58 protein-coding genes (2 of these 58 cut by a window edge) are annotated in these 57,671 nt (G+C 48.3%); 32 read left to right on the forward strand and 26 right to left on the reverse strand.

Translation table 11 applies throughout. The features are described from left to right. From Q369_RS0112045 to Q369_RS0112125, 17 genes are all read right to left on the reverse strand, one after another. Positions 1–531 carry the 5' portion of a HEAT repeat domain-containing protein gene (locus Q369_RS0112045; protein ID WP_031528062.1) on the reverse strand. The gene continues 2,313 nt to the left of window position 1, outside the view, so 531 of the gene's 2,844 nt are visible here — the first part of the coding sequence; its start codon is at positions 529–531; its stop codon lies beyond the left edge, outside the window. A 1-nt stretch (position 532) separates the two neighbouring features. Continuing rightward, positions 533–1,084: a GNAT family N-acetyltransferase gene (locus tag Q369_RS0112050; RefSeq protein ID WP_031528063.1), complete on the reverse strand. Its 552-nt coding sequence runs from the start codon at positions 1,082–1,084 to the stop codon at positions 533–535. A gap of 40 nt (positions 1,085–1,124) precedes the next feature. Further along, positions 1,125–3,749, reverse strand: coding sequence for a TonB-dependent receptor plug domain-containing protein (locus tag Q369_RS0112055; RefSeq protein ID WP_031528064.1), 2,625 nt, complete (start codon positions 3,747–3,749; stop codon positions 1,125–1,127). A gap of 7 nt (positions 3,750–3,756) precedes the next feature. Beyond that, entirely contained in the window at positions 3,757–6,924 is a 3,168-nt protein-coding gene (locus Q369_RS0112060) for a WD40 repeat domain-containing protein (protein WP_031528065.1), read from the reverse strand. Between the two features lie 2 nt (positions 6,925–6,926). After that, entirely contained in the window at positions 6,927–7,355 is a 429-nt protein-coding gene (locus Q369_RS0112065) for an ATP-binding protein (protein ID WP_031528066.1), read from the reverse strand. Between the two features lie 11 nt (positions 7,356–7,366). Beyond that, entirely contained in the window at positions 7,367–7,687 is a 321-nt protein-coding gene (locus Q369_RS0112070; RefSeq protein ID WP_031528067.1) for an STAS domain-containing protein, read from the reverse strand. 250 nt (positions 7,688–7,937) lie between these two features. Next, a complete protein-coding gene (glgX, locus tag Q369_RS0112075) occupies positions 7,938–10,058 on the reverse strand; it encodes a glycogen debranching protein GlgX (RefSeq protein WP_031528068.1) in 2,121 nt (706 codons plus the stop codon). A 3-nt stretch (positions 10,059–10,061) separates the two neighbouring features. Next, positions 10,062–10,400, reverse strand: a complete 339-nt coding sequence (locus Q369_RS0112080; RefSeq protein WP_031528069.1) for an STAS domain-containing protein — start codon at positions 10,398–10,400, stop codon at positions 10,062–10,064. Positions 10,401–10,533: 133 nt separating this feature from the next. Further along, positions 10,534–12,357 (reverse strand): AGE family epimerase/isomerase, encoded by a 1,824-nt coding sequence (locus Q369_RS0112085; RefSeq protein ID WP_205624312.1) that lies wholly within the window; start codon positions 12,355–12,357, stop codon positions 10,534–10,536. A gap of 161 nt (positions 12,358–12,518) precedes the next feature. Further along, positions 12,519–12,944: a VOC family protein gene (locus Q369_RS0112090; protein WP_031528071.1), complete on the reverse strand. Its 426-nt coding sequence runs from the start codon at positions 12,942–12,944 to the stop codon at positions 12,519–12,521. A 7-nt stretch (positions 12,945–12,951) separates the two neighbouring features. Further along, entirely contained in the window at positions 12,952–13,521 is a 570-nt protein-coding gene (locus Q369_RS0112095) for a DJ-1/PfpI family protein (RefSeq protein ID WP_031528072.1), read from the reverse strand. A gap of 62 nt (positions 13,522–13,583) precedes the next feature. After that, on the reverse strand, positions 13,584–13,916 hold the full coding sequence (locus Q369_RS0112100; protein WP_031528073.1) for a nuclear transport factor 2-like protein: 333 nt from the start codon (positions 13,914–13,916) through the stop codon (positions 13,584–13,586). A gap of 46 nt (positions 13,917–13,962) precedes the next feature. Further along, the gene (locus Q369_RS0112105) at positions 13,963–14,355 is read right to left on the reverse strand and encodes a nuclear transport factor 2 family protein (RefSeq protein ID WP_031528074.1); all 393 of its coding nucleotides are present in this window, start codon (positions 14,353–14,355) and stop codon (positions 13,963–13,965) included. Between the two features lie 33 nt (positions 14,356–14,388). Next, positions 14,389–14,814, reverse strand: a complete 426-nt coding sequence (locus Q369_RS0112110; RefSeq protein WP_031528075.1) for a hypothetical protein — start codon at positions 14,812–14,814, stop codon at positions 14,389–14,391. Positions 14,815–14,850: 36 nt separating this feature from the next. Beyond that, positions 14,851–16,407 carry a GMC family oxidoreductase gene (locus Q369_RS0112115; protein ID WP_031528076.1) on the reverse strand — a complete coding sequence of 519 codons (1,557 nt, stop codon included), beginning with the start codon at positions 16,405–16,407 and terminating at the stop codon, positions 14,851–14,853. Positions 16,408–16,434: 27 nt separating this feature from the next. Next, a complete protein-coding gene (locus tag Q369_RS0112120; RefSeq protein WP_031528077.1) occupies positions 16,435–18,141 on the reverse strand; it encodes a thiamine pyrophosphate-binding protein in 1,707 nt (568 codons plus the stop codon). Beyond that, a complete protein-coding gene (locus tag Q369_RS0112125; RefSeq protein ID WP_031528078.1) occupies positions 18,131–18,958 on the reverse strand; it encodes a type 1 glutamine amidotransferase domain-containing protein in 828 nt (275 codons plus the stop codon). The genes Q369_RS0112120 and Q369_RS0112125 overlap by 11 nt, the downstream gene beginning before the upstream one ends. 537 nt (positions 18,959–19,495) lie before the next feature. On the opposite strand from Q369_RS0112125, the gene Q369_RS0112130 reads away from it, so the two are divergent. From Q369_RS0112130 to Q369_RS0112145, 4 genes are all read left to right on the forward strand, one after another. Next, entirely contained in the window at positions 19,496–20,455 is a 960-nt protein-coding gene (locus tag Q369_RS0112130; protein ID WP_031528079.1) for a GAF domain-containing protein, read from the forward strand. Beyond that, positions 20,452–21,498, forward strand: coding sequence for a sensor histidine kinase (locus Q369_RS28335; protein ID WP_051664037.1), 1,047 nt, complete (start codon positions 20,452–20,454; stop codon positions 21,496–21,498). The genes Q369_RS0112130 and Q369_RS28335 overlap by 4 nt, the downstream gene beginning before the upstream one ends. Next, complete coding sequence (locus Q369_RS0112140; RefSeq protein WP_031528081.1) at positions 21,495–22,262, forward strand: LytR/AlgR family response regulator transcription factor; 768 nt, start codon at positions 21,495–21,497, stop codon at positions 22,260–22,262. Before Q369_RS28335 ends, Q369_RS0112140 begins: the two co-directional genes overlap by 4 nt. Before the next feature lie 138 nt (positions 22,263–22,400). Further along, positions 22,401–23,390: a bestrophin family protein gene (locus tag Q369_RS0112145; RefSeq protein WP_031528082.1), complete on the forward strand. Its 990-nt coding sequence runs from the start codon at positions 22,401–22,403 to the stop codon at positions 23,388–23,390. A gap of 76 nt (positions 23,391–23,466) precedes the next feature. Here Q369_RS0112145 and Q369_RS0112150 read toward each other — a convergent pair whose 3' ends face one another. The 3 genes from Q369_RS0112150 to rluF all read right to left on the reverse strand — a co-directional run bounded on the left by Q369_RS0112150 (position 23,467) and on the right by rluF (position 25,993). Next, positions 23,467–24,234: a hypothetical protein gene (locus Q369_RS0112150; protein WP_031528083.1), complete on the reverse strand. Its 768-nt coding sequence runs from the start codon at positions 24,232–24,234 to the stop codon at positions 23,467–23,469. Positions 24,235–24,450: 216 nt separating this feature from the next. Continuing rightward, positions 24,451–25,152 carry a hypothetical protein gene (locus Q369_RS0112155; protein ID WP_031528084.1) on the reverse strand — a complete coding sequence of 234 codons (702 nt, stop codon included), beginning with the start codon at positions 25,150–25,152 and terminating at the stop codon, positions 24,451–24,453. A gap of 94 nt (positions 25,153–25,246) precedes the next feature. Then, complete coding sequence (gene rluF, locus Q369_RS0112160) at positions 25,247–25,993, reverse strand: 23S rRNA pseudouridine(2604) synthase RluF (RefSeq protein ID WP_031528085.1); 747 nt, start codon at positions 25,991–25,993, stop codon at positions 25,247–25,249. Between the two features lie 161 nt (positions 25,994–26,154). On the opposite strand from rluF, the gene Q369_RS0112165 reads away from it, so the two are divergent. Together Q369_RS0112165 and Q369_RS0112170 are read left to right on the forward strand one after the other, a co-directional pair. Beyond that, positions 26,155–27,453 carry an acetylxylan esterase gene (locus tag Q369_RS0112165; protein WP_031528086.1) on the forward strand — a complete coding sequence of 433 codons (1,299 nt, stop codon included), beginning with the start codon at positions 26,155–26,157 and terminating at the stop codon, positions 27,451–27,453. A 171-nt stretch (positions 27,454–27,624) separates the two neighbouring features. Next, entirely contained in the window at positions 27,625–28,929 is a 1,305-nt protein-coding gene (locus tag Q369_RS0112170; protein WP_031528087.1) for a Gfo/Idh/MocA family protein, read from the forward strand. A gap of 186 nt (positions 28,930–29,115) precedes the next feature. Here Q369_RS0112170 and Q369_RS0112175 read toward each other — a convergent pair whose 3' ends face one another. After that, positions 29,116–29,472, reverse strand: coding sequence for a hypothetical protein (locus Q369_RS0112175; protein ID WP_031528088.1), 357 nt, complete (start codon positions 29,470–29,472; stop codon positions 29,116–29,118). A gap of 178 nt (positions 29,473–29,650) precedes the next feature. Further along, the gene (locus Q369_RS0112180; protein WP_031528089.1) at positions 29,651–29,977 is read right to left on the reverse strand and encodes a tetratricopeptide repeat protein; all 327 of its coding nucleotides are present in this window, start codon (positions 29,975–29,977) and stop codon (positions 29,651–29,653) included. A 92-nt stretch (positions 29,978–30,069) separates the two neighbouring features. Here Q369_RS0112180 and Q369_RS0112185 point away from each other — a divergent pair, with 92 nt between their 5' ends. From Q369_RS0112185 to Q369_RS0112245, 13 genes are all read left to right on the forward strand, one after another. Then, positions 30,070–30,807, forward strand: a complete 738-nt coding sequence (locus Q369_RS0112185; RefSeq protein ID WP_031528090.1) for an electron transfer flavoprotein subunit beta/FixA family protein — start codon at positions 30,070–30,072, stop codon at positions 30,805–30,807. A gap of 30 nt (positions 30,808–30,837) precedes the next feature. Further along, the gene (locus tag Q369_RS0112190; RefSeq protein WP_031528091.1) at positions 30,838–31,812 is read left to right on the forward strand and encodes an electron transfer flavoprotein subunit alpha/FixB family protein; all 975 of its coding nucleotides are present in this window, start codon (positions 30,838–30,840) and stop codon (positions 31,810–31,812) included. A 227-nt stretch (positions 31,813–32,039) separates the two neighbouring features. After that, entirely contained in the window at positions 32,040–32,633 is a 594-nt protein-coding gene (locus Q369_RS0112195) for a bifunctional nuclease family protein (RefSeq protein WP_031528092.1), read from the forward strand. A 134-nt stretch (positions 32,634–32,767) separates the two neighbouring features. Then, positions 32,768–33,646: a cell division protein FtsX gene (locus Q369_RS0112200; protein WP_031528093.1), complete on the forward strand. Its 879-nt coding sequence runs from the start codon at positions 32,768–32,770 to the stop codon at positions 33,644–33,646. Between the two features lie 27 nt (positions 33,647–33,673). Further along, a complete protein-coding gene (locus tag Q369_RS0112205; protein WP_031528094.1) occupies positions 33,674–33,889 on the forward strand; it encodes a DUF3098 domain-containing protein in 216 nt (71 codons plus the stop codon). Next, positions 33,886–34,665: an undecaprenyl-diphosphate phosphatase gene (locus tag Q369_RS0112210; protein ID WP_031528095.1), complete on the forward strand. Its 780-nt coding sequence runs from the start codon at positions 33,886–33,888 to the stop codon at positions 34,663–34,665. Before Q369_RS0112205 ends, Q369_RS0112210 begins: the two co-directional genes overlap by 4 nt. 33 nt (positions 34,666–34,698) lie before the next feature. After that, a complete protein-coding gene (truB, locus tag Q369_RS0112215) occupies positions 34,699–35,400 on the forward strand; it encodes a tRNA pseudouridine(55) synthase TruB (protein ID WP_035333354.1) in 702 nt (233 codons plus the stop codon). Continuing rightward, a complete protein-coding gene (locus Q369_RS0112220; RefSeq protein WP_031528097.1) occupies positions 35,397–36,323 on the forward strand; it encodes a bifunctional riboflavin kinase/FAD synthetase in 927 nt (308 codons plus the stop codon). The genes truB and Q369_RS0112220 overlap by 4 nt, the downstream gene beginning before the upstream one ends. A gap of 86 nt (positions 36,324–36,409) precedes the next feature. Then, the gene (locus Q369_RS0112225; protein WP_031528098.1) at positions 36,410–37,792 is read left to right on the forward strand and encodes a mercuric reductase; all 1,383 of its coding nucleotides are present in this window, start codon (positions 36,410–36,412) and stop codon (positions 37,790–37,792) included. Between the two features lie 72 nt (positions 37,793–37,864). Beyond that, positions 37,865–38,818 (forward strand): ABC transporter ATP-binding protein, encoded by a 954-nt coding sequence (locus Q369_RS0112230; protein WP_035333355.1) that lies wholly within the window; start codon positions 37,865–37,867, stop codon positions 38,816–38,818. Beyond that, positions 38,818–40,395: an ABC transporter permease/substrate-binding protein gene (locus Q369_RS0112235; RefSeq protein ID WP_031528100.1), complete on the forward strand. Its 1,578-nt coding sequence runs from the start codon at positions 38,818–38,820 to the stop codon at positions 40,393–40,395. The genes Q369_RS0112230 and Q369_RS0112235 overlap by 1 nt, the downstream gene beginning before the upstream one ends. Beyond that, on the forward strand, positions 40,376–41,533 hold the full coding sequence (gene egtB, locus Q369_RS0112240; RefSeq protein ID WP_031528101.1) for an ergothioneine biosynthesis protein EgtB: 1,158 nt from the start codon (positions 40,376–40,378) through the stop codon (positions 41,531–41,533). Before Q369_RS0112235 ends, egtB begins: the two co-directional genes overlap by 20 nt. Positions 41,534–41,549: 16 nt before the next feature. Then, a complete protein-coding gene (locus Q369_RS0112245; RefSeq protein ID WP_031528102.1) occupies positions 41,550–42,494 on the forward strand; it encodes an L-histidine N(alpha)-methyltransferase in 945 nt (314 codons plus the stop codon). Between the two features lie 57 nt (positions 42,495–42,551). Here the strand turns inward: Q369_RS0112245 and Q369_RS0112250 are convergent, their stop codons facing one another. Beyond that, complete coding sequence (locus Q369_RS0112250) at positions 42,552–42,839, reverse strand: hypothetical protein (protein WP_031528103.1); 288 nt, start codon at positions 42,837–42,839, stop codon at positions 42,552–42,554. Between the two features lie 233 nt (positions 42,840–43,072). On the opposite strand from Q369_RS0112250, the gene Q369_RS0112255 reads away from it, so the two are divergent. Both Q369_RS0112255 and Q369_RS0112260 read left to right on the forward strand, forming a co-directional pair. Next, positions 43,073–43,591 (forward strand): DinB family protein, encoded by a 519-nt coding sequence (locus Q369_RS0112255; protein WP_031528104.1) that lies wholly within the window; start codon positions 43,073–43,075, stop codon positions 43,589–43,591. 171 nt (positions 43,592–43,762) lie between these two features. After that, positions 43,763–44,392, forward strand: a complete 630-nt coding sequence (locus tag Q369_RS0112260; RefSeq protein ID WP_031528105.1) for a hypothetical protein — start codon at positions 43,763–43,765, stop codon at positions 44,390–44,392. 3 nt (positions 44,393–44,395) lie between these two features. Here Q369_RS0112260 and Q369_RS0112265 read toward each other — a convergent pair whose 3' ends face one another. Next, positions 44,396–45,769: a TlpA family protein disulfide reductase gene (locus Q369_RS0112265; RefSeq protein ID WP_031528106.1), complete on the reverse strand. Its 1,374-nt coding sequence runs from the start codon at positions 45,767–45,769 to the stop codon at positions 44,396–44,398. A 187-nt stretch (positions 45,770–45,956) separates the two neighbouring features. Here Q369_RS0112265 and Q369_RS0112270 point away from each other — a divergent pair, with 187 nt between their 5' ends. From Q369_RS0112270 to Q369_RS0112295, 6 genes are all read left to right on the forward strand, one after another. Further along, positions 45,957–47,291: an MFS transporter gene (locus tag Q369_RS0112270; RefSeq protein WP_205624313.1), complete on the forward strand. Its 1,335-nt coding sequence runs from the start codon at positions 45,957–45,959 to the stop codon at positions 47,289–47,291. A 73-nt stretch (positions 47,292–47,364) separates the two neighbouring features. Continuing rightward, positions 47,365–47,682 carry a VOC family protein gene (locus tag Q369_RS27670; RefSeq protein ID WP_229206817.1) on the forward strand — a complete coding sequence of 106 codons (318 nt, stop codon included), beginning with the start codon at positions 47,365–47,367 and terminating at the stop codon, positions 47,680–47,682. 100 nt (positions 47,683–47,782) lie between these two features. Then, complete coding sequence (locus tag Q369_RS0112280) at positions 47,783–48,205, forward strand: secondary thiamine-phosphate synthase enzyme YjbQ (RefSeq protein WP_031528108.1); 423 nt, start codon at positions 47,783–47,785, stop codon at positions 48,203–48,205. A 168-nt stretch (positions 48,206–48,373) separates the two neighbouring features. Beyond that, complete coding sequence (locus Q369_RS29005) at positions 48,374–48,535, forward strand: hypothetical protein (RefSeq protein WP_157488162.1); 162 nt, start codon at positions 48,374–48,376, stop codon at positions 48,533–48,535. Between the two features lie 55 nt (positions 48,536–48,590). Beyond that, complete coding sequence (locus Q369_RS0112290; protein ID WP_031528109.1) at positions 48,591–48,869, forward strand: hypothetical protein; 279 nt, start codon at positions 48,591–48,593, stop codon at positions 48,867–48,869. 73 nt (positions 48,870–48,942) lie between these two features. Then, positions 48,943–49,338, forward strand: coding sequence for a DoxX family protein (locus Q369_RS0112295; RefSeq protein WP_035333357.1), 396 nt, complete (start codon positions 48,943–48,945; stop codon positions 49,336–49,338). Between the two features lie 32 nt (positions 49,339–49,370). On the opposite strand, the gene Q369_RS0112300 is transcribed toward Q369_RS0112295, so the two are convergent. Continuing rightward, the gene (locus Q369_RS0112300) at positions 49,371–50,354 is read right to left on the reverse strand and encodes a GlxA family transcriptional regulator (RefSeq protein WP_031528111.1); all 984 of its coding nucleotides are present in this window, start codon (positions 50,352–50,354) and stop codon (positions 49,371–49,373) included. 119 nt (positions 50,355–50,473) lie between these two features. Between Q369_RS0112300 and Q369_RS29475 the strand changes: the two genes are divergently transcribed. Both Q369_RS29475 and Q369_RS0112315 read left to right on the forward strand, forming a co-directional pair. Beyond that, positions 50,474–51,457 (forward strand): DinB family protein, encoded by a 984-nt coding sequence (locus Q369_RS29475; protein WP_229206818.1) that lies wholly within the window; start codon positions 50,474–50,476, stop codon positions 51,455–51,457. Between the two features lie 50 nt (positions 51,458–51,507). After that, positions 51,508–51,990 (forward strand): TlpA family protein disulfide reductase, encoded by a 483-nt coding sequence (locus Q369_RS0112315; RefSeq protein ID WP_031528113.1) that lies wholly within the window; start codon positions 51,508–51,510, stop codon positions 51,988–51,990. 8 nt (positions 51,991–51,998) lie between these two features. On the opposite strand, the gene Q369_RS0112320 is transcribed toward Q369_RS0112315, so the two are convergent. Further along, on the reverse strand, positions 51,999–53,375 hold the full coding sequence (locus Q369_RS0112320) for a mandelate racemase/muconate lactonizing enzyme family protein (RefSeq protein WP_031528114.1): 1,377 nt from the start codon (positions 53,373–53,375) through the stop codon (positions 51,999–52,001). A gap of 124 nt (positions 53,376–53,499) precedes the next feature. On the opposite strand from Q369_RS0112320, the gene Q369_RS0112325 reads away from it, so the two are divergent. The 3 genes from Q369_RS0112325 to Q369_RS0112335 all read left to right on the forward strand — a co-directional run. After that, positions 53,500–54,354, forward strand: a complete 855-nt coding sequence (locus Q369_RS0112325; protein ID WP_035333397.1) for a polysaccharide deacetylase family protein — start codon at positions 53,500–53,502, stop codon at positions 54,352–54,354. A 113-nt stretch (positions 54,355–54,467) separates the two neighbouring features. Then, positions 54,468–57,026: a TonB-dependent receptor gene (locus Q369_RS0112330; protein WP_031528116.1), complete on the forward strand. Its 2,559-nt coding sequence runs from the start codon at positions 54,468–54,470 to the stop codon at positions 57,024–57,026. 49 nt (positions 57,027–57,075) lie between these two features. Next, positions 57,076–57,671, forward strand: the 5' portion of a protein-coding gene (locus Q369_RS0112335; protein ID WP_031528117.1) for an outer membrane lipoprotein-sorting protein. 121 nt of this gene lie beyond the right edge of the window; only the first 596 of its 717 coding nucleotides appear in the window; it begins with the start codon at positions 57,076–57,078; the stop codon falls past the right edge of the window.

Here is a 57,671-nt window from a genome sequence, read left to right on the forward strand (position 1 = left end):
CGAGTCGGTAGGGATGATCCTGACCAGACCTGGCACAGCGAGGTACATGATTACCGAGGAAAAAACATCCCCCGTGTTGATCAGCGACGAAAGCCGCTTGGATTGCTGTAAATTGAACAGCTTCACCACAACCGCCCAAAAGGTCACCCCATTTACCAAAACAAAAACGCGGTTCCAGATAAAGAGGACGAAGAATACCCACCTGCTTCCGGTCACGTGGTAAGTGACCAGGAAAACGACAATTGAACTGATCAGGAAAAACAGCATTCTTTCGGCAAGCTTGTCAAACGCCATCAGCTTTTGCAGGCGCGTGACACCTAGTCCGAGCAGATAAGTAAAAACGCCGCCAACAATGTACACCTGCGGCAGCATCAGCCTATCGAAACTGATCAGGAACGAGGACGCTACCACCGTGTAAAACAATGCGGTAGCGCCTCCCATGAAGAAAGAGTACGCCATCAGCAAGGTTACAAGGTTCCCCTCGCCTTTTCTGACGTTGAGCATCAGCGATATGTCCGCCAGTCTTTTCAAATTAGTGAACCAGTTCTTTAATCATGAAATAAATTTGCCGCTCCGGCATTTGAAAAAGCGGCTTGATCTTTCCGAGGTATATAAATCCAAGCTCTTCCAGCGGTTTAATGCGTGACTCGACTGGCTGCGCAATGATCGCGCGTGCGCCCTGCGCCCTGGCAAATTCTATCCGCGTTTCATCCAGAATGGAAGAAAACCCATTGCCCCGGTACCCGGGCGCTACTACCAGCCGGTTCAGCGACGCAAAAGGTCCCTGCGCATACTCGCCGAGCAGCGCCTCGTCAAATAGATTGGCATGAGGTACTGTACTGTAATCTTTGTGAAAACTCAGCCGTGCAGCGGCTACGATGGTCTTTTCATGCGTGATAATCCAATGATGTGCAAGCAGGTCTTCATCGTCCAGCCAGGCTTTATGGGAGAAAAAATCCTGACTGATCCCTTTTTCATTCTTCCAGGCAAGCACGCGCAAGGCGCCCATTTCATCCAGCCGCTCAGGGTAATCCAGCTTCGTGAGCAGGAATTCCGAGTTTTTGATTTCAAACCTTGTATTCATTAAAAGAGGAGGGTTTACTATTGCATTCATTTGTTGAGTATTATTTTCGGTTCGTATCGATCAGCAGCCCGATGGAAAAAGTCCTGCGCTCCTGGGGATACCGCGACGCAGATGTGATCCCTTCCGCCGCGCGTATTCCTGGCACAAAGTATTCTGTGTTCAACACATTGGATACCTGGACCTGCAAGCTGAGATGGTTTAAGATATTCTGGTAAGTCACGGCCGAATTCAGCAGGTATATTGCCGGAAAGCGCGTGATCGGGTTGCTGCTGCCCGAGGTACCCACACCCGATTTCCTGACGCTGATGTAATTGTTGGTAATGCTGATACTCAGATTTTTAACAGGCTCGAACACCGCACCCAGGTTAGCCGACCACGGCGCTACGTCGCTGACAGGTATCTTCTGGCCTTCTACCTTACTGAGATCTCGGGGATTACTATACGTGAAATTGCCCCAGATATTCAGGCTTTTGATATCGTACCTCGCCTCCGACTGTACGCCGATAATGCGCTGCTTTCCCAAAGCCTGGAACTGGGTAGTATTGCCTCCGCCGGGAGCCGGGGCTGTGGCCAGGCCTACTGCGTTGCTGTAATTAGCAAGGTAGGCGGCCACATTTGCCGAGAGTGCTTTGCTAAACCGCACTGCCACGCTGCCTTCCACATTCTTCACACGCTCGGGCTGCAAAGTGGGGTTATTAAGCAGGCGCTCGCGGGTAGTCGCGTATTTTTGCAGGTAAGATGCGTCTTTAAATGCTTCTGCATAAATGCCCTTGAACACGAACATGCCCCTGGTGTAAATCAGGCTCAAACGCGGATTGAACACAAACCCGTAACCACCATTCGAGCGGATCTGGTTGTAATCAACGCGGGTGGCGAGTACCATTTTCAGGTGGTCGGACCAGTTGTAAGTACCCTGGCTGAATATGCCCATGTCAAAAACCCGGAAGTTATCTCCACCTGCCAGCGTGGAGTCCGGCCGGCCAAATTCGTCTGCGCCCTCGATAGATGAAGTAATGTAGTTGGCCTGGATAATGCTGTTACGGATCTCAATTCCGCTGTTGATATCCATTCTCGGAATCGGTGTCCAGAGTACGCGAAACTCATTCCGGAGCTGGTTGGAAACCCGGTACCAGTAGGGCGTCGCGTAAGTAGGTTTCCTTTCATTCAAAAGATCGATGATCCCGTAGCTTCCATTATAGTAGCCCCGGTAAGTAGGCAGGTTGGTCGCGCCGTTCAGTTCATGCAGGCGGTAAGAAGTCAGGTTCAGGATCTGAACTTTGTCCGACAGGTACTTATTATATGTTAATGAAAATGCCTTGTTGTTGGCTACCCACCGCGACAGGTCTTTGGTAACAATGCGAGAGCGGTTGGTATACCACGGAGTTGCGCCTTCGTCCGTTTTCCAGGTCATGAGCGAGAGCATAAAGTCTTTAAACTCGATCTTCGCCCGCAGGTAGAAATTGCGCGAATCATCATTGAATTCAACCGGATTCCCATTCACATTAGCCTGAAAAAGATACTGGTTATCGAGCGCGGCAGCTTTTGCCTTGCCAGCGGGCGTCAGGCTCAATGCATTCACAGCGCCAGCTGCATCGGTTCCAACCTGGTATAAGTCGCTGTTCGGGAAAAGCGTTGCTAGTTTATTATTGTTATAGTAAGTCTGGGCCGCAGCACCTGATAGGTTTTGCTGACCGGGGTAACTATCAGCTGTTCTGGGCGAATAGTCCCATTCACGATACTTGCTGTAATCGAGCTCGTTAGATGAAAAATAGCGGGAAGTTACCGATACTGCTACATCCTTAGTCCGCATTGTAATCACGCCATCGACAAGCTTCGTATTTAAAGATCCGTACCGCACCTGTCCTGTCGCTGAAACGTCCACTTTCTTGCCTTCCGGCATTTCCTTGTCCAGAAAACGTTTGGTGATCAGGTTGATCACGCCCATGAATGCATTGGCACCGTACATCGTCGAAGCCGGCCCGTAAATGACTTCCACCCGCTCAATGTCCGACAATGCATACTGGCGTGAAATGGGGATATTATCCGAGTTCAAATCATTTTCTTCCACGCCGTCAACCAGCAAAATAGTGCGATCGTTGGAAGTAGAGCGGTACCCCCGCTGGTAGAAGGTGACGTACGATGGTCCATTGCCGCGGATTACGTCAAAACCCGGAATGTCGCTCAGCATTTGGGTCAGGTCCTTGTAACCTCTTTTGATAATATCAGCCTGCGTCAGGACAGTTACAGTAGCAGGTACCTGCAACAGGTTTTCAGCTTTTTTAGAAACCGAAGTAATCTGAATAATGCGGTCCATTAAGTCTTTCTGCTGTGCAACCAAGTCCTTAAATTGCGGCAAAGCAGAAAACTCAGGTTCGTAATTCTGATTGGCGATCAGCAGGTTACGGACAGCTTGTGCCGCCTGCGGAAGCGAATCGAGCGCGAGGTAAGTCAATGCAATGATCTTGTAGCCCTGCACCTGCGCATTAGGTGAAAATTTCGTTTTCAGACAAGGGTTCAGGATTTGAAATACCTCGTCGAAATTTCCGGTCCTGTACTTCCTGTCTGCCTCGGGAACAATCACCGACGCGTCGCAATCTCCCTGCGCGAATGCACTTTTGGTAAGTGCCAGAATTCCGGTAAAAAAGAGTAGTAAAAATTTCTTCATCGCGTGCCTATCTGATATTTCGGGAAAGCTTTTCGTAAGGAATATCCTTGCCGATATATTGGTCCCATTCTTCTTCTGTCAAATCCCTTTTCACTTTTTTGGAAACTTCGGCAAACAGGTCGGCGGAATTGATATCCCACACGCGTACTGTTTTATCGGCTCCTGTTGCGAGTAACTTGTTTCCGTCGCCGGTAAACCGGATATCCATGACCCAGTAGTCGAAATCGCTGAGCACCACAGGCTGTTGTTTCGACAAATCCTCTTTTGTACTCCAGACACGGATCTTCCAATCATAGCAGGCTGTCGCAATGCGGCTTCCGTCAGGTGTAAATGCAATCTTGGTAATACCGGAAGTGTGCGTACCCTGCGTTCCTGTGATAGAGTTCGGTACAGGCTCGTCCCCCTGCATTCTCACAGAATAGAGCATTCCGCTACTTGTTCCAAAGTACAGTCGCCTTCCGTCGGGTGCCAATGCAATGGAAATCAGCCTGCCTCGTATGTTGCCGGTATTGTATTCGGTTGCTTTCGCATCGGGCTTGTCAACGTCCAGGCGCATGATCTTACCGTTGCCCGTTCCGAAAAACAGGTACGGACTGTCTGGCAATGCAGCCACGCAGGAAATCTCCGCTCCCAAGCTGATATTTTTGATCACATCCAGCTTCTTGTCACTAATGTCCCAAATTCTTACCTGTCCCGAAGAGCTGCTTGAAATCAGGCGCGGCTTATTATTTGAATCCCTGTTGATCAATGAAAGAATGATCCCATCGTGCGCGACGAGCGTTCTGGTAGGCGTGCTGCCGGGCGCGAAATTATCCCAGCGAACAAGCTGTCCATTGGATGAGCCTGTAAATGCCGACTTCCCATCAGGAGAGAGATAAAGTGAGCGAATACTCTTGAAAGTCTGGCGCGGGTTGCGGAATGTGACGGGCCGGGTAGCAGGTACGAGGTAGTTCCAGAGGTTGACAACCCCATCGTCCCCCGCAGTCGCAAAAATCGGGTTACCGGGCCTCGACTCGGCTACTACCCGCACGATATCATTGTGTCCAAGAAGCGTAGCCTTCGCTCCGGCAGCTTTGGACAATGCATTGAAGATATCCGGATTCTCACGTTCTCCCCCATTTTTGAGGTTAAAATCATAAGCTTTCAAAGCGAGCAATGCAGCGAGATCGTCTCCCGCAGGCATTTGAAATGACTGAATTGCGATAAAGCGCGCTACCGCTTTCGAGCGTTGTTTCAATGCATCGTTCCGCGAAGATTCGGCTTCTCTTTGTGCGCTTTGTGCAAGTATCTTCTGGCGCTCGGATTCCTTTTGGGCGCTTACTGCATACTCTTTTTGTACTTCTGTTTCCTTTTGTGACTGAACAGCCGCGCGCCGGGCATTATCGGCCTGCATTCTCTGTTCCTCAGCAACTTGCCGCGCTGCTTTGGCCGCAATGCTTTCCTTTACTGCCTTTTCCTGCTCTCTTACCGCAATGGCTTTTTGTTCCTCTGTCAATGCTTTTTGAAGTTCAGCAAATGTGCCTTGCTGCTCTGCTATTTTCTTCTGAGAAATGGCTTCCCGCGTCTGGTCCTCTGCACGTTTCCTTTCTTCCAGTGCCAGGCTTTCTTTCTCCAATGCCGTTTTCTCGCTTTGCTGCGCCTGCGTCCTGAGCACCAATGCGACGATCAGGAACAGCAGCGATACCAGCGAGCTGATCCCCAGTACCGAGGCGAATACACGTGCTTTGCGCAATTCCCTTTTCTGACGGTCTTCTTTGAGCCTTACTTCCAGCTCGTATTGCTTTTTGCTGTAATCCAAAAAGTTAATGGCGCGCTCGAAAAACGGATCATACCGCTGTGCCCATTCCAATGTGGGCTCGCTTTCTTTGAGCCACTTCAATCCCATTGCCAGCTCAGGGTTTACCCATAAACCGGTACGCCCTTCCTGGTAGAGAAGGGCAGAGTAACTCAGTTGTTTGTACAATTTAGCCGATTCAAGTTCCTCCTCGATCCACTTCCGGCACCTGTCCCAGAAAGTCAGGATCTTTTCTACGGAAACGTCAATGATTGAATCGTGATCAATTTTAACGCCCGGCTTTGGCGTTAGAAACGAAACGCCGTTTTTCCTGAAAACCATGATCACGTCGATCAACAGGTAATCGGGCATTCCGGTGATCTGAATAATTTCTTTCAATGCAGTCGGGTGCAGCGACGAAGTGTCACTCGGGCCGAGTACGATGAGGGATTTGAAAAGCTTGGCTGCCGCAGTCCGTCTTTTTTCATCCAGCTGCTGGGTGAATATCTCTTCCGCATGCATGGTAATCGACTGCTGCATCGTCCCGATCGCCTCGTAGTCGGAGCGGGAAACGGGTACTGCATTGGTTTTGGTACTGCGCCAGCGTTCCCAGGTACGCATCAATGCATGTTGCAGAATGGGCAGGTAATCAGGATTTTCGGCAAGTTCCCGCAGCAGAGTCGCCACAAGTTCCGGTTCAATGGTTGCGCCAAAAGCTTTTACCGGCCCCTCTATCACCTGCTGCAGCTCCCCCGGGTTCATTTTCGGCAACAGGTAATAACCTCGGTTGATTACTTCTGTCAAGCCATTGAACTCCGTGCAGTGATCGAGGTAATCCGACCGCATCGTGATCACGGCATGAATGGGCAATTGCCGCTGGTTTATCAAAGCCAGCAGCAATTGGACAAATGCCGTAGTACTGCTTTTCCCGGCATCGCCTTCGGAAAGCTCGTACCTGAAAAGCTCTTCAAACTGGTCTATAACCAGCAGGATCCTGCGATCGTGAATGATCGAAAGCAGGTCCAGCGCTGATTGCGGATTTTTTGAAAACTCCTTTTCCAGCTGTGCGGGATCACGCTCGTCCCATTCGGGATCTTCGTTCCGCATCGCGGTCTTTAATGCATTGGCAAAGCTCCTGACCGGATTACCGCCCGGCCTGAAAATCACCGTTTTCCAGCGCGCGCCGCCTGCCTCACCTTCAAGCGAGGGAATCAGGCCGGCCTTGATAAGCGAAGACTTTCCGCTTCCGGATGAACCAATTAATGCAAGAAAACGCCCATCCAGCAGTTTACCTGTCAGCTCACGGATATGCGAATCCCTTCCGAAGAACAGCGCGTGATCTTCATAATCGTAACTTCTTAAACCGGGAAATGGATTCGTGAGCGTAGACTTATCAACCATATTTACTCGGTTGAACCTATTTTCATAACAAACTTATTTCGGTTTTTTCCATTCACATATTCATAGGAGAAATCATCTACCCCATTGATCGTGAGGAAAATACCCAGACCACCGATTTCGCGTTCTTCCAAAGATTTGGTAAGATCGTCGGAATCGGGCAGCTCTTTGGCCAGCGGATCGAAAGGCGCGGCAATATCTTCGAGGATCACGATCAGCTCACTTTCGGTAATCTCGCTCAACACATCGAAATCAGCTTCCAATCCTGCATGCTGATATCCGTACAGGATGATATTGGTTGCGATTTCGTCGATAGCCAGTTTGAGCGCGTAAGTCGGCTTTTTGGCCAGGCCCGCCTTTCCCGCAAGTTCACCTACGTATCCCCGCAATGAATCCAGTGAATCCACATTGCCAGGAAAACTTTTCGACTCCATTTTTTCAGATGTTAAACTGGATATTGATCAACAATTGTCACACTGTGCTGCAGACCTGTTTTTGTCAGGGTATCTACGATTAGCTCCTGTGGTTTAACGATGTAAATAGCCAGCTTCGGACCTATTTTTTGTTTTGAATAAATCAACACGCGTAAGCCAGCCGAAGACATAAAGTCCAGCTCTTCCATATCCAGCACGAGCGAATCAATGGGCTGGTTCGCGATTTTTTCAATTTCAGTTTGAAACACACGCGCCGAAAGCGAGTCCAGCTCCCCATGCAAAGTCAACCGCGCAACCTGATCTTCAATTACCGATTCTATTTGAAATGCCATTTTCTTGATGTTTTAAGATTTTGTTTAACTATTTAAATGTCGTGTAATGTCTTTGACTTTGTCACATTGGGCGGACATCTTTTTTGTCACCTGAGCGCAGTCGAAGGGCACTTCCGGACGGCTTTGTCGCTCCTCCCTTCGACTGCGCTCAGGGTGACAAGGAGGCAACGCTGGTGTTGTGGCGTTGTCGCTCTCCCCTTCGACTGCGCTCAGGGTGACAAGGCGACTGCGCTCAGGGTGACAAGGTGTATCACTTCCCAATCAAAATAACCGTAGCACGACCTCCTACCAGGAATCTTCCCTGGTCTTCCAGCTTTGGCTCTTTTCCTATTTCGTAAATGTCCTGGCCTGAGGGCATGTCGGTATTTACGGACAGGTACCAGCTGCGGCCGTTTGGCAGCTGTGGGAGTTCGTAATACAATGCGTCCCAATACGAGTTGAGGGCAACGTAAATGGTGTCGTCTACGATGGTACCGCCTTTGGCGTGCGCACCGTCGAGCATGAATGCAAGGCAGCGGCTTGATGCAGAAAAGTCTGCATGCCAGGCTTGGGTACCGTGGAAACTGATATCAGGATAGCCGCTTCCTACATAATCGCGGTGCTGGAAATGCGTGCGGCTGCGTAGTACAGGGTGCGCCCTGCGGAAGTGCATGATGTGTTTTGAAAAATTAAACAAATCCGCGTTCTTTTCCAACAAGCCCCAGTCTACCCAGTTCAGCTCGTTGTCGTGGCAGTACGTATTGTTGTTCCCATTTTTGGTTACGCCCATTTCGTCTCCCGATAAAATCATCGGTACGCCCTGGCTCACCATCAGGATCGACAATGCATTCTTAATCTGCTTGTGTCGGAGCTGCTTGATGTTTGGATCGTCAGTTTCTCCCTCCACACCGCAGTTCCACGAATGGTTATCATTGCCGCCGTCGTTGTTATTTTCTCCATTCGCCTCGTTGTGCTTTTCGTTGTAAGCGAAAAGATCGTAAAGCGTGAAGCCGTCGTGGCACGCGATGAAGTTGATACTGGCGGTCGGGCCGCGGTAGTAGTACAAATCCGGCCAGCCCTGAATGCTCTGAGCGATATCGCCGATCATGCCTTCATCCCCTTTCAGGAACTTGCGCACACCGTCGCGGTATTTACCATTCCACTCGGCCCAGCGCCCGTATGCGGGGAATGAACCTACCTGGTACAATCCGCCTGCATCCCAGGCTTCGGCCACGAGCTTGCATTTCGCGAGGATCGGATCGTAAGCGAGTGATTCTAGCAATGGCGGGTTGCTCAGCGGCGCGCCGTTCTGGTCGCGGCCGAGAATGGCGGCGAGGTCAAAACGGAACCCGTCAATGTGGTAGTCAGCAGCCCAGTATCGCAGACAGTCGAGTACCATGTTACGTACCACGGGATTGTTACAGTTCAATGTATTTCCAGTTCCGGAAAAGTTGAAGTAATAACCCTCCGGCGTGAGCATGTAGTAAGTCTTGTTGTCAATTCCGCGGAACGAAATCGTGTGTCCCCGGTGATCGCCTTCGGCTGTGTGGTTGAACACCACGTCGAGCATTACCTCGATACCGTTTTTGTGCAGCTCTTTTACAAGCGTTTTCAGCTCGTCAACCTGCATTCCAAACTTCCCGGTAGCAGCATAACCCGCTTTGGGAGAAAAGAAGTTAACGGTACTGTAACCCCAGAAATTGACGATCAAACCTCCGGTAGCGGGGTTCTCGCGGCTGTTTTCCCATTCATCAAATTCATAGATCGGCATCAGTTCCACACAGTTGATCCCCAGCTCTTTGAGATAAGCTATCTTACTGCGGATCGCTGCGAATGTTCCCGGATTCTTGACATTCGAAGAAGGGTGCTGGGTAAACCCGCGCACGTGCATTTCATAGATAACCAGATCTTCAATGGGCGTTTCGAGCGGGTGGTCGTTTTCCCAGTCGAAATCCTCAAAAACAAGTCTGGAACGGTAAGGATAGATGTTATCCCAGTTTGGTGTAGCCAGCCAGGTATCCCGCCCGGCGATTGCTTTCGCGTAGGGGTCGCTGAGGATGATGTTCTTGTCAAAACGGTGCCCTTCTTCCGGTTTAAATGGTCCGTCCATTCTGTAACCGTATTCCAGACGCTCGTAATCCAGATCAAAAACGATCATAGAGTACACATTACCTGTACGGAATTCTTCCGGGAAACGGATCTCTGCAAAAGGCTGTGCTTCGCCTCGTTCAAACAAAACCAAAGTACAGTCGATCGCTTCACTCGAATAGATGCTGAAATTGATCCCGTTGGGCACTATCGTGGCTCCAAATGGAAGCACGTGGCCTCTCCTGAATTTAATGCCCTGCTGCTCGTGGGTCGGATAGTAGTCGATCCTGATATCTGTCGCCATGGCTTAGTCTTGTTTAAGGATGACAAGCGCTTCGTCCAGCTTCTCCACGATCGTGAAAAAGTTGATAAACCCGGTAGTCGACATTACATCCTGGATATCTTCCGAAACACCAACCAGTATCACATTCCCATTCTGGGCGCGGATATTTCTGTACACCATCAGCAGCACACGCAGCCCGGCGCTGGACATGAATTCGACTTCCGTAAGGTCGATCGCGATCTTCTTGCTTGAATCAGTCGCAGTCCGCGCATTTCTCTCAAATTCAGGCGCCGTTTTGCTGTCAATATCTCCCGTTACCTGTAGTACCGTAATATCGTCCTGTTCGGTAGTAGTTACTTTCATAGTTTGCAGAGGTTAGTTTTGGCAGTCGGCTGTCGCTGTTAGCTATTGGCTGTCGGCAATCAGCAATCAGCTCTTTAATCATTTCTAAAAAAAGCCGATAGCCGACAGCCGATAGCCGACGGCCAAAAGCTGTTTACTTACTAGGACTGATCAATACTTTCACGCGCAGGCGCTCCTCTGTTTCAGGAAGCTTCACTGTCAATCCCTTCGCATCGAAATTGTCGTAAGGCTGATCGTTGATAAACACCTCGCTGATATGGATGCTGCCGTCAGGAAGGATATCCGGTGAAACGCGGAGCACATTGTCAGGCCAGCCGTTTGGATAAGGCTTGAAGTAGAAGTATGTAGGCTGTTTTGTGATCAACAAGTTAATGTAAACCGCTGACAGATAGCACAACTCCGTACTGTGGTAAGCGCTCATCGAGTGGCTTCCCTTGAAACGCTCTGTACCCAGCAGGTAAGGCATACCATTGGAAAGCACGTTGAAGTAAACACCGCCATCGTCGTTATCAAGGAAGAATGCATTGTAGAATGCAGCTGCTTCACGGGCTTGTTTCTCATATTCTTCATCACCCAAAATCCCGTACATGATCAGGTAAGCAAGAATAGCCTGCTCCTGCTGCCACCATGCCTTGCGGTCGTGCCACACAAACTGGTGCTTTCCGCCGGTCTTTTTCACCCTTTCCACCACATCATACCAGCCACCACGCTGCTGATCAGAACCAGCTTCGGGCATCAGAGCAGCGATTTTTTTCGCAAACTCTACATATTCCTCTTTTGGTGTCAGTGACTGCTGACGCATCAGGTTCCATGCGATTTTCAGGTTGTGGCCTACTACCGCACGGTTTTGCTGCCATCCCCAGGTCTGGTCTTTACTCCAGTCTTCGAAGAATTTCTCCTGAACGAACGGGCTGTTTTCGTAATCCGGGAAATACTTCGTAATAGTATCAAAAGTATATTCCAGGAAGTCTGCATGCTTTTTCTCGCCTGTTGCCAGGTACAGGTTGATCAGGTAGGCAGGCGCGTGGTCCCCTACCGAGTTCCAGTTTTTGCGGGCCCGGTTGTGCGCAAGTGATTCTTCGTGCGCATCAAGCGTAATCGGGTGCAAATGAGAGAAATAACCTTCTCCATTGTGGTCTTTGAAGTATTTTTCAAAAAGATCAATGGTCTTGTCGATATCGTCGCGAATGCGTTGGTCGCCTGTGATACGGTAAGTCTGTGTCGGGCCGGCCAATGCGTAGATCTGCTCGTACATTGGAAGTGCATCCAGATCGTCACCGAATTCGGAAGTCAGCAGCTTCGTTTCTTTCTGACCTTCCACTTTGAGGCCGTGGTACCAGTAAACCAGGTCATCATCCTGATCGAAGAAACGCATGTGGTCTCGCAGGTATTCAGTGCCCAGCTCGGCACCTTCCAGGAATTCGTCTTTTCCTGTCAAAAGATAAGCTGATGCAAATCCGTACACCATTCTTGAAATGGTATCTGTCTCCTGCAGGTAATCCCCTTTTTTAGAACCTCCCAAATGCAGCATGGTGCGGTAGTTCTTGTAGTTGATCTCCTCTTTTGGATAATCAAACTGCCATTTCAGATAGCTGGAAGCGATCGAGCTGATCTGGGTAATCCACCAGTTTTGCTCTTCGTGGCGATAAACCTTAGGCTCTTTACCGGGGAAAATCAGTTGTTGTGCTTCAAATGCAGCTTCATTTTCGCCAGCGTTTGGATAAAATGTTCCGTAAGCGAATACGTACTGTCCGTTTGTGGAAAGGAATGCAGTGATATCGCCCGGATCCTGCCAGCCCTCTGTCAGGTTCTGAACGCTGCGCGCATAAGTGGAGGGGATCAGATTCAACTTGAATGGTCTTTTGTCGGACGTTTCCAACGTAAACCACCGTTCCTCTGCATTATATCCGGTGACATAACCTGCAATGGTATCTGAAAAAGTGAAATCTATATTCATGCTCAAATAGTTAAGGTGTTCTTGAAATAACTTTTGTGAATGCGGGGTCGCTCGTCCCTTCGACTGCGCTCAGGGTGACAAAGCTTGTGTACGCTTTTGTCTTGTTAGGTAGCCTTGCCTTTGTCATGCTGAGCGCACCGGGCCGCCGGGCGGTCGAAGCATCATGCAGTAGCTATGTCCTGGTCGCGATAGCCCTGGGTGATCTCGATGATGTTTCCTTCCGGATCTTTCAGCCAGACTGTTTTCCAGCCTTCTATTACCTCGTCAAAATGGAGTGGGCCGAGTGTGATCACTGCGTCGTCGCCCATTAATCTTAGCTTCTCGTCGATATCTTCAACCGAGAATGCAATGTGGCGCAAGCCCGGATAATGCGGACCATCCGCTTCTGCCATGGCCATTGGTCGTTCTTCCTCAGGCGGGAAAACTTCCAGGTAAATGTTGTGGTCGTTTTTCAGGAAAACGAGCTCAGCATCATCTCCCAGACTGATCGTTCTGGCACGTTTGAAACCAAAGTGTTTCGCGTAAAATGATTCGAATTTCGCCAGATTTTTGACGGTTAATGCCAAATGGAAAAAGGAGGTGTCCATACTGATATCAGTTTACGGAAAGGGTTTCAATGATCTTTTTGGCAAATAAATGGGCATGCCCGCCCGACCGTCCTGTGATCAGGTCTCCATCCACCACTACATCTTCATTCGTGTAAATGGCGCCGTAAGCCCTGGCGTCGCCGATCAGGTTGTTGTGACAAACCAGCTTTCTGCCTCTCACGAGCTCCGTTGCGGGAGCTACGAGCCAGAGACCATGGCATATAATGCCTTTGAGGATACCCGGTTCAGCAAATACGCGTTTGAGAAATTCAGTAGCAGGCGGGATCTTCTCAACATCCTCCGTGTAACGCAGTCTGTCGGAAACCATTCCTGAGGGAACAATAATGGCATCATAAGTCCTGAGCTCTTCATCGCTCATGTTCTCGAAAGTCTCCCAGCAGTCCATTGGCGCCCGGTATTCGTGACCGAGGAATGTCAGCTTGTCCTGGCCCCAGAGCCTTGAAAGGAAATGCACTTCTGCACCTTCCTCGGGGAACCTGAACTTGTAATAGAAGATTTCGTTCTCAAAGAAGTCGGCTTCGAACAAAATACCGATCTTTTTTCCGGCAAGTTTCATAGAGAAACACGTTTAGGGGGATTACGTAAAATTTAGCTGTGGCAAAAACTAGGCTGGTCAGGCTATTTGAGACCTGAATAATGCCTGATGATCTTCCCGTCTTTCAAAATCATGATATCGTAGATCCGGGTAGGACCATTAACTGTTTCAATCGTCGCTTCGAACATGATGCTGTCGTCGGTCGACGCGAATTTTTCGGTTGAGATAAAACCGCGGTACACATGTTCAAGGTATCCTGAAAAGAGGTTCCTGATCGCTTCCGCTCCTTTTAGAATAATGGGTTCCGGTCCGCTGAGCACCACCATTTCTGCATCTGCTGCGTAGTGCTTGTCAACCAGTACTTCTGCATTACGATCTGCGAGTAATGCTACCTGTTCGTCATAAAACGCTTTCATAGTTTTAGGATATAGTTGAGAATAATGTTCTGAATCAATCGGTTTTTCAGGCCAGCGTCCCGTCGGGATGCTGTACCATTCCTGCGAAGTGGATCGCTATCTTGCCATTTTCAAGGACCCAGCTGTCGGCAAAGCGCATTTCGCTTTTTTCGCCACCTACCGTCATGGTGATCTGCTCGGTGATCATCAGCGTTTCAGGGTTCTCTGTTTCAGCCCAGAAAACAATTTCAGTTTCCAGCCCGTCAATACCCAGAATGCCCTGCATGTGCTCATTCACCTGATCGCGGCCTTTGTAAATCACTGGCGATTTGGAGAAGCTGCTGATCAGCGTCGCATCATCTGTATATTGATCTAAAAGCGCATCGATATTCTTATCCAGAATATGCTGGATGTGCTCTCTGTACATTTTACCCAGTTTGGTATCAGGTACGTTTTTCATGATATGAAATGGATAAGGGGATAAATGATCGGTTTAAAGGGTAGCTGAACCTTCGTGGTATTCCAGTCCGTCTACGATGTATTTGCTGATGATGACTTTGCCTGCATCATTCAATTTCACTTCCCAGGTCTGGAAAGCGTCGCATTTAATGCGCTTGCTGAAAGGCTCAGGCGCATTCCACACGCTTGCTTCCCATTGCACTACGACTTTCACGGTAGCCTTGTCGCCCGAAATCTCCGATTCCACACTTTTTATAGTATGTACTTCATCGAAGAAAATGCGGATGACGCGCTGGAACCAGCCTTCGAAACCGGCATATCCGTACACTGTCGTCTCGGGAAAAACCATTTCCAATTCTGCGTCTGCCAGCAGGGGCAATACTTCTACCATCGGAACATGGACGTCCAGTTTCTTGTACCAGTCGATTGCTAGTTCTTTAATCGCTTCTTGTGTCAACATCGTATTTGAATTAAGGTTGTTGGTCTACTTGACTAGTTAATTTTGCACTCCATTGTGATCCGCAGTCCGGTGTTTTCCCGCCAGTATCATATCAGCCGCTTTTTCACCGATCATAAAGCAAGCTGCGACCGTATTTCCGCTGGTCACCGTGGGCATTACCGATGCATCTGCTACGCGGAGGTTCTGAATACCGCGTACCCGCAGCTGCGGATCCACGACTGCCATCTCATCATTTCCGATTTTGCAGGTACCAGCCGGATGCCATAATGTGGAGCATTGACTGCGGATATAAGCTTCGGGATCAGCCTCGCCCGGCGCCATTTCGCCTCCGTTAAGGGGCGCGAACTTGGAGGTACCGGCTATTTTTCTGACGATTTCAATGGCTTTTTGAAGTACCTGCACATCTGCCGGCTCACTCAGGTAATTGGGATTGATAATTGCCGCGTCGCGGATATTCGCTGAGCGTAAAGTCACTTCTCCCCTGCTCTCAGCTTGTACGAGAATTGGCAGGAAAATACAGATCGGCCCGCCGAAATCTGGTAACAGAGGTGCGAGTGGCTGCGGGAGGCTTGGCGTGAAATTGATCTGTAAATCTACCTGTCCGCCCTCCTCTTTCGTGCACAGGAAAAGTGCATTGCCTGTCAGCAGCGTTGTATTCGGCATCGGGATCTTTGACCGGAAAACCATCGGCAGCTGCAAATGGTCCTGCAAGTTTTTCCCTACGCCTGGCAAATCGGCTATCACCGGAATTTGGAGTGCTTCCAGCTCAGCGGCAGGTCCGATGCCCGAAAGCAGCAGCAGCTTGGGCGATGCCAGTGCACCGCTGCTGATAATGACTTCTTTCTCTGCGAGTGCATTCCAGGTTAGCTCTCCGGCTTCAAATTCAACCCCAAATGCTTTTTTATTTTCGATCAGGATCTTGCAGACTAATGCATTGGTGAGAATGGTCAGGTTGGGTCTTGATCTGATCGGATCGATGAAAGCAGATACGCCATTGTCCCGGTGATTGTTCTTGTCGATATGGAACTGCAAAAGACCTGCGCCGTTTTCCTGGCGTTCACCATTATAGTCCCAGTAAGGTCCGTCATAACCCTGCTCCGTTGCGCCTTCGAGGAAATGGGAAGAGCGCATTACTTCATCAGGACAGTCACGGATACTCAGCTCGCCGCCGGTTGCGTGGTATTCAGATGCGCCGTTTTCAAAATTTTCTGATCTTTTAAAATATGGCAAAACATCCTTGAAAGACCAGCCTTCTGCGCCGAGTTGCTCCCAGAGATCGAAGTTGGCCGGATTACCGCGCACATACATCATCGCATTAATGGACGTACTGCCGCCCAGCACCTTACCCTGATTAATGGTGATACTGCGACCACCTAGGCCGGGCTGCGGCGTTGTTTCCAATTTCCAATCCAATTCAGATCCCCAGAGACTTACAAAGCCGGCCGGTTCTTTAATTGCGGGATTTTGATCGCTGCCGCCCGCCTCTATCAACAAAACCCTGTTGGCCGCATCGGCACTCAGCCTGTTGGCCAAAACACTTCCGGACGCGCCGGCTCCCACAATGATGTAATCGTAAACTTGATTATTCAACATTTTACAAGTGGAGGTTTAGGTAATCGCTTATTGTGAACAGTTCACTTTCACCCAGTCGGACTTATGGTCACCTTCCAGGACGAGGTCAATGAGGAATGGCTTATCGTCTGCCAGCATGCGTTCGATTGCCGGTAAAATTTCTTCTTCTTTCTCTACACGCACTGCCTCTACACCCATGGATTGAGCAAGCAGGTCAAAACGGATCGCGGGATATGAAAGGTCAAATGGAAGCGGGAAAGGGTGTTTGTCAATCTCGCGCTCTTTCCAGTATTGGTCAATATTAAGTTGTAAAAGCTTGTAGGAACCATTGTTGCAGACTATAAATTTGGCACCCGCATTATGACGTACAGCCGACCATAATGTCTGGATCGTGTACATACTACCACCGTCGCCTGAGAAGCCGATCACTGTTTTTTCAGGATTCGCAAGCTTTACCCCGATCGCGCCGGGAAATCCTACGCCTAATGAGCCGCCACGCGTCGTAAAATACTGTCCGGCTGCTTTTTGAGGAATGTATCTGCTTACAGCGGGAGAGCTGGTCAGCGCTTCGTCGAAAATGACTGTTTCATTAAGGTTCAGCTTCTCTGCAAGAACCTTGGAGAACTGCGCCATTCGGAGCGGAGATCCTGAATATTGCTGATCTGCCTCTTTCTCGCGGGCAATTTTCTCGTTTTTAGCAGTACCGATATCCTCTATACGCTGGATCACCTCAGCCATTTGATCCGAAGAGATCATTGCTTCAAGTACCTCGGCCAGTTCGGCCAGTGAAAGCTTGGGATCACTTACCACGCCGAGATCGACGCGGTGGTTCTTGGCAATCTCGTACGCATTCAGATCAAAATGGATCACCTTTGCTTCGGGCGCATAAATGTCGCCGAGATCGGGGAACACTTCCGGCACCATGTAAGTACCTACAATGAGGTTCACATCGCCTTTTGTCGTAATCGGGTGACTGTAAGAGCCGAACATGTGACCGGTGGTACCCTGGTAAAGCGGGTGCGTATTGTCCATGACCACGTCGCCAAACTCTACACCGTATACTTCCGCCCCGAGCAGTTCTGCCACCTTGGTAAGTTCCGGTATCGCATCAGAGTAAGCCACGCCGTCACCAACGAAGATCATCGGTTTTTCGGCGCTCAGCAATATTTCAGCCGCTTCACGGATCAGGTCCGAATGTGGTAGAACGCGTGTAGAAGGAATGCAGCTCGGGAACACGGGCTCATCGTTGAGCTCATCGAGCACGTCCATCGGCAAACACACATAAACAGGTCCCATGGGTGCAGTAGTAGCAATCTTGATCGCTCTGCGCAATGTTCTCAGCAGTGATTTGGACGAAGTTGCCATAGTAGCATACTTGGTCACAGGCGCCATCATTGCCACCAGATCGTTGGCCATTTGCGCATCCATGTTCATGTATTGCACACCGGCATCTGATCCAATCACTACCAGCGGCGCGTGGCCTCTTTTTGCCTGGTAAATCGCTCCTACCGCATTTCCGATCCCGGGTGAGCTATGCAGCTGCACCAGGGTTGGTTTCTGTGTAGCCCTTGCGTATCCGTCGCCCATCATTACTGCGATGGTCTCCTGCAGGGTAAGTATATACTTCATGTCCGGATATTCGGCCAGCGCATCGAGGAAGCCCTGTTCCACCGTGCCCGGATTCCCGAACATGAAGTCCATGCCGTCGGCAAGGAACTGTTCAATAATCTTCTGATTTCCGGTTTTACCAGCCATAACGGGTGAGCCCTTTATCCAATACGTTTACAAACTGTTCTCCGAACTCAAACGAGCACTGCAGCGAGCGCGCGGTGATGAATGGGTAATCGACGATCACAGAAGTTTCTTTGCCGAAGTTGCCGTGGTACTGTCCATTCGGTCCGACCGCGTCTGACAGAATGTATTCAAGGACATACGGCGGCGGCCCCATGTTCAGGTCTGTGTGCAGGAAGCCGGTACCGTCGTGGTAATCGTACTCAATGCAGTGGCCGGTCACATGTTTGCCGTTGATGATTGATTTTCTTTCGTTAAAATCCCTTGCGAAAACAAGGGGCGCCACGCCGTAGCAAATTCCTGCCACCGGCATTTTTTTGTTGTAAAAAGCAAGGATCAGGTCGTGAACGCGCTGGTTGTTGACCATATCAATGATCGGCCCGCTGCCGCCTACGAGCAGCAATGCAGCATACTCCTCGGTGATATTCTCCTGCGCCGTTTTCAGGTCTGCGTAATACTTTTCAAATGCTCTGAGAAAGTCAGGCGTTGAGAAATACGGTCGCTGCGGGATCACTTCCGACAGGTTAAGCCGGTTTTCAAGCCTGTTGCTTGCTTCGAATGCTTTTACTTTTTCAGCTGCGAGCGGTGTTGTTACACAAACACCTAGGGGAGGGTCTACATAAGTAGTGTCATAACTTGGCGGCAGCGCTTCTGCCTTTTTACCATTTGGAGTGATGAATTCAACAGTGTAACCTGCTTCTTCCAGCTTCTCGAGAGGTCCAACCAGCTCAATTCCCCAGTATCCGTATTCGGAGAGGACAGCGAGTATTTTTTTTGACATAAAAAATGAAAGTTTTTAAGGGTAGTTGTTAGTAAACAAAAAGGGAACGTTGAGTAAAATAGTAGCGGCGTGTGTGCTTTGGATGTCCAAATATGTCGACACGATTAGCGATCGGGCGACAAATAATAATCGAAACTGAAAAATCCCACGGTGAACCTGTTGATTCCAGACCTCAAACCGCCCGGTATTTGCTGAACCGTTTAAATCGATATATGAACCTTCTGAAAAGCCGGGGAAGCCGAACAATAAAGCATTGAAGAAGAAAATGGCGATTTTGACAAACTGACTTTCTGCCCCTTTTTTGTGTGGTTATCCGTGAAAACAATAGTAATATTTCTACCTTTATCTGTATACTTGCAAAATGCTAGTTTCCTGCGTACTGCGAGGTAAACTGGCAGCCAGCACACTTTGAACACACGCTCCGGGAAAAATCAGATCTTCATCACACGAACCCGGTAATTCTCAGACCGATACGCTCGTAAGAAGATTTCAGCGCGATTGCCAATACAATCTTTAAGAATACACCTTGCTCTATTTATGAAACCTTTGAACCTCCTGATCGTTGCAATCCAACGCGAGTGGCTAAACCTCCTGGAAGATTCCCTGAGCTATGCCGGTTACCAGTTTCAGATCAAAAAGGTAGATTCCAAACAATCGGCGATCAAAGCATTCTACGAAGCAAAATACGACCTGCTAATATCCAACTGCGTACTGCCCGACGGCAAAATCACCGATCTGGCCGATCTGCTGGGCAGCCAGCTTCCTTGCCTGGTAATGTCCGAAACGCATTGTCCGGTTACCGCTCAGCTTACACTCGCTGTCACGGACACGAACTATTACATGAACTGTTATGACAAGGTTGGCTGGATTCCCGCATTGGAAAATACATTGGCCAAATGGCGCAGCAATGCAGAACAGAAAATCAGCCAGCATTTGCAGAGCAACGATGATCTTTACAGAAAGGTACTCGCCCGCTGTGCTGAGCTGCTAGACAGTCCGGAACTGACGGCTTCCGAAGCTGCGACCAGCACATTTGAACTCGTAACAGAAGTAATGAGCCTCGGCAGAATGTACCTTTGCGTGGCACAAAAAGCCGAGGACGGCGGCGTACAGATCGTCAAAAAAGCAGAAGCAGCCGGCTCCGGTGTTTCTCTCAAACATTCACTATCTCAAAACCCGCTCGAGATACCTTATTTTTCAAGGTGGAGATCCCAGTTTGAGGCTGGAAGATCCGTTACCGAGCTCGTCTCTGAACTTCCGCTAAGTGAGAGCAAATGGCTGAGCCGCCACGATATCCAGTCGCTGCTTGCGGTGCCGCTGACAATGGAAGGCAAATGGATCGCGTACATTGCGGTGGAAGATACATTTGACCTCAGGATCTGGTCAGAAGCTGAAATCAGCCTGATCGTTCGACTCGCCGCATTGATCCAAGACAATTTATTCACATCCAGAAAAGCAACTTTGTCGGAAGCAGCAATACTTAGCAACGTGGCATGACCCCCGACATGAATTACCGGAACGGGATGTCTCTCGGCTGGCGTCTTTGTTTCATTCTAAGTCTTTTTGCCACAATTCCCCGGCTGATATTTGTCTGGCCGGCACTATTCAATCCGGCAAGGATTGGGAGCGGTCTTCTCGACATTTGCATTCAGTTCATTATCAGCTTCGAGTTCGCCTGGATCTTCATTTACATCTGTCTCCATTACACCTATCAGAAACCGAGCTGGTTTAACCGGCAGAGTAAATGGGTACAGGCCGCGCTGCTGGTCCTGCTTTTCTTTGCGATCAACGAGATACTTTTTCAGCTGAAACTCGCGCTGGACGAAGACAATACTGATATGGTGATTTTCAGGGTTGTCTATTATTTATACCACGTTTTGCTGTTACTCGCAATCCTCGGCTACCGCAACTTCCTGCTGACTACCCAGGCAAACCACGAGATCGGCCTCGAAAATGAACAGCTCAAAAGAGAGCAGCTGAAAGCGCAACTGGAAGCATTGCGTAACCAGCTGAATCCGCACTTTCTGTTCAATGCATTAAACATCCTGAACATTTCCATTGCCACGAATCCTGACCTGGCGCAGCGCATTGTACTCGACTTGTCGGATATTCTCCGATACAATTTAAAGGTGCAAAACCAGGGATTGGTGCTGCTTACCGATGAGCTCGCAGCCGCCCGTGCATACCTGGACCTTCACAAAGCGCGGTTTGGCGAGAAATTGGCTTTTGATTTCATTGACACCGACACAGGCAAAGAATGGTACGTGGTGCCTTTATCCCTGCAGATCCTGATTGAGAATGCGATCAAGCACAATGTGATCACCAGTACGCAGGTCCTGTTTATCGAAATCCGGCTGAATGAGCAGGAAAAGCAGGTGATCGTGATGAATACAGTTAATAAAAAAGCCAATTCGGGAGGTACGGGCATCGGGTTGCAGAATCTTGACAAGCGCTACAAGATACAGACCGGCCAAAAACCTTCCCTGATTGAAGACGAACAACAGTTTACAGTAAAAATTCCTCTGATTGAAGCTCCATGACAAGAATCCTGATCATTGAAGACGAAGAACCCGCAGGGCAGTACCTGACACAGCTTATCCAGAAAATCGACCCGAAAACAGTGATCCTCGATATATTGGAAAGTGTCGAAACCGCTGTAAACTGGCTGAGCAACAACCTGGTACCCGACCTGATCTTCCTGGACGTGCAGCTGGGTGACGGTACCTGTTTTCAGGTTTTTGAACAAATTTCAATCGGCTGTCCGGTGATCTTCACCACGGCTCACGACGAATATGCGCTACGTGCATTCAAGCTCAACAGCATTGATTACCTGCTTAAACCGATCAGGCAGGAAGCTTTGAAATTCAGTCTGGACAAATATTACCAGCTGAATGAGGAAAATGCGATCAATAAGGTGAAGTACCTGGAAGAATTGATGCACACCCAGATACTTAACCGGCGGAGTCCGCGCAAGAGCTTTCTTGTCCCCTACCGCGATAAGCTCATCCCATTGCGCGATGTGGATTTTGCGTGGCTTACGATCCGTAACAGCGTGGTAGTCGCTACCCTGCACGATGACCGCAATTTTGTCATCGACAAATCGCTGGAAGAGCTTGAAAACCAGCTCGACCCGACTAACTTTTTCCGCGCCAACCGCCAGTTTATCATTTCACGGCAATGCATTCAGGAAATTGAACTGTATTTCAATGGCAGGCTCCTGCTGCGCACAATTCCGGTTTCGCCTAACCAGATCTTGATCAGCAAGGAGAGAGTTCCGGTATTTAAAAAATGGTTTGAAGATTGACTTAGGTTGAGAAGAACCCGTTTTCCGCTTTTGATTTGGCAGTTTGATTTGCATTATTTTCTGCTTCGCCCAGAAAGCGGACCTTATTTAGTATAAAAAGGCGAAGATTTGCATTCCTACATTTTCCTCTAAACTATCATGTATACCGCCCGCGAGATCAAGCTGGGAATTATCCTTTCCTTTGCCTGGAAAACCCTGGTTTTCTTTTTCCTTTATGCCTCTGTACTTTGTACTATAAGTTACCTGTCGGGCCACGTACTCGGCATCTCGTTCGTTCCCATTGGTCTGATCGGTACCGCTGTCGCTTTTTACGTGGGTTTTAAAAACAATTCATCCTACGAGCGACTTTGGGAAGCGCGTCGCATCTGGGGCGCGATCGTGAATGCGAGCCGTACGTTTGGCACATTATCCTGTACTTACATTCAATCAGAAGGCACTGGCGCAGGCTCGGTGAAAGCACAACTGATCCACCGGCACATTGCCTACATTAATGCAGTGCGAATCCAGCTGCGGTCCAAGAGTGTATGGAATGATCCGGGGTCTGTGGCAAATGCGGTGGTGGAACAACAGCACATCCCGTCGGACCAGTCTATGCCTGATATGCTCGGCCGTTTTTTACCCGCAAATGAAGCTGCATTCTATATGTCACGTAAAAACCCCGCGACACATATCATGAAGGCGCAGGCGAAGCAGCTCGACGAGGAGTTCAGGGCCGGGCGGATCAATGAGCTGTTTTATTTTCACCTGATGAATGTAGTCCAGGAATTCTATAATCAGCAAGGTGCAGCCGAGCGGATCAAGAATTTCCCTTTTCCCCGTCAGTACGCCTATTTCAGCAAGGTTTTCGTGTGGCTTTTTATACTTGTCCTCCCATTCGGACTGATCAATGAATTTGCCAAGCTCGGTGAAGGTCTGATTTTCCTTGCGATCCCAAGCTACGTTCTTATCGCGTGGGTATTTAATACAATGGAAATCGTGGGAGATACCAGCGAAAATCCATTCGAAAACGCGATCAACGACATACCAATGACGGCTATATGCCGTACGATTGAAATAGATTTGCGTGAAATGCTGAATGAGACGTCAATTCCCGCTCCTATTACGGCAGTGAATAATATTTTGATGTAGGACGCTGCTTATAAACTGCAAATGCCATTTCGTTTCCTGAAATGGCATTTTTGCTCGATTTAGTTAGGTTCTCTTTCTATTTTTTCACGTGAGCGGTGAACTTCCCGTAATCAACAGTTTGGTCCGCGTACATTACATATGATCTGATGTACAATTCGTTTATTGAAGCCTCCGGGATTGCGAGCTGGAATCCGAGTAGCATTTCGTTTTTCGGGGCTAATATTTTTGCATCAGTACGGTTTTTATGATCGGCAACAGTCGGAGCCGGGTTTATGGTCTGACCCGCGGAAACGTTGTATGAGTAAACTAATCCATATTCCAGGATTTCCTTACTTTCAACTTCCTTAACCACATATCCGCTGTTATAAGGCTTGTTCAAACCGGGGGTTCCAAACACTTCCACTACTGCTCTTCCACCAAGATCGGGGCTAAACTTCATCACGTCTCCGTAAACAACCTTTCCATTGCTTAACATTGCGTAAGCGCGATAAAATATCGCAAAAAAGCCTTCAGGTGCAGGAGCCGCCGAATTGCTTAAATTCCCGAGTGCCGGACTCCCCGTGAAATCCTGCTTCTCATAATCTATTGTAGGTGTCTTGGTATATGACAAACTCAGGTCGTAGAAGGCGGTAGAATATACTACACCATAAGACCCGATCTGCGCGTTCCCCAAGTTCTGAAATGCGATCTTGAAATTTAGCTTTCCAGCCGAAATATCCATGGGTAATGTCGAGATGACCGGCAATACTTCTGGCGTTTCTGGTACTACGTGGTCTTCACATGAGAAGCTAAAAAGGAACAGCATTGTGAATAATGCTGCAAACTGAAGAGAGATTTTTTTCATAACTGCGCCATTTTGGTTGATTTTGGCACAAGTATAAAATTCAAGCAGCTTTTTGAACTACGTGGCTACCTGTCCACTATTTAACGGTTTCGTTTCAATTATTATCCGGTGATGATCATCGCATACCGTGTAAGTACCAGCTAGAAATAGCTACAATTGGGACTCCCGAAAATACTGTTACGTTCTACTTGCCCACATTTTAAAACTGACAAACAGTTAAAGCTCACTGCAAAATTCAAGCAGCTTTTCCACCTCTGCCTTGACTTCAAAATTCACGTCGTTTTCACGCAGGTACTTGTTAATCTCTCCCTTTTTTAATGGGAAAACTTTCAGGATGTTATTCCGGTTGGCGACATAGAATGTATTGTTTCGATCAATGAAGAAGAAAATCTCGCGCTTTGCGAGTAACACGCGGTCATTAACATCCAAAAACTGGTACTCACCACGTGAATTCACAAAGGTAGTGTAGCTGGAAATCGCGGAAGTGGACGAATACTGCCCATATGAAGCTCTTTTCTCATGTCCGATTTTGCCAAGAAATTCCTTTCTGCCCAGTTTTGCATTGCCGAAATCACGTTCAACACGCACGTGTCCGTGCCCTTTTTGATAGTAATAAACGTCATCTGCGATCAGAACGCGCTTGATATACGCGCCATCTGCAAAAAGCATCGTATCCTGTTCCGGACTGATGAACACGACCTCGCCGTGCACCCTGTTGTAATTCAGCTTTGCCTTTGAGATTTTACCGTTCCTGAAAAGAACCTGCCCGTCCTGGAATTCAGGGTACTGGAACCGGCCTTCGTATGGAACCACTTTATTCGCATCTCTCCCCGACCTTACGTAGTAAAGATCTTTGCCCGACTGTGCATTTGCAGAAAAGGCCAGCAAGAAAAACAGCAAAACCGAAGGAAGTTTCATAGAAGCACGTTGACCAGTTATATCAATATTTCCTTTTAAATTTAGATATAACCGCAATATTCTCAAACAAACGGGAGTTGCCAGTGAATATTTCTTATTCTTCCCAATGATCGAACACGGAACCTTCCTCTGTTTTGACTGAACTTTCAACTGCCGCATTAATTTCAGCCATTTCCTGCTCAGTCAGATCGCGCCACTTACCTACGGGCAGACCGTCGAGCGTGACATTCATGATACGAACTCTTTTCAATTTAGTCACTTGGTATCCCAGGAATTCGCACATTCTGCGGATTTGCCGGTTCAGTCCCTGAGTCAGTATTATCCTGAACACAAAGCTGCCTTCCTTTTCTACAAAACACTTCCGTGTGACCGTCCCGAGTACCGGGACTCCTGCGCCCATTCTTTCGATAAATCCGTCCGTAATCGGCTTGTTGACTGTCACTACATACTCTTTTTCGTGGTTATTCCCGGCGCGCAGGATCTTATTGACAATATCTCCGTCGCTGGTCAGGAAAATCAGCCCCTCCGAAGGCTTATCGAGTCTGCCGATCGGGAAAATGCGTTCCTTATGCCGGATGTAATCAATGATGTTACCTTTTACATTTCTCTCCGTAGTACATGTAATTCCGACCGGCTTGTTAAATGCAATGTACACGCCCGCTTTTTTCAGGTTCAGCGGTTTTCCATTCACACGTACATCGTCAGCTGCCGAAGCTTTATCGCCCAGCACAGCTACTCTGCCATTTAAAGTAACCTTACCCTGCTCGATGAGCTTGTCGGCTTCGCGGCGTGAGCAATAACCAGTTTCGCTGATAAACTTATTTATTCTCGTGAATTCCAATTTGTTACAGATTTGGGTCAAAAAACAACATTAGTTGACTAGACAAATTTGGGTTGATTTTGAAAAATTATCATGGTTTAAACAAAGAATTCGTGCATTTGCCACTTTACCCTTCATTGCTAAATCTATTTACCACTACGAAAGATCAAAATTATTGCTCTATGAAAAATCGTCTCCTGCTCTGCCAGGTCTTCCTCTGGCTAACTGCCCTGACACTTCACGCACAACCCGCGCGCCGGCCGGTGGAAGTAATTGTGAGTACCGATCATGAAGACTGGACTTACAAGACTGGTGAAAAAGTGCAGTTTACAGTACAGGTATTGAGAAACGGGAATCCGGTCAAAAACGCGCAGCTACGATATGAAATTGGGTTGGAAAAGATGGATCCAACTATTAAGGAAAGCAAAACCGCTGCCGATGGAAAACTCACAATTGACGGTGGTACATTGAAAACTCCTGGTTTTTTGAGGTGTATTGTTTGGGCAAATGTCGACGGGGGTGAATTCCGCGGCCTGGCTACTGCTGCATTTGACCCTTTGAAAATCCAGCCGACTGTATCCAATCCGGAAGACTTTGATACGTTTTGGACCAATGCAAAAAAGGAACTGGCTGCTGTGCCAATGGATGCGAAAATGACGTTGCTGCCCGAGCGATGCACGGAAAAAACAAATGTATACCACCTGAACCTGCAAAATCACAGACCCGGCTTGCGGGTTTATGGGATTTTAAGTATCCCCAAAAAAGAAGGGAAATATCCTGCATTGCTGCGCGTACCCGGCGCGGGCGTTCGCGCGTATTATGGTGATGTAGCTACCGCGGACAAAGATATTATCACACTCGAAATCGGTATTCATGGTATCCCAGTTACCATGGATCCCTCGGTTTACATTGATCTTGGACAAGGCGTTTTAAATGGATATCCTGCTTACAATCTGGATGATAGAGACAAATTCATTTATAAAAAAGTATATCTCGGCTGTGTGCGTGCGAACGATTTCCTTGTTAGTTTGCCGCAGTTTGATGGTACCAACCTCGCAGTGACCGGCGGCAGCCAGGGCGGCGCATTGTCCATCGTGACAGCTGCGCTGGACCCGCGCGTAAAATGGCTTGGTGCGTTCTACCCTGCATTGAGCGACGTGACGGGCTACCTGCACGGTCGCGCAGGCGGCTGGCCCCATTACTTCGATAAAAACGGAGTTGCAACGAATAAAACAAACGAGAAGCTGGCCACAGTGGGCTACTATGATGTGGTCAACTTTGCGAGACGAGTGAAAGCACCCGGGTTCTATATGTGGGGCTTCAATGACGAAACCTGCCCTCCTACTTCCATGTATGCTGCATACAATGTTACCACCGCACCAAAAGAACTGAAACTCTACCAGGACACTGGCCACTGGACCTACCAGGACGAGAGAGATCTTATGAATAATTGGCTGGTGGAGAAGTTGAAGGGGAAGTGATGAATGTTGAATGAATGAGTGAATGAGCGAATGAGTGAGTTAGTGAATGAGTGGGCGTCGTTGCGCTGAGTGACTGAATGAGTGAATGATTTTGGCGTGCATGCCGAACAATAATTGACAATAATGACCATAAATGACTAAAACAATCCCAACAACCCTGAACTAACAACCATGGATCGCAGAAGTTTTATTGAAAAATCGGCTCTTGCTGGGGCGGCGTTTTCTTCGCTGCCATTACTCACTGCGCTGAGGCGGGCTGCTCCTTACAGGACTGCGCTGGTAGGTGCGGGCTGGTGGGGTACCAATATCCTGCGCTGCGCTATGCAGGCTGGTGAGTCGAAACTGGTGGCACTATGTGATGTGGACCAGAATCAGCTGAAAACGTGTGCAGAGGTTTTCTCCAAACTCACACCCGATAAACCCAGGTTATACAAGGATTACCGTGAAATGCTTGCAAAGGAAAAGCCCGAAATCGTGATCGTTGCAACCCCGGATCACTGGCACGCGCTCTGCTGCATTGCCGCTATTGAATCCGGTGCGCACGTGTACGTGGAGAAACCGATTTCACATACCATTAAAGAAGGGCGCGCTATGGTAAACGCCACGCGTAAACACGGGAAAATCGTGCAGGTGGGTACACATAGACGCGTTTCTCCGCACAACGTGTCCGGAATGCAGTTTTTGAAATCCGGAAAAGCCGGTAAGATCGGCATGGCGCGCGCATTCGTTCATTACGGCGGCGGCCCGGGACAGAAAACACCGGATCAGGAGCCGCCGCAGGGTTTGGACTGGGACTTTTACTGCGGCCCTGCGCCCTTGGTACCTTATAACAAAACGATTACACCGAGAGGGTTCCGAAATTACCTCAATTTCGCGAATGGTACATTGGGTGACTGGGGTATTCACTGGCTTGACCAGGTTTTGTGGTGGTCGGAACAGAAGTACCCTAAGAAAATCTACTCGACAGGAGGCCGGGCGATCCGGCAGGACAGTACCGACGCGCCTGATCACCAGGTTGCAGTTTACGATTTCGACGGCTTCACGCTGGAATGGGAACACCGCAATTTCGCTGCAAACAATGCAGAGAAAACGCATCCGCAGCAGGCAGTTGGCGTTTATTTCTACGGGACGGAAGGAACGTTTCACATGGGCTGGCTCGACGGCTGGACATTTTACCCAACCGACCCGAAAAAGCCGATCATTCACGAAGACGCGAAACTGAACAAGCCAGACGACCAGAATATACAGGAACTCTGGGCCGATTTTCTCAATTCGATCAAAACAAACAAGCCGCCAGTCTGTGAAATTGAGATTGGCCAGCGCTCTACAAACGTGGCCTTACTTGGAATGCTTTCCTACAAACTCGGAAGAAGCATTGTTTGGGATGGAGAGAAGGAAACAATCGAAGGGGATCCGGAGGCTAACAAGCTCCTGAGCCGGGAATACCGCGGGGAATGGAAGTATCCGAAGGTATAGGGATTTTGTTATTTGGTCACTTGTGCTTATTTGGCGTGATAGTCGTCATTGGTTGTCATTGGTTGTAAACATTCTACTAAAACAATCAATGACCATCAGTGACTTATCTGAAAGCCAAACCAGAATGCATCACAAAAAAACAGGTGACGCTCGTAAGAGAAGCGCCACCTGTTTGCTTTTACATTGTCAGTCAATTTTCACCACTTCTGCGGGAATGTTGTACTGGTCGATGATCTCACGTGTGAAGCGTACGTGCCCGCGCGGAGCCATCAGATAAAGCTTGGCACCCTTCATTCCTGCCAATTCGCTTAGCAGTTTCCATTTCGAAATATTGCCTCTCATCTGATCGCTCTTGATGGAGACTTCCAGGTAGTGTCTGTTGAACATGTTCACTCCGGTAACGTCAGGAGTAAACTTAGCATTGTCGGCTGCCCTTTCGTAAGATTTCGGGGTTTCGTAGCCTTCTATATTAGCCTGAATGTCCTTAAATCCGTGAGCTTGTGCCCACTTTACCACTTGTGGTATAAACAGTTCTTTTTCCATAATGCTGTGCATAAGTAATGTCTCTCCCGGTGACCTACAAGGAAAGCTATTTTAAAAAATCGGGCTAAATAATGATGAGGAAGAATTATAAATGCCGGAGAGTCGCTGGCATAATATAGAACTATACACGAATATAGCGCATTTTAGGGCATTTATCCAAATTTCTCTACAAAATAACTCAGTCGTCGAGCTCGTCGAGGAAATTATTGTAAGCACCCTGCAACTCACGTAATGCTTTCGCATTGTTCTGACCACGGGCCAGTTCCACACCTTTTTGATAAATTTCCTCAGCTTTTTTAACGCGCCCGATCTCAGCAAAAAATGCGCCAGCGTGATAGTAGGTCGGCAGATAGCCCGGATGTTCGTCCAGAAGTTTGTCGAAAAATAGCGCCGCGTTCACCGCATCGGACTTTGCGTACTCGATTGCAAGTGCGTAAATGTTGAATGGATCGGTAGGATCTTCCTCGTAAAATGCCAGTAAGTTGTTCAGTAAAGTGCCGCTCATTGCAAAGTATTATGCTTGCATACTATTTCTATTTCTTTTAATTTGCCCGTCAAAGGTTTTGTCACAAACATAATACAGGTAACCAAATACTCATGAAAATTCTCGTTTGTATTACCAATGTACCCGATACAACATCCAGAATAACCTTCACGGATAACAATACCCGGCTCAACAAAGCGGGGGTACAATATATAATCGGGCCTTACGATGATTACGCACTTGCGCGGGGTGTTGAATTGAAGGAAAAAACAGGCGGCTCGCTTACAGTATTGCACGTAGGTGAGGCGGATGCAGATCCGCAGATCCGCAAAGCACTGGCAATAGGCGCTGACGATGCGATCCGGGTGAATGCGGAACCGCTCGACTCCTATTTTACTGCCGTGCAAATCGCAGCTATCGCGAAGGAAGAAAACTATGATCTAATCCTGATGGGCCGAGAATCCATTGATTACAACAGCGGTGTGGTACACGGATTAGTAGGCGAAATGCTTGGTATCAACTCCTATTCGCCCGTAATGAAGCTGGATCTCGAAGGCAGTACAGCCGCGATCACGCGTGAAATCGATGGTGGAAAAGAGATATTGAAAGCGAATCTGCCGTTGGTACTGGGATGCCAGGAGCCGATAGCAGAATGGAAGATCCCGAATATGCGTGGGATTATGACTGCGAGAACAAAGCCGCTGAAAGTGGTAGAACCGGTGACAACTGACGAAATGAGCGCACCTGTCGAATTCTCCCTTCCTGCCCCGAAAGGAGCCTGCAAAATGATACCCGCAGACCAGGCCGAGACGCTGATCCGCCTTTTGCAAACAGAAGCAAAACTGCTTTAAGCTTCATCAAAAATCTAATTCGTTGAAATCATGTCCGTATTAATATTTATAGAACTGGATAACGGTTCAATCAAAAAAACTTCCCTGGAAACAGTCGCTTACGGAGCGAAAGTAGCGGCTCAGACAAACGGAAAAGCTGTTGTACTGGCTATTGGCAATGCGAGTTCCGCTGAGCTCGAAAAAGCCGGCCATTATGGTGCTGAAAAAGTGCTGCATGCAGCTGGCGAAAGGCTTACCCACGAAAACAGCCTGGCGTATGCAGATGTACTGGTGCAAGCAGCCGGGCAGGAACAAAGTAAGATCATCGTTTTGCCGAAGTCTGGACTTGGTGACGCTATCGCTGCCAGGGCCGCCGCCAGGCTCAGAGCAGGTGTGGTTTCCGGTGTAACCGCATTGCCTGAAACACAAGGTACATTTAAAGTTACCCGCAGTATTTTCACTGGAAAAGCATTTTCCACAACAGAAATTAAGTCTGAGATCAAGATCCTGGTGGTGAGAAAGAATGCGATCGAGATCGACGAAGCCGGTCTGAATACTGCCGGTGCGACTATCGAGCCATTTTCACCGCAGCTTCGCGATGCCGATTTCCAGGCGACCATTGTTGACGTGGAAAAAGCAAGCGGAGAATTGTCTCTGACTGAGGCTGAAATCATCGTTTCGGGCGGCAGGGGAATGAAAGGTCCCGAACACTGGCAGGCGCTGCTTGACTTGGCGAGTGCGCTCGGCGCTGCCACAGGCTGCTCCAAGCCTGTATCAGATCTGGACTGGCGCCCGCACCACGAACATATCGGACAGACCGGGATTAAAGTTGCGCCAAACCTTTATATTGCCTGCGGGATTTCAGGAGCGATCCAGCATTTGGCCGGTGTAAACGGATCCAAATGCATTGTGGTGATTAACAAAGATCCGGAGGCACCCTTTTTCAAGTCGGCGGACTACGGAATAGTAGGCGACGTATTCGAAATCCTGCCCCGGCTAACAGCTGCTGCGAAGGCGATCAGGTGAAATTTGGGGTATTTTCAGCCTCAAATGATTATTTGACAAAACAGAAATAAAAAATAGCTTCTAAATCAGACCCTTAACGGGGTATATTTGGGAGCATGCGGTTTTAAGGCCGCCGATAACCCGTGCACGATTTTTTTATGCAGCACGGGTTATTTATTTTTGCATCAAAATTCCGCCCAGGCACAATTCACCACAGCTGTTAACCACATTTGCGCATTTAGTTTAACGTGAAAAAAATCAAGTTAGAAATACTGGGACTTTCACCGAGCCAGTCACAGGCCGGATCTTTCGCTCTTGTTCTCGGGGAGGAATTAGGTAACCGTCGCCTGCCCATTATCATCGGCGTTTTTGAAGCCCAGGCTATTGCCGTGCAGATAGAAAATATAGTTCCGAACCGCCCGATGACGCACGACCTCTTCAAGTCGTTTGCCGATGGAATGAATTATACATTGAAAGAAATCGTCATTTCGGATCTCAAGGAGGGTATTTTCTATGCTAAGATCGTTTGCACCGATAATCTGAGAGAAGTTGAAATTGATGCAAGACCGTCCGACGCAATCGCGATCGGCTTGCGCTTTGATATTCCCATTTATACCTACGAAGCCATTTTGTCAGAGGCAGGTATCGTTTCCAGTTCATTGTCAGACGAAGAGGACGAGGATGAAGATGCAGTAAGAGAAACAGTGAAGCCTTCGGGCTCCAAAGACGTGATCAGGGACCTGTCCCTGGACGAACTGCAGCGCATGCTTGACGACGCACTTTCGAAAGAAGATTATGAAAAAGCTGCGAAAATCCGCGATGAAATGGGAAGAAGGAACTGATCTGTTACCTGCTCATTTAAGTTAAAAATAGTTAAGGAAAGCCGCTAATCCGGCTTTTTTGAATTATAAATCTCTATTTTTGCCACTGTCACTTTGTGGTAGCCGCATTCACAAAAGCGAAATTCAGAGCCGCTATGCCTAAAAAGAAAAAGATTGGAAGTTACCCGAATGCAATGATTGTGATGAGCCTCACGGCCGCCTTATTTCTCATTGGTTTCTGCGGGCTTCTGGTGATCCAATCTAAAAAACTGGTTTCGATCATTCGCCAAAATATTGAAGTACGCATTTTCCTGGACAAACAGCTGACAAAAGCCGCTGAGGATTCCATTCTGAATGTCGTGAAAGTCAAACCTTTTGTGCTTAACTCAACAGAGACCAAGGCGATCACTTTTGTATCCAAAGAAGAAGCAGCTAAGGAATTTATTGAAGGTACCAAAGAAGATTTCGCTACTTTCCTCGGCGAGAATCCATTGCGGAACAGCTACCGCGTGAAGATCCACGAAGATTATTTCGAAGAAGCCAAGCTCGCGCAGATTAAGAAAAACCTGGAACAGATCAAGGGAGTTTATGAGGTGGTGTACCAGGAGGATCTGGCCGATAACATCAATAGGAACGTTACCAAAATATACATTGTTCTCGCCAGCTTCGCATTAATCATGCTGATCATCATCGTACTGCTGGTCAACAACACGATTAAGCTCGCCATTTATTCCCAGCGTTTTCTGATCCGGAGTATGCAGCTTGTCGGTGCGACAAACGGTTTTATCCAGCGGCCCTATGTACTGCGCGGGGCTATTCAGGGCCTGGTCGGCGGCGTTCTTGCGGGTGTTCTCCTGATCGTTTTGCAGCAAGTCGCAGTGCGGAATGTAGAGGGACTCGCGCTGTTGCAGGAGTATGACAAAATTGCGATACTCGTCGGAACAGTACTCGCGCTGGGCATTCTGATCGGTATTGCAAGTACTTACCAGTCACTGGCGCGCTACCTGCGCATGACGCTCGATGATTTATACTGACATAATAAGCTTCAACAATTACAAGATATGAACAGTAAGAAAAATGAACTTCCGTTCGCAGCTTCCAATTACACTACCATGCTGATTGGTATCGCGGCAATCCTCGCCGGATTCCTGATCATGAGCTTCGATTCCGAAGAATTTGGTTTCGGTTTTCTCGGACTGACCCTCGGCCCCATTGTAACTTTCATTGGTTTCGTCATCGAGTTCTGGGCTATCTTACGTAAACCGGCAAATTCATGAGTATTTGGCAGGCCATTATCCTGGCAATCGTTGAGGGAATTACAGAATTCTTGCCGGTCTCTTCTACCGGGCACATGATCATCGCTTCCTCTTTCATGGGGATCAGCCACCTGGAATTCACCAAGATGTTCACAGTGAACATCCAGTTCGGAGCGATTCTATCGGTACTTGTTTTATACTGGAAACGTTTTTTTCAGACAACCGACTTCTATTTCAAGCTTTTCGTAGCATTCCTTCCAGCTGCGGTTATCGGCTTTCTATTGAATGATTTCATAGATGCATTGCTGGAAAACGTGGTTGTAGTAGCGGTATCCCTGCTGGTCGGCGGCATTATCCTGATTTTCATTGACAGGATTTCAAACGACACGAACCGCCAGAAGGAAATTACCTTCCCAACCGCATTGAAAATCGGTTTTTTTCAATGTATAGCCATGATCCCCGGCGTTTCCCGCTCGGCTTCTACCATTATAGGAGGTATGTTGCAGGGATTGTCCAGAAAGCAGGCTGCCGAGTTTTCTTTCTTCCTTGCAGTGCCTACAATGGCCGCTGCCGGAGGCTATAAATTGCTGAAAACTTACGATACGATCAAAGCAGAAGATATTCAGACGCTGCTGATCGGTAACCTGGTAGCATTTGTCGTAGCTATGCTCGCGATCAAATTCTTTATCAGCTTTTTGACCAAATACGGTTTCAAAGTTTTCGGCTACTACCGCATTATCCTCGGATTGATTTTACTGGGTCTGCTTGCTTCGGGTTACAAGCTAGATGTAATCTAAGTCGCACCCTTTTTCCACAAAATTCCATTTACATTGAATAGTGATACCAATACACCGGATGAAGGCGAAGTCATTTTAATTGACAAACCTTTAACCTGGACTTCATTTGATGTTGCTAACAAACTCAAAAGAGCCTGTAAATTCAAAAAAATCGGTCACGCGGGCACATTAGATCCACTGGCAACTGGTTTACTGATTTTATGTACAGGCAAGAAAACCAAGCAGATCGACACCTACCAGGCTCAGGAAAAGGAATATACAGGCACATTTGTGTTAGGCAAAACAACTCCTTCCGTGGATCTGGAAACTGAGTTCGATGCTGAATATCCCATTGACCATATTAATGCAGATCTGCTCGAAGCAGCACGTAAAAAGCTGACTGGCCCCATTGAACAGGTACCGCCCATTTACTCGGCGGTGCGTGTGGATGGCGAGCGGCTTTATAAAAAAGCGCGGCGCGGAGAAGTAGCAGAAATCAAGAAACGTAATGTGGAAGTCTCGCTTTTCGAGATTGATGCTTCAAAGTTTCCGGCGATTGATTTTAGGATCATTTGTACAAAAGGTACTTATATTCGCAGTATTGTTCGTGATTTCGGCGAGTTCGCCGGAAGCGGCGCGTACCTGAGTGCTTTGTGCAGGACAAGAATAGGCGCCTTCGAACTAAAAGATGCCTGGAATCTGACCGATTTCATTCATCAGAAACGAGTAGCTCTGAAGTTAGACGTCGTCGAATGAAAATTTACCATAGCCTCGATTCCTTTTCCAAACTGGAATACGGCGTAGTTACAAGTGGCACCTTTGACGGTGTTCACCTGGGACATCAAAAGATCCTCTCGCGCCTGCTGGAAATATGCCGGCAAACAGGCGGAGAATCCGTGGTGCTCACGTTCTGGCCGCACCCTCGGACGGTAGTCTCCGAAGACAGCCAATCCTTACAGCTCCTATCGACCGTTGAAGAGAAGATCGAGCTTTTCGCACAGCTTGGTATCCATCACCTGGCGATTGTTCCATTTACCCGCGCATTCTCTGAATTATCTTCCGACGAATTCATCCAGCAAATACTGGTCGACAAGATCGGTACCAAAAAGCTTGTGATTGGTTACGATCACCGGTTTGGCAGGAACCGCGAGGGTAGCTTCGAGTTTTTGCAGGAAAATTGTTCCAAATACGGGTTTGAAGTTGAAGAAATCCTGCGTGCCGACATTGAAAATATGGCGATCAGCTCTTCCCGCATCCGCAAAGCATTGATTACCGGGCACATTGATGAAGCAAATGAGCTGCTTGGACGCGCTTATACGCTTTCCGGAACTGTGGTAAAAGGCAAGCAGCTGGGTCGCACAATCGGCTTTCCTACTGCAAATGTGCAGCTGCATGAATCGTACAAGCTGGTGCCGATGAATGGTGTTTACGTGATCCGCGCCACTTACCAGGATATTCGTTACAACGGAATGCTCAATATAGGGGTACGACCGACAGTGGACGGAACGATGCGTACCATTGAAGCGCATCTTTTCGATTTTGACAAAGAAATTTACGGCGAAGACCTGAAACTGGAATTGCTGCATTACCTCCGCCCCGAGCAGAAATTCGGCGGCTTGGATATGCTGGTAAAACAGATCCAGATCGATAAAGAGAGTACCCTCGCCTACTTCGCCTGATTCAAACTAATTATCTTAGCTTATCAAAAGCGTGTCTTAACGGCGCGCTTTTATTGTTTTAAGAGAAAAAACACTCAACTTCAAACATGAAATACTACGACGCGATTGTAATTGGCTCCGGCCAGGCGGGAACTCCCCTATCCAGAAAGTTGGCCCAGTCGGGAATGAAAACGGCCCTCATTGAACGGCGATTTGCAGGAGGGACTTGTGTTAACGACGGCTGTTCCCCAACCAAAGCCATGATCGCGTCGGCAAAAGCAGCCTGGATTGCAAACAACAGCTCAGAATTGGGTGTTACCGCAGAAGAGGTGAAAATTGATTTCACGACCATCAGAAAGCGGAAAGATGAAATTGTGAAAAGAATGCGCAGCAACCTGGAAAAAGGCTTTGCTGGAACTGAAAACCTTGATCTGATCTACGGGAACGCGGTTTTCTCGGGAGAAAAAGAGGTGCGCATTCAGCTGAATGATGGTGGTGAGGAAACACTTACCGCCGACCTAATTTTCATAAACACCGGGTTGAGCCCGGCAGTACCGGATATCTCCGGGATCGAAGACATTGACTATCTCACTTCCACAACCATACTCGACATCAATGAAGTACCCAGCCATTTGCTGATCCTCGGCAGCGGCTATATCGGGCTGGAATTCGGCCAGATGTTCAGCCGGTTTGGCGCAAAAGTGACCATTCTCGAACCCTCTGAGCGAATCCTGAAACATGAAGATGAAGATATCGCGAAAGCGATCACCGATATTGTCGCAGAAGAGGAGATCGAAATTTTGACCCAAACCAGGGCGGTGGGAGTTACGAGGCGTGAAAACGATATCCTGGTAACCGTTGACAGCGACGGAGAAAAGCACACAATCGAGTGCACACACGTACTTGTAGCAAGCGGAAGAAAACCGAACACTGATCAACTTGAACTTGGAAAAGCGGGTATCGAAGCAGATGAGAAAGGATTTATCAAAGTGAATGATGAATTGGAAACGAATGTGAAAGGTATTTACGCGATTGGTGATGTAAAAGGCGGGCCTGCATTCACGCACATTTCTTATGATGATTATCGCGTAGTGTCTAACATTGTTATTGATAAAAAGAAAGATTCGATCGTCGGGAGGCAGCAACCCTATTGCATGTTTATCGATCCACAGCTTGGCCGGGTGGGCATTACTGAACAGGACGCAAGGGAAAAAGGCCTTGACGTTCAGGTTTTTTCGATGAAAAATGACAGCGTCGCGCGGGCCATTGAAACTGGTGATACACGCGGAATGATGAAAGCTGTTGTGGATTCTAAAACCGGCAAAATTCTGGGTGCGTCCGTGCTCGCAGAAGAAGGAGGTGAAATCGTTACTGCCATTGAGCTCGCCATGATGGGCGGACTGACTTTCGACCAGTTGCGTGACGGTATCTTCGCTCATCCCACCTATTCTGAGTCGCTGAATAACCTGTTTACGGAACCTGTTCGCTAATTTGCCTGTATAGGTTATTATTGCCGCACATTCCAAAACAAACTCAGCTACCCAAGCAGCGCAGTCAAATCTATGATCCTGGCCACCAACATCAGTAAGAATTACGGAGAAATCCGCGCGGTCAGGAACATTTCCTTTGAGGTAAAACAAGGTGAAACAATGGTGCTGCTTGGTACCAGCGGCTGCGGAAAGACCACTACGCTGAAAATGATCAACCGCCTCATAGAGGCAAGCTCGGGGAAGATCGAGATCAATGGCCAGAATATTTTTGAGCAAAGTCCGGAGCTGCTGCGACGTACAATCGGTTACGTTTCCCAGAACAATGGCTTATTTCCGCATTTCACAGTTCGCGAGAACATAGGTATCGTACCAAAATTGCTGAAATGGGGACAACGAAAGACAACTGACCGGACCGAGCAGCTGTTGGAGCAATTGCAATTACCCGCCAGTGAGTTTGCAGACAAGTATCCCGACGAGCTCAGCGGCGGTCAGAAACAGCGCGTGGCAGTAGCGCGGGCATTGATCGCAGAGCCGGCAGTTTTACTGATGGACGAACCTTTCGGAGCACTTGATCCTGTAACCCGCGCTGGTATCCGACACGAGTTTCAGCGTTTACCGGAACTGAAAAAGACGACAATTGTAATGGTCACTCACGATGTACAGGAAGCATTCGAGCTGGGCGACCGCATCTCCATTATGGATAAAGGTGAAATCGTGCAGTCTGGTACAGCTGCGGATCTGCTTTTCCGCCCGGCTCATACATTTATCAGCTCATTTTTCGATCATCAGAGACTTTTCTTCGAACTAAGTGCGGTTACGTTTGCAGAGATCTGGGAGCATTTGCCGGATTCAGATGGAGGCAAAGAACCCCAGTTTGCTTCTGAGCAGAGTTTGTGGGCAGGTTTAGGCCATTTATCAACTCACAACTTACAGGAGATATTTATAGCTGATCATTCCGGTAAGCAGAAACGGGCTGATCGGGCTACGATTTTCCGGGTGTTTAATCAAATCAAAAACGCGGATTAATGGAGCAGCAACAAGGTCTTTGGGAATTCATGGCCCAGCAGTCCGACAAGCTGTGGAGCCAAACTGTGGCGCACATTGGTCTTACCTGCATATCACTGCTGCTCTCCGCAGCTGTGGCACTTCCGCTCGGCATCTGGATTGCCCGCAAGAACAAAGCCGCCTGGTTTGTGCTGGGAGTTGCCGGAATTTTACAGACCATCCCAAGCGTCGCATTGCTCGGATTTCTGATCCCGCTGCTCGGGATCGGCGCCATGCCCGCGATCACTGCTTTATTCCTGTATGCCCTGCTACCCATGATCCGAAATACCTATACCGGTATCAGGAATGTGGATCCGGCCGTGACAGAAGCAGCCCGCGCAATGGGAATGCGCGCCTCCGAGATCCTGCTGAGTGTGGAGCTTCCGCTGGCCATGCCGGTAATTCTGGCTGGCATTCGGACTGCGGCCGTCATCAATGTAGGTGTGGCAACCCTGGCCGCGTACATCGCTGCGGGTGGACTGGGTGAGTTCATCTTCGGCGGCATTGCATTGAACAACAGCAACATGATCCTTGCCGGGGCGATACCAGCCGCATTGCTCGCCATCATTTTCGATTTCCTGCTCTCACTTTTGCAAAAAGCAAACTTTCAGAAAATGAGAGTCGTACTTTTTGCCTTTCCTATCCTCCTGCTTACGCTCTCTTCTTTCTACCTGCTTCCTGTAGCACAAACCAAACTGCTGGCAGGCTTTACACCTGAATTCATGGGACGCGAGGATGGGTACCTGGGGTTGAAGTCAAAGTACGGGCTGGATATTTCTACGGTCGTCATCAGCGATGCCGTCATGTACAAGGCAGCTTTTGAGAAGAAGCTCGATGTGATCAGCGGATACAGTACCGACGGCCGCCTGAAAGCATTCGACCTGATCACATTGGAAGATGACCGCCACATTTTCCCGCCATATTATGCCTCACCCCTGATCCGGAAAGATGCACTGCAACGCTACCCCGAGCTGGAAAGCGCATTAAACCTGCTTGCTGGTAAGATCAACGATTCGATTATGACCGAATTGAACTACCGCGTAGATTATCAGAAACAGGCACCAGAGAAAGTGGCTGCTGATTTCCTGAAATCCATTGGTTTGTACAAAAAATCGTTAAATGGGAATAAAGGCATCGTGCGACTTGGTTCCAAAATCTTTGCAGAACAGTACATTCTGATCAATATGTATAGAATATTGATCGAGGGAAATACAGAATTAAAAACCGTTGCCCGCACCGGATTGGGTGGAACAAAAATCTGCTTCGACGCACTCGCTAACAATGAAATAGATATGTATCCGGAATACACCGGCACCGGCTTGCTGGTCATTTTGCAACCCGATCCACAGACTGTCAAAAAGGTGAGCGGTGATAGAGATAAAACCTTTAAATACGTAAGCAGCGAATTTGAAAGACTTTATGATATGCAGTGGCTCAGACCGATCGGGTTCAATAATGCCTACGCATTGATGATGCGAAAACAACAGGCACAATCATTGCATATCAATTCCATAACCGCATTAAAACAGTACCTGTCTGATGACCAACCACAGCATTAGGGACGATTACAATAGTGTCAGGAAGTACAGCGAGCAGATTTGTGCTCCCCTTGCCAATGAAGACTATGTTCCGCAGCCTGTCCCATTCGTAAGCCCGCCGAAGTGGCACCTGGCGCATTCAACCTGGTTTTTTGAAACCTTTATCCTGAAACAGTTTCAGCCGGGCTACAAAGAATATGATCCGGATTTTAATTTCCTTTTCAATAGCTATTATAACAACATCGGGGAACGTACAATGCGTACCGACCGCGGTAATATGACTCGCCCTACCACCGAAGCTGTGTACGCGTACCGCAGACGCGTGGATGCTTGCATGGACGAGTTACTGGATCGCGACCTGGATCAGGATACGCTTTCGCTTATCAGGCTGGGACTGCATCACGAGCAGCAGCACCAGGAACTGCTGGTCACAGATATCAAGTACATTCTCGGCCACAATCCGCTTTTCCCCGTTTACAAGTCCGGACACAATCTTGTTGGTGCCAAAAACGCGGAAACGGGCTTCCTGACCATTCCCGAAGGAGTTTACGACATCGGCTTCTCCGGCGACGGCTTTTGCTTTGATAATGAGCTTGGAAAACACAAGGTATACCTGCACGAATTCGAGATCAGCAAAGGGCTGGTTACCAATGCTGAGTACCTGGAATTCATGAATGCAGGAGGCTACTCGGACTTCAATCTCTGGCTGGATGAAGGCTGGTCTTGGGTAAATGAGCATGCTGTGAATGCGCCGATGTACTGGCATAAAGTGGCTGGCGAGTGGCACTATTTCACATTGAACGGCTTGCAAAAAGTAGATCCGGACGCGATTTTAAGTCACGTAAGTTTTTATGAAGCCGCCGCTTTCGCGCAATGGAAGCAAATGCGTTTGCCTACTGAATTTGAATGGGAAATTGCCTCTGTTAACCTCGACTGGGGCCAGCGCTGGGAATGGACCAACAGTGCCTACCTTCCCTACCCCGGATTTACCAAAGCACCGGGCGCCGTGGGCGAGTATAATGGTAAGTTCATGATCAATCAAATGGTATTGCGCGGTGCTTCCGTGGCCACTTCGCCGGAGCATAGCCGACGTACTTACCGCAATTTTTTTCACGCCCCTGAACGCTGGCAGTACACCGGAATCAGGTTGGTCAAATAATCGCTTCACACCAGATATGTCAGAGAATTCATTCGCAACAGATATACACATTGGCCTTACAGCTCCATTAAAGCACGTTTCCTCCAAATATTTCTACGATGATATAGGCAGCGGGATTTTTCAGGATATTATGAAAATGCCTGAATATTATCCCACACCCTGCGAGTTTGAAATCCTGTCGCTGCAAGGAGAACAAATCTTCGGAAAGCTCGGATTTAGCAAGCCTTTCAGCGTTGTTGAATTCGGTGCCGGCGACGGGGTAAAAACGAGGCAGCTGCTCAAAAAGCTGATCGAGAACGGCGCTGATTTCTCCTATATCCCGATTGATATTTCAAAAAAAGCGATAGATGAACTCGTCGAGAACATGCGTGTTCATTTACCTGATCTCAAAATTGCGCCGAAAGTAGGCAACTACTTCTCGATGATGGAAGAGCTGTCAGTTTCAAATACCCCGAGCCTGTTTTTGTTTTTGGGCGGAAATATCGGGAACTATGAACAGGAACAGGTTAAAGGTCTGCTTTCAGATTTCCGTCGCAATATGAAGCCGGGCGACAAGCTGCTCACAGGGTTCGACCTTCAAAAAAATCCGGCTACGATCCGCTGCGCCTACGACGATCCGAAGGGAATTACAAAGGCTTTTAACATCAATTTGCTGCACCGTATTAACCGGGAGCTGGGCGGAAATTTCAATACCACCCAATTTGACTTTTACTCCCACTATAACCCGCTTAATGGAGAAGTGCGGAGCTACCTGGTTAGCTTATCACCACAAAAGGTTTTTGTGAAGGAAACCAACCACACCTATTCCTTCGAGCGGAACGAGCTGATCTGGACTGAGCTTTCCAAAAAGTATACACTAACGGAAATCGAGCGTGTTGCTGCTGCGAATGGATTTACCGTTATTGAACATTTTCTGGATTGCAAACATTATTTCAGCGACAGTCTCTGGACATTAGCCTGACCGTAAAAAAAGCAGGCTCCTCGTAGAGCCTGCGCTTGTATTCAAAAAATCGCTTCGTTAACGCGACACAAATTTGTTGAACCTGCTTTCCTTACCATCAGCTGTTTTATCCTGATATAAGAATTGAAGGTTGCTTTCGTCAAACTTCTCGAAAAACTCCTCCCAGGTAATTTCTTCCAATTTCCCTTCGCCACTATATCCGGGAAAATCGATACGGAGAATGCCGGTGTGTTCGTCTTTATCGCCTGTACCTATAACGGTCGAAGGTTTTCCGCCGCGTTTTTCAACCCAGGCTTTGATTTCTTTGTGATCTGTTGTGCTCGATGAAGTGCTTTTAGTAGCCATGATCTTCGTTTTTGGTTTATGCCAGAAAGAACTAAAAAACTGTGCCCCCACAACCCACACTGCTCACCTGCCGGATTGGGTCACATTGATCCTTCGAAGAGACGCATACGCTTCGTTTCAGAACTTAATTTTGACATTATTTTACCTAGTCAAAAAGCTGCTGACATACTGCTGTCACTCCGCCGCATTTAGTTTGTACTGTAACAAAAAACCACAACAAAACTGAATTAGACATGGAAACAAACAGCATTCAGACCGGCGAAGTGAACACACAAACTCCCATTATCACGCAAGAGGAACTACGCGTACATTGGCAGGGGCATCGCAAGCTCACCAGAAGAGCGATCGAGGCTTTTCCTGAGGAGCAGTTCTACAATTTCTCTATTGGTGGAATGCGCACATTCGCGCAGTTGACTATGGAAATGATCGTTCTGGCTGCACCGGGAATTCGCGGGATCGCATTCGGCGACTGGACTTTCGGCGAACCAAAAATGGATTTCTCTACACCTCCGCCCGCTACAAAGGAGGAAGTACTTGCATTGTGGGACCACATTACCGAATACATTGATCTGCTTTGGCCACAAATCCCGGCTTCCCGTTTTCGTGAAACTGATAAAGCCTACGGAATGTACGAAGGGACAGTTCATTCTTTGTTCATGTATATCATCGACAATGAAATCCATCACCGGGCCCAGGGATATGTGTACCTCCGCGCATTGGGGATCGAGCCGCCGGCTTTCTGGGACAGATAATATACTATTAGCCAGATAATACACTTCCAGCCGCAGATCAGGAACTGCCGCTTGCAGTCCCTGATCTGCCGGCTGGAAAATGAATATTAGGGATCGCATATTTTTCTGGAATAATTTTAGTACTTACCTTCGTACCAGTAAGTTCGACACAATTATTTAAAATCCGGAACAATGAAAAACACACACCTGGCTGTGGCAATCTCCATCGCGTTTCTTGCTACTGTCAACGAGACATTTGCACAGAACAGGCCTGCTCCGACTGGTCAGGTACCACGGGCCTATTCCGGCCAGCAACAAGGTGCTTCCTCTTACTCAGGATACCAGCCGAGACCAACCGGCCAGATTGCACCGGCTGTTCCGGGACAGTCACCAGCTAACTTACCGCGTCCTGCCAATACCAACCAGGTACAAAGCCTTGGGTTTGAGCAATCCAATGCGGACGTTACCGCTGAGGGCCAGGTACCAAAAGTAAATTCCAACCAGGATCCGCGGACTTTCCCGGAAAGATATCAATCGACTACCACAAATCCGGTAGAACAAACGATTACGGTTCAGGGCGCGCAGATGTTGCCGGCGCAGGGTGGTCAGCAGGTTATCCCAGGACAAACTACGCAGACCAGTGTTACGACTCAGACGACAACAGAGCCAGCTACACAACCGGTAAACGGACAGCCGGTTCAGGGAACACAGTCATTTCCAGCTTCCAATTCACAACCGGTACAAAAGTCACCTAATCAGATTTCTTCCCAACCGCAAACGCAGGCACCCGCAGCGGGCGCTCCCAAGAGAATGGAACCGTGAGGATCAGAGAGAGGAAATACCGGAGATCTCGCGGAGCTTTTCTTTCAATGCGTTACCCCTCAGATTCTTGGCTACTACGCGCCCATCGGGACCAACGAGAACGGTAGTAGGATAGCTCTGAATATCATAAGTCTCAATCAGCTTGTTGACGCTGTCGGATAGGATCTGCGGCCATTCAAGCTGATTTTTTGCTAGAAAACGATTCAGCCTTTCCCGGCTGTCCTCTCCGACAATGCCAATAAACTGAACACGTGTTTTGTCGGTTTCCTTATAAATCTCCCGCAGCCCAGGAAGGTCTTCCACGCACGGGCCGCACCAGGTTCCCCAGAAATCTATAAAGACGTACTTCCCGTCGAAATCACTCAAAGCCAGTGGCTTTTTTGTGCGAAAATCAGTTGCTTCGAAAGGCTTAAAGCGATAGCCGCGCTGAGTTGAGTACCCGTCCAATGCAGCATCTTCCCATTGCAGACGAATTGCGCCGGTACGCCAGCTTACACCGGCAAACCTGTATTTGGTTTGATTCAGCAGGTCGCCCACTTTGATAACTTCACCTTTCGCTACGCCCCTGCCTGAGAGCCGCTTGCCATTTTCCCGATCTGCTTCGGTAAAAAGCTCCGACTCATAAAATGTGGTTCTGGCGAAATCATTATGGACCAGAATTTCGTACGCTTTGCCGCTTCGCTTCAAAGTTGCTTTTCCATGTCTTGGAATGGAATACCAGAAACTGCCCCGTTCGTCATGGTCCACAGCATGTTTGACGAGCAGGGGCAAGGTATCCTGTACGATTTCACCATTTTCGACGCGCTCGTATGCGACCCGCCAGAGCTTCTTATAGGTTCGCATGGAATCCCAGTTCATTGTTTTTCCTGTTCCAAAAAGCTTCTCTGGCTGAAAAGCAGTTTCGTCACTGAAATCGAGATTATTGTTCGTATCGATCATCACCACCGCACTTCCGGCTCGATCAATGCCGCGGACCGTGTATACAAAACATTTGATTGGCTTTTTGGAAAGTGCCAGCTCATCAGGTGTCCACTCCCACGATTTTTGCAAATCTTCATACATTTCCCGGCTGATCTTCCCTTCGTGGAAATTCTGGTAAACCACCTGGTAACCATTTAGCCAGATCATGGATTTAACAACCTTTCGCCAATCTTTTGGGATACCCTTAACCGGCCTGTAAGTAGGCACCCAGGATGCGCCGCCAGGAGTTTCCGTGGTATGCTCTTCAAACATCGCCGAATACCTGGCTTCGAAAGGGCCGTAACCTTCCTGTACCTTAACGGGCAGCTCGATTTCAGCTTCTTCCATGTCAGGATCAGACTGGCAGGAAGCAAGGCAGAGCAGCGACAAACAGCAAAGAAGTAAAAAGCGGTGCATAGCCGGCGATTTTAATTTTTTAAGAACAATTTGAATAAATTTACGAAAATGTGACAAACCAGTGACATAAGTCAAACCGATAGTGTTCAAAAACTGTCACGAATTCACCCTCTCATTGTCCTGTACTGCCTCCACTCTGCGTAACTGGCGGCGTACCTTTGCCTTAGGAACGAACATAATTGCTATTATGAAAACGTTTTATGCTGTTTTAGCCAATTCCCTGGCTGCTTCGCTGACCAATAACTTCGTTTGGTTTGCGGTCACATTCTGGGTTTACCTGGAAACCAAATCGGTCATGGCGACGTCGATTATGGCGGGTGTATACCTCGCTACTGTCGCAGTTTCAGGCTTTTTCCTCGGTTCGCTGGTCGATCGTTACAAGAAGAAAACTTCGATGATGCTGTCTGGTATAGTTACCCTGGCCTTGTACGTCGTCGCATTGCTAATTTACATTACTACGCCCGAATCGACCTTCAAGAACGATCAGAGCTTTCAGCTTTGGGCATTTGTCACGCTTACGCTCTTTGGCGCGATAACGGGAAACATCCGAACCATTGCATTATCCACCGTAGTAACGATCCTGATCGGTGAAGATGAGCGAGATAAGGCAAACGGACTGGTGGGCACCGCAAATGGCGTCTCCTTCCTCATTGCTTCCATATTCAGCGGACTGGTTATCGGATTTCTCGGCATTACCTGGATGCTGGCGCTCGCAATCGGTCTTTCTACTTTTGTAATCCTGCATTTACTCACGATTCATATCGACGAGTCGGGAGTTGTACACACGGAGCAACAGACACAAACCGTGGATATCAGGGGAACAATCCGCATTGTAGGGCTGGTACCCGGGCTCTTCGGGCTGATCTTTTTCAATACATTCAACAACTTTTTAGGCGGCGTTTTTATGTCGCTGATGGATGCTTACGGACTTTCCCTTGTGTCGGTGCAAACCTGGGGCACACTGTGGGGAGTATTGAGCCTGGGCTTTATTGCGGGCGGGCTGGTAGTGGCCAAAGTTGGATTGGGTAAAAAGCCGCTCCGGACACTCTTTCTGTCCAATATCGTGATGTGGATCATCACATTGATTTTCCCTATACAACCTTCGATCGTGCTGCTGAGCATTGGAATGTTTGCATATATGTGCCTGATCCCGGTGGTCGAAGCAACGGAGCAGACCATTTTACAAAAAGTGATTCCGCAGGAGCGGCAGGGGCGTGTTTTTGGTTTTGCACAAAGCATTGAGCAGGCCGCCTCACCTATCACTGCATTCCTGATCGGACCGATTGCCAAGTTCATTTTCATTCCATTTATGACGACGGGAGCAGGCACGCGGCTGATCGGCGGGTGGTTTGGGACAGGTACCGCGCGCGGCCTCGCGCTTTTGTTCATTGTAACGGGAGTTATGGGACTTATAGTCACACTGCTGGCCATGCAATCTGCTGCTTATCATGCGCTTTCCAAAGTTTATAAAAAGCCTGAACCCGAAATGGACAGTGACGCTGTCGCATTGCCCGGTTCCTGAGACTATTCACAACCAATCATTCCGATTATGTTCAAACCATCAAAAGCATTCAATGGATTTTCAGTTGATAACCTTGAAAAAGCAAAAACATTTTACGGAGAAGTACTGGGACTCGGAAATGCAGACACTGGAAGTAACCAGTCCGGGCGGCAATCATTTCCTGATTTACGAAAAACCAAACCACTCCCCTGCCACTTACACAACGCTTAACTTCCTGGTTTCGAACATCGAAGAAGCGGTGGCGGATCTGAAAAGCAGGGGCGTGCAATTTGAAAGCTATAATTTTCCCGGTCTTAAAACCGGCGAAGATCACATTGCGAGAGGTAATGGTCCTACGATAGCATGGTTTAAAGATCCGGCTGAAAATATCATTTCAGTTATCCAGGAATGATCTGCGCGCTAAGCCGTAATTCGCCTGCCAGAAGCGCTTTCGCAGTGACGCAGCGATGAAAACCATGTAACTTTGCGAAAATCATCAAACCCGGGAAAGCATGAAGCTATTTCAAACAGAGATCCGCCTGCGGGAAAAACGGCGGGGATTTCACCTGATCACCAACGAAATCATTCATGCTTTTCCGGAAATCGCTCAGATCAATGCAGGAATGTGCCAGGTCTTTATCCAGCATACCTCGGCCTCACTGACGATCAATGAAAATGCAGATCCGACGGTCAGAAAAGATTTTGAAATGTATTTCAACAAATCGGTACCTGAAAATGACCCGGACTACGAACACGACTATGAAGGCTCTGACGATATGCCGGCGCATTTGAAAGCTTCTTTGCTGGGCAGCTCTGTGTTGGTGCCGGTAAAGAATGGAAGATTTGCATTTGGTACCTGGCAGGGCATTTACCTTTGTGAGCACCGCGATTCAGGTGGCCCTCGCAGCCTGATCCTCACCGCCTGGGGAATATAGGGGTTGTCACAATCGCCCCCTTTTAATGTCGCAAATCACATCTCTTTTTTAGGGTATTTCGCCGTTAGTTTGTCTTAGCGAAAATGTCTGATCAGGACAGCAGCAGCTATCCTCCATTTCAGTTTGAGTAGCTATGGAAAAGACAATTGACTTTCAGGCACTTACCCGATGCATTTCTATGACGACCGCGGTGAATCGGGCGTTATGTCAGGCAGCTTCTATGGCGATTACTGGATGATCAGTTCTCCCGAACTGCGGTGTCACGGCGCATTTACGCAAAATGATGCAGTATTATCCGGTACCTGGAAGCAGTATGTGGGCAGTTCATGACGGTTTCTGATGGAGATCAGACTGGAAAAGTGGCAATAATTAACCTCGTTTTACAATGGTAGAAGTTTTCAAGACCAACGTTTCGAAACAACCTCAGGCAAACCTGATCATTGCATTGATCCAACGAACTTTCCCGGGCCACCGCGCCTCTTTTGACCTGGAAGATTGCGATAAGATATTGAGGATCAAAGCAAGAGAATGCATTTACCCTGAGCGTGTGCTGAACCTGATCAGAGATCTGGGCTATGAGGCAGAAGTACTTGAAGACGAGCTGAGCTACTTGCCTTCCATGATGGAGCTTGGTTTTCAGCCTTTCGAAACCTCTGAAAGTTGACCTCTAAGCAGCAGATACGCAGATTTTTTTGACCATTTATTATCCAATAACCTTTACTAAATCACTTAACACAATGAAGCGAACTACAATCGTTTACTGGATTCTGCATGTTCTTCTGGCCCTGCTAATGGGCGTAGGCGCTATTTTCGACCTGATTTCCGCACCGGAGGCAGTTGCGCACATTACTCACATCGGGTACCCCGCCTACATTGTCCCGTTTTTGGGATTAGCTAAAATCCTGGGTGTGATCGCCATTCTGGTACCCGGGTACCCGAGGCTCAAAGAATGGGCTTATGCCGGCCTCGCCTACGATCTGATTGGCGCGCTTTACTCGCACATTGCATTCGGCGAAGGTATAGAAACTTGGGGCGGGTTGATCGTGGGACTGATTTTGATTGCGGCAGCTTACTTTTACTATCATAAAAAAGTCAGGGAAGCTGCTCCGCTTTCCTACTCCCACTCGCTTTAACAACAAACGATCAGGCACAAAAGCGCAGTTACTCAGGCAGTAATTGCGCTTTTGTTGTATTTATTACGGTATTCAATGGGCGACAATCCAGTGATCTTTTTAAATGTACTTCGAAATGCTTTGGTGTCCGTATAGCCTACCTCGTACATCAGCTCCGTTACGTTCTTGCGGGTAACTTCAAAGCTTTTCTTAGCCGCTTCGATCTTTACGCGCTGGATATACTCCACTACCGAGTTGGACGTGGCTTTTTTAAATCTTCTTTCAAAACTACGGCGGCCGATCGCAAACATGTCCGAGAGCTGGTCTACCGTGATTTTTTCCTGAAAGCTCTTTTCTATATAATCCTGCGCTTTCCTGATTACCTCGTCTTCGTGCTCCTTTTGCCCGCTGAACATAATGAATGGCGACTGCGTGTTGCGGTCAATTTCAATCATGAAAAACTTGGTTGTGTAAATCGCCATTTCGCGGTCTATGTACTTCTCGATCAGATACACCAGCAGGTTCCAGAATGAATTTGCGCCTCCGCTGGTATACACCCGGTTTTCGTCGGTGATAATGCGGTCGTCCATCAGGTTTACGTCAGGGAACATCCTTTTGAAATCGGCAGCCGACATCCAGTGCGTCGTACAGTTGCGCCCGGCGAGTAAGCCAGTCGCCGCGAGCAAAAATGCGCCTACACACAAGCTAGCCACCTCTGCCCCATTCCGGTGCTGGGACGCAATCCAGGGGAAAAATGCTTTGTTCGCGTCGATGACAGTATCCCGGTCCCCATTCACAGCCGGAATGATCACCAGGTCTGTTTTGTGAAGCGTGTCGATGGTGGCTTCCGGACTTACCGCAAAAACGCCCGCATAGCGCTGCACTTCGGGTGTAATGCCCACCAGTTGTATCTGAAAAGCGGGCTGCCTCCCCATTGCAGCGAGAAAGTCGTTGACAAACGAGAAAAACTTGAATGGGCCTTCAATGGTACCGAGGGCAACATCACCTCTTGGAACGAGAACAGATATATGCTTCATGAATCAAAAATAGAAATTAGTATGTCGTGTTCAACCCTAAACTTGACGGCTTTGCCCCCTTTATTTCTCTCTCCCACCGGCTAAGTTTGCAATATAACTCATTAAAAGACACATCTATTATGAACACAAAACGGATTGAAGAATCGATACTGATCCAGGCTCCTGACTACCGCATCTGGCAGGTGATTACGGATAAAAGGTACAATGGCGAATGGCTGGTTGTATTTGGTATGGGAAACATCGCTGAAAGTGACTGGCAGCAAGGCAGCAAGGCACTGTTTATGGATGAATCTGGAAATGGACTTGCCGGCACCGTTGATGTGAGCCGCCCCTTTGAAGAGATCAGAATTGTTTATAACGGCATCGTGACGAAAGGTGTTGAGGATTATGAGAGTGACATCGCAAAGCAAATGCGGAATTTTGACGAAGTCTACCTCCTCAGCCGAGAAGGTGACAGTGTACGAATGCGCGTCTTCTGCGACATGGACGAAGTATATTTTGATGATCTGACGCAAGCCTGGAAAAAAGCATTGGAGAAAATCAAAGAGCTTGCCGAAAAACCATTCGGGGAAAGTGACTTGCTGGACAGTGAGACACTTGCGCAAATGCTGGAACAAGCCACCGCTGAATACCTCGTGATACTTACCTCATTTGAGCAGGATCAGGTGAATATTGTACCATTCGAAGGAAGCTGGACAGCCGGGCAAGTGACAGATCATTTACTAAAATCGGAAACTGGCTTGCCCGAGGTGATGATGGGAGAAACAGCGCCGACAACCCGGCTGATTGGTCAGATGGTGCCGGTAATCGAAGATATCTTTCTCGATTTCAGTACGCGACTGCAAGCGCCTGAGTTCAACTTACCTGACGACGGGCCCTATAACTTGGAGACGATCATCCACGCGTTCAAAGAAGAGAGGTCAGCTATCGCAGAGATAGCCCGCACACAAGACCTGTCACTTTCCTGTACCGAGTTTCCATTCCCGCAAGTGGGTGAATTCACGCGTTATGAATGGATCTATTTTGTGGTGTGCCATTCCAGAAGACACGCGCACCAGCTACGCAACATTCTTGAAAGGGTAACGGAAAAAGTTGCAGGCTAGAAGATCAAAGAATTAATATCTTGCAGATTCTTACAAAAAGAATCCAGGAAATGATACGTAGATTAACTCTTAGCTTTTTCATGTTTGCGGCTGTTTCAGCAGCGTTCGCACAATCGGTACCTAACAAGATCGCGCCCTTTCAAATGCGGCTCACCAGCGGGCAGCAGTATTCGTCCGCGCAGCTGGCCAAAGGACCGGCAGTACTGATCTACTTTTCACCGGACTGTGAGCACTGCCAGGATTTCACCAAAGACCTGATCAAGAACTACCAGACAGTAGCTGACAAGCAGGTAATTATGATCACATTTCAGTCAATGGATATGCTGAAACCATTTGTAACGCAACACCGTCTGGCTAGCTACCCCAACTTCAAAGTGGGGACGGAAGGAACATCTTACCTCGTACAACGCTATTACGGGATCCGTTCTTTCCCTTACATCGCGATCTACGACAAAGCGGGTAACCTCGTGAAAACGTACGAAGGCGAGCAGCCGCATGCCGAGATTTTCAAAACGTTGAGGCTCGTTAAATAACGCCTGACTCAGCTGATGGTTTCAAAAAGCGCGTCGTAATGTGCGGAGGGCGCAAGTATACCGCCGCTCTCCGCATAGAACGATGCGTCTGTAAGGTATACCCCTTTTTGAGTCCGCGTCCACGTGCTTTCGGCTTTGGGATGGTAGCTCATCAGCTTTTCCCAGTTCTTATAATACTGATGTCCGTTTGTCTCCTGCAAGCCCACCGACATGCCGGGAAAAGGTTGCAGCCTTGCAGCCACATTCTTGTTCCAGTCGACTAGTATCGGGCTCACAGTCAGGTCGGCGCAAAAGCATGGTACCTTTTTCTCGTAGGCAAGCTGGGTGATTTTCATCGTCATACTAAGCGTTTTCGCAATGGCTTTGACTGCAATTGCAGAATAGCCCAGCTCGATCCGCCGCGCGGCATCTTCCACGGTGTGCGCACTTTCGTCGGCTGCTACTCTTACCCCCAGGTCCCCCACAAACGCTTTATTCGCCTCTTCAAAGGGTTCTTCAATCACGGCTATCTGATCAAATGCGCCTATCTTTTTGGCATGATCCAAAAAGCGCAGTAATGTTTCCTTTTTCTCATACCGGCCATTTGCGTCAAAGTAATATGGTATTTTCCCGTCTTTGGTGTAAGGTGTTTCAAAATGGCCGATTGCTTTGTGTACCGCGGTAAGAAACGCGATATCCTTTTCGATCATCTCCTGCTGGGTACCAGGTGCACCGGTTTTCAATTTCATGATAAAATAGCCTTCGTCAGCCGCCTGCCTGATCCGCTCGGCTGTGGTACCAACGCTGAAAGAAGGGATACTTGCCACTTTTTCGTGCCTGTACGAAAGTCCGGGCTTGTAGGCAGCGGGTACCAGCTCGTCAAATTGCTTCAACCCGTTTTCCTGCGCATACAGCAGCCACGCGGCATTATCGACACAAACTAATGCATTCAATGCAAATGTCTTTCTCAGATCAGGGTTGCCCGTGATTTTCTTTCCGTATGCCAAAACCTCCGGTAGCATATCATCGAGCAATGTAACAGGGTCTGAAAATGAGGTACCTTTGAGCATTTGCAATGCGCGCTCACTCATGGCGTACATCAATGCATTGCCCGCACTTTCTGAATGTGCCGCGAACACCTTGGAATCTGACCAAAGTACACCCTGCGTGCCCATTCCAACCTTCCGAATGCCCGAGTCGGATTCAAGCATGGCAATAGCCTGCCAGCTGTCTGTGATCGCGCTGCCTTTGAAACGATATGGATTAAGCGGCTCGCGCTCGAAATTAGAACTTACCTTACTGATCTTAATCTTTTTCATGGTTGCAGGTTTAGTATGCAAAGTGGGTCCCGTTACCCCGGCTGCAGCCAGCGTGATCGCAGATTTGGTAAACTCTCGTCGGTTCATTTTGCGCAGGTTTAGCTTGGAGTTAGTCAAAGCACCTACCAGCCAAAATCTCACGATTGCCGGCGGAGGTTAGATCCGCGGATGGCTGCGCTTTGACTAGAAAATGCTTCCGACCATTCCCGATATGAAAAACAAATTTTACACAATCCTGCTTTTACTCGTTTCCATTTCGTGCATTGCCCAGCAAAGTAATCCGCCGCGGCTGATCGTGCGCGGTGATGATATGGGCTATTCGCATTCGGGAAATGTAGCACTGCTGAAATGCTCCAAAGAAGGTATCCAGACATCCATTGAGGTGATCGTACCCTCTCCCTGGTTTCCGGAGGCGGTGAAAATGCTGCAGGCGAATCCAGGTATCGACGTCGGCATCCACATTGCGCTCACCAGCGAGTGGGACAATGTGAAATGGCGCCCCCTATCCGACTGCCCGAGCATCCGGGATGAAGACGGTTACTTTTTTCCGATGGTGAGACCAAACAAGAATTATCCCAAAAGATCCATCATTGAAAATGACTGGAAGCTGGCCGACATTGAAAAAGAAATACGCGCGCAGATCGAAACTGCATTGCGGAAGCTTCCGAACATCAGCCACATATCTGCACACATGGGATGTACCAGCCTCAGTCCGGAGGTAAGGGAATTAACAAAACGCCTGGCCAAAGAGTACAAGATTCCTCTTGATGCAGAACCTGCTAACCTGAGCTATGCTACCTACGACGGCCCGAAAAAGACTTCTGACGAAAAAATACAAAGCTTTATCAAGATGCTCGGCAAGCTGGAAGCCGGCAAAACTTACCTGTTTGTAGACCATCCCGGCTTGGACGATGCGGAGCTGCGGGCAATCAGTCACATCGGGTACGAGGATGTAGCCGCAGACCGACAGGGTGTAACTGATGTTTTTACGAGTGAGAAAGTGAAGGCAGCGATCAGGGAGAAAGGTATTCGCCTTATCGCGTATAAAGACCTGGCAAATCCATAGGGATCGCCCATCGGCGGCAACGCTGCATTTATCCTGCTTATTTCGGCCTTCGTCATATTTTATTTTCCGGCGGGAAGTTTCTGTCGCATTTTTATGCTGTTAATAACAAACCCATGAAAATGTTAAGACTTCTGCTCGCTATTACCATCATCCTGGCTTCACTTCAAACCCCTGCATTTGCCCAATTTCCAATAGGCGGTAGTGCAAAGCCCAAAGCGCTCCCCGGTACTGCCGGCGACCAGGCTCCCAAAGGATCAGCCCGGATCAGCGGATCTGTTGTAGATTCAACTTCTTCGCAAGGAATCGAATTCGTGAGCATTGCCCTTTATAATAAGAAGAGCGGGCAGGCTATCGACGGAACTGTGGCCGACGAAAAAGGAAAGTTCGCTCTGACTAAAATTATGGAAGGTGACTACAAAGTCCTGCTTTCATTTATTGGCTACGGCGATAAAACCATCGACAACATCAAACTCGCAAAAGGTCAGGAACTGGATTTGGGTACCATTAAAATGAGCTCAAATACCAAAACGCTGAATGAAGTAACGGTAACTGGGCAGGCTGCATTGATCGAAGAAAAGGTAGACCGGCTGGTTTACAATGCAGAAAAAGACATTACCGCAAAAGGAGGTGACGCAACTGACATTTTGCGCAAGGTACCGCTGCTGACTGTTGATCTCGACGGAAATGTCTCTTTACGCGGTAGCCAGAATATCCGCGTGTTGATCAATAACAAACCAAGTACCATTATTGCCAACAGCGTGGCAGATGCATTGAAACAAATCCCTGCCGATCAGATTAAAAGCGTGGAAGTGATCACAAGTCCGTCAGCCAAATACGATGCGGAAGGTTCGGGTGGTATTATCAATATTATTACCAAGAAGAACAGCTTGCAGGGATTGAACCTGAATGTGGATGCGGGTGTAGGGAACAGAGGATCACTGCTCTCATTGAACGGAGGTTACCGCAAGGGAAAAGCCGGTTTTACGATCGGCGGCTTCGGACGGGGCATGTACAATACCATTGCAAAAACAACGCTCGAACAAACCAGCGTAGTTGAGAATGTAAGCACAGTAACACGGCAGACCGGCGACGGCAGCAGCAGGGGCTTATTTGGCAACTATAACCTGGGATTTGACTACGATATCGCTAAAAACCAGAGCCTTACAGCAGGTGTGAAATACGGGGTACGTAATTTCAGCAACCAGCAGGATTTGATGACGCGCATTACGAAAACGGGTGAAACAGACTTCAATTCACGGCGCGATGTGGATGCACGTAATTTGTCGGGGACTGTTGATGTCAACCTGGATTACCTGCACACTTTCAAGCCTCAGCAGGAATGGAGTATTTCGACCTTGTACAGCCGGAATGACCTGACTAATGATTTTGACGCCAATATCCTGAATGGAAGCAATGAGCTTACTTCCCGCCAGCGTAACCTGAACAAAAACCTGAACCAGGAATTTACATTTCAATCGGATTACCAGACCCCTATTAAAAAGAACCAGCTTCTGGAATTTGGTGGAAAAGGTATTTTCCGTCAGGTAAACAGTAACTACAACTTTCTGATTGCGGAAGCGACCGGCGATTTCCGGCCTGAAACAGATCAGCCTTCGGGAGAATTGCTTTACCACCAGAATATTGCGGCAGGTTATACTTCCTATACTTATACCACCAAGTCGCGGTACACATTCAAGGGAGGCTTGCGTTATGAGCATACATTTATTGACGCTAGTACCAATGAAGGCACTGTGGGTGTAGGTAATTATGGCGTGCTGGTACCCAGCTTCAATGCATCGAAAACCATTAAAGGAACTACGGTGAAGCTGGCTTACAACAGGAGGATACAGCGCCCTGGCTTGCAGCAGCTTAACCCGAACTTTAACTCTGCTAACCCGCAAAATATTACAATCGGTAACCCGGAGCTGCGTCCTGAGCTGACGAACAATTTCGAGGTTGGTCTTTCCAAAAACATCAAGAAAACATTCGTGAATGCGACGTTCTTCGGACGAATCACCAACAATGCGATTTCACAGGTACGCCAGCCCTCCGATACCCTGGCAGGCGCAATCGTGACGACCTATGAGAACATTGGAAAGCAGCACGCCTACGGTACCAACATTTTCGCAAACGTAGCAGCCACTTCCAAAATCAACTTCGGTGTATTTGCCAACGTTTTTTATACCAAGCTGACGGGACAAACGATCGGACAGAATGGAAAACCTGAGGAGCTGACCAACACCGGCTTCAACGTGAGCGGAGGAGTGTTTTCACAGGCTACTTTCAAAAATGGCTGGGGCGCGCAGGCTTTCGGGTTTATGCAGGGTAACCAGGTACAGCTGCAAGGAATGCAGGGTGGATTCGGTTTCTATACCGTTGGAGTTAAAAAAGAGTTTGGTAACAAAAAAGGAAGCGTGGGTATCGCAGCTGAAAACTTCCTGAGCAAACGCTTCAAAATGCATACGGAACTGAACTCGATCCAGTTTAATCAGGTGAATGACGTTTATCTTTACAACCGCGGTATCCGCCTGACTTTTACGTATAAGATTGGTAAAATGACAATGGACGCTCCGAAACGTAAAGCGAAATCTGTTAACAACGATGATGTGAAAAGCGACGGCGCGCAAGGTGGCGGCGGCGGTGCTCCTGCTGGCGGCGGCACTCCTAAGTAGGCTTTATTTCCTTTTATTTATCTCAATGAAAACCAATAAAACTTCATATATGAAAACGAACAAACTTTTCCTGGCGATTGCAGCGACAATGATTTCAGCGGGTTCATTTGCCCAAACTGTCGATGAGATCGTTGACAAGCACGTGGCCGCATTAGGTGGAATGGATAAGATCAAGGCGATCAATACACTGGTTACAGACCGCTCGCTGGCCGTGCAGGGAATGGAAATTCCGAACAAGACCACCCTTGTTGTGGGCAAAGCGGTGAGAAATGAATCCACTGTAATGGGTAATTCAATGGTACAGGTTGTTGCTGATTCGAAAGGCTGGATGATCAGGCCGACAATGATGGGCGGCACCGGCGAACCAGAGGATATGCCGGCAGACCAGCTGAAACAGCAAATGAGCTCGCTCGATCCTTTTGGCGGTTTGGTTGGCTACAAAGAAAAGGGTAACAAGGTGGAGCTCATCGGAAAAGAGCAGGTTGACAAAAAAGATGTATTTCACTTGAAACTGACTACGCCCGAGGGACAGGTTGTCGATGAGTACGTGGACGCAAATACTTACCTGATCACGAAAGTGAAAGCAACCATGAACGGACAGGAAGGCGAAATTGAATTCTCGGACTACAAAGAAGTGCAGGGAGT

It is taken from the genome of Dyadobacter crusticola DSM 16708 (genome assembly GCF_000701505.1).
Taxonomy (GTDB): Bacteria; Bacteroidota; Bacteroidia; order Cytophagales; family Spirosomataceae; genus Dyadobacter; species Dyadobacter crusticola.

Excerpts from the sequence above, each read along its gene's own strand:
- Q369_RS0112050 (WP_031528063.1), bottom strand. The coding sequence starts at position 1,084 with ATGAATACAAGGTTTGAAATCAAAAACTCGGAATTCCTGCTCACGAAG.
- Q369_RS0112055 (WP_031528064.1), bottom strand. The coding sequence starts at position 3,749 with ATGAAGAAATTTTTACTACTCTTTTTTACCGGAATTCTGGCACTTACC.
- Q369_RS0112060 (WP_031528065.1), bottom strand. The coding sequence starts at position 6,924 with ATGGTTGATAAGTCTACGCTCACGAATCCATTTCCCGGTTTAAGAAGT.
- Q369_RS0112065 (WP_031528066.1), bottom strand. The coding sequence starts at position 7,355 with ATGGAGTCGAAAAGTTTTCCTGGCAATGTGGATTCACTGGATTCATTG.
- Q369_RS0112070 (WP_031528067.1), bottom strand. The coding sequence starts at position 7,687 with ATGGCATTTCAAATAGAATCGGTAATTGAAGATCAGGTTGCGCGGTTG.
- glgX (WP_031528068.1), bottom strand. The coding sequence starts at position 10,058 with ATGGCGACAGATATCAGGATCGACTACTATCCGACCCACGAGCAGCAG.
- Q369_RS0112080 (WP_031528069.1), bottom strand. The coding sequence starts at position 10,400 with ATGAAAGTAACTACTACCGAACAGGACGATATTACGGTACTACAGGTA.
- Q369_RS0112085 (WP_205624312.1), bottom strand. The coding sequence starts at position 12,357 with ATGAATATAGATTTCACTTTTTCAGATACCATTGCAGGTTATGTCACC.
- Q369_RS0112090 (WP_031528071.1), bottom strand. The coding sequence starts at position 12,944 with ATGGACACCTCCTTTTTCCATTTGGCATTAACCGTCAAAAATCTGGCG.
- Q369_RS0112095 (WP_031528072.1), bottom strand. The coding sequence starts at position 13,521 with ATGAAACTTGCCGGAAAAAAGATCGGTATTTTGTTCGAAGCCGACTTC.
- Q369_RS0112100 (WP_031528073.1), bottom strand. The coding sequence starts at position 13,916 with ATGAAAGCGTTTTATGACGAACAGGTAGCATTACTCGCAGATCGTAAT.
- Q369_RS0112105 (WP_031528074.1), bottom strand. The coding sequence starts at position 14,355 with ATGAAAAACGTACCTGATACCAAACTGGGTAAAATGTACAGAGAGCAC.
- Q369_RS0112110 (WP_031528075.1), bottom strand. The coding sequence starts at position 14,814 with ATGTTGACACAAGAAGCGATTAAAGAACTAGCAATCGACTGGTACAAG.
- Q369_RS0112115 (WP_031528076.1), bottom strand. The coding sequence starts at position 16,407 with ATGTTGAATAATCAAGTTTACGATTACATCATTGTGGGAGCCGGCGCG.
- Q369_RS0112120 (WP_031528077.1), bottom strand. The coding sequence starts at position 18,141 with ATGGCTGGTAAAACCGGAAATCAGAAGATTATTGAACAGTTCCTTGCC.
- Q369_RS0112125 (WP_031528078.1), bottom strand. The coding sequence starts at position 18,958 with ATGTCAAAAAAAATACTCGCTGTCCTCTCCGAATACGGATACTGGGGA.
- Q369_RS0112130 (WP_031528079.1), top strand. The coding sequence starts at position 19,496 with ATGAAACCTTTGAACCTCCTGATCGTTGCAATCCAACGCGAGTGGCTA.
- Q369_RS28335 (WP_051664037.1), top strand. The coding sequence starts at position 20,452 with ATGACCCCCGACATGAATTACCGGAACGGGATGTCTCTCGGCTGGCGT.
- Q369_RS0112140 (WP_031528081.1), top strand. The coding sequence starts at position 21,495 with ATGACAAGAATCCTGATCATTGAAGACGAAGAACCCGCAGGGCAGTAC.
- Q369_RS0112145 (WP_031528082.1), top strand. The coding sequence starts at position 22,401 with ATGTATACCGCCCGCGAGATCAAGCTGGGAATTATCCTTTCCTTTGCC.
- Q369_RS0112150 (WP_031528083.1), bottom strand. The coding sequence starts at position 24,234 with ATGAAAAAAATCTCTCTTCAGTTTGCAGCATTATTCACAATGCTGTTC.
- Q369_RS0112155 (WP_031528084.1), bottom strand. The coding sequence starts at position 25,152 with ATGAAACTTCCTTCGGTTTTGCTGTTTTTCTTGCTGGCCTTTTCTGCA.
- Q369_RS0112165 (WP_031528086.1), top strand. The coding sequence starts at position 26,155 with ATGAAAAATCGTCTCCTGCTCTGCCAGGTCTTCCTCTGGCTAACTGCC.
- Q369_RS0112170 (WP_031528087.1), top strand. The coding sequence starts at position 27,625 with ATGGATCGCAGAAGTTTTATTGAAAAATCGGCTCTTGCTGGGGCGGCG.
- Q369_RS0112175 (WP_031528088.1), bottom strand. The coding sequence starts at position 29,472 with ATGGAAAAAGAACTGTTTATACCACAAGTGGTAAAGTGGGCACAAGCT.
- Q369_RS0112180 (WP_031528089.1), bottom strand. The coding sequence starts at position 29,977 with ATGAGCGGCACTTTACTGAACAACTTACTGGCATTTTACGAGGAAGAT.
- Q369_RS0112185 (WP_031528090.1), top strand. The coding sequence starts at position 30,070 with ATGAAAATTCTCGTTTGTATTACCAATGTACCCGATACAACATCCAGA.
- Q369_RS0112190 (WP_031528091.1), top strand. The coding sequence starts at position 30,838 with ATGTCCGTATTAATATTTATAGAACTGGATAACGGTTCAATCAAAAAA.
- Q369_RS0112200 (WP_031528093.1), top strand. The coding sequence starts at position 32,768 with ATGCCTAAAAAGAAAAAGATTGGAAGTTACCCGAATGCAATGATTGTG.
- Q369_RS0112205 (WP_031528094.1), top strand. The coding sequence starts at position 33,674 with ATGAACAGTAAGAAAAATGAACTTCCGTTCGCAGCTTCCAATTACACT.
- Q369_RS0112210 (WP_031528095.1), top strand. The coding sequence starts at position 33,886 with ATGAGTATTTGGCAGGCCATTATCCTGGCAATCGTTGAGGGAATTACA.
- Q369_RS0112220 (WP_031528097.1), top strand. The coding sequence starts at position 35,397 with ATGAAAATTTACCATAGCCTCGATTCCTTTTCCAAACTGGAATACGGC.
- Q369_RS0112225 (WP_031528098.1), top strand. The coding sequence starts at position 36,410 with ATGAAATACTACGACGCGATTGTAATTGGCTCCGGCCAGGCGGGAACT.
- Q369_RS0112230 (WP_035333355.1), top strand. The coding sequence starts at position 37,865 with ATGATCCTGGCCACCAACATCAGTAAGAATTACGGAGAAATCCGCGCG.
- Q369_RS0112235 (WP_031528100.1), top strand. The coding sequence starts at position 38,818 with ATGGAGCAGCAACAAGGTCTTTGGGAATTCATGGCCCAGCAGTCCGAC.
- egtB (WP_031528101.1), top strand. The coding sequence starts at position 40,376 with ATGACCAACCACAGCATTAGGGACGATTACAATAGTGTCAGGAAGTAC.
- Q369_RS0112245 (WP_031528102.1), top strand. The coding sequence starts at position 41,550 with ATGTCAGAGAATTCATTCGCAACAGATATACACATTGGCCTTACAGCT.
- Q369_RS0112250 (WP_031528103.1), bottom strand. The coding sequence starts at position 42,839 with ATGGCTACTAAAAGCACTTCATCGAGCACAACAGATCACAAAGAAATC.
- Q369_RS0112255 (WP_031528104.1), top strand. The coding sequence starts at position 43,073 with ATGGAAACAAACAGCATTCAGACCGGCGAAGTGAACACACAAACTCCC.
- Q369_RS0112260 (WP_031528105.1), top strand. The coding sequence starts at position 43,763 with ATGAAAAACACACACCTGGCTGTGGCAATCTCCATCGCGTTTCTTGCT.
- Q369_RS0112265 (WP_031528106.1), bottom strand. The coding sequence starts at position 45,769 with ATGCACCGCTTTTTACTTCTTTGCTGTTTGTCGCTGCTCTGCCTTGCT.
- Q369_RS0112270 (WP_205624313.1), top strand. The coding sequence starts at position 45,957 with ATGAAAACGTTTTATGCTGTTTTAGCCAATTCCCTGGCTGCTTCGCTG.
- Q369_RS0112280 (WP_031528108.1), top strand. The coding sequence starts at position 47,783 with ATGAAGCTATTTCAAACAGAGATCCGCCTGCGGGAAAAACGGCGGGGA.
- Q369_RS29005 (WP_157488162.1), top strand. The coding sequence starts at position 48,374 with ATGCATTTCTATGACGACCGCGGTGAATCGGGCGTTATGTCAGGCAGC.
- Q369_RS0112290 (WP_031528109.1), top strand. The coding sequence starts at position 48,591 with ATGGTAGAAGTTTTCAAGACCAACGTTTCGAAACAACCTCAGGCAAAC.
- Q369_RS0112295 (WP_035333357.1), top strand. The coding sequence starts at position 48,943 with ATGAAGCGAACTACAATCGTTTACTGGATTCTGCATGTTCTTCTGGCC.
- Q369_RS0112300 (WP_031528111.1), bottom strand. The coding sequence starts at position 50,354 with ATGAAGCATATATCTGTTCTCGTTCCAAGAGGTGATGTTGCCCTCGGT.
- Q369_RS29475 (WP_229206818.1), top strand. The coding sequence starts at position 50,474 with ATGAACACAAAACGGATTGAAGAATCGATACTGATCCAGGCTCCTGAC.
- Q369_RS0112315 (WP_031528113.1), top strand. The coding sequence starts at position 51,508 with ATGATACGTAGATTAACTCTTAGCTTTTTCATGTTTGCGGCTGTTTCA.
- Q369_RS0112320 (WP_031528114.1), bottom strand. The coding sequence starts at position 53,375 with ATGAACCGACGAGAGTTTACCAAATCTGCGATCACGCTGGCTGCAGCC.
- Q369_RS0112325 (WP_035333397.1), top strand. The coding sequence starts at position 53,500 with ATGAAAAACAAATTTTACACAATCCTGCTTTTACTCGTTTCCATTTCG.
- Q369_RS0112330 (WP_031528116.1), top strand. The coding sequence starts at position 54,468 with ATGAAAATGTTAAGACTTCTGCTCGCTATTACCATCATCCTGGCTTCA.